Here is a 57,671-nt window from a genome sequence, read left to right as displayed (position 1 = left end):
GGCGGGCCAGGTACCGGCAAGTCGGTGGTCGCCATCAACCTGCTGGTGGAGCTGACAAAGCGCGAGATGATGGCGCAGTACGTCTCGCGCAACTCTGCCCCTCGGGAGGTTTTCAAGAAGAGGCTGACCGGCACGCGCAAGAAGACCCATATCGACAACCTTTTCAAAGGCTCGGGCAGCTACGTCAACGCCGAGCCAGATACCTTCCATTCGTTGATCGTCGATGAGGCGCACCGCCTGAACGAAAAGTCCGGCATGTACCAGAACCTTGGTGAGAGTCAGATCAAGGAAATAATCGCCGCATCACGCTTCCCGATCTTCTTCATTGATGAAGCGCAACGCGTAACACTAAAGGACGTCGGCACGGTCGAGGAGATCCGGCGGCGTGCGGCCCAGTGCGGCGCCGATGTCCACGAGCTCGAGCTTGCCTCCCAGTTTCGCTGCAACGGCTCGGATGGCTATCTGGCCTGGCTCGATCATGCGCTCCAGGTGCGCACCACGGCCAATACCGATCTGGCAGATATCGACTACGACTTCCAGGTATTCGATGATCCGAACGCCATGCGCCTTGCGCTTCTCGAAAAGAACCGCAAGGCCAACAAGGCTCGGATGGTGGCGGGCTACTGCTGGCCTTGGGCCAGTAAAAAGGACAAGCACGCCATGGACATCATCTTTCCCGAGTATGGCTTTGCTGCCCAGTGGAACCTCGATGACGACGGTATGCTGTGGGCGATCGCCGATGGATCAGCTGAACAGGTCGGTTGTATCCACACCTGTCAGGGGCTCGAATTCGACTACGTTGGCGTCATCATTGGCAACGACTTCGTGATTCGTGACGGCCGTGCGGTGACAGACGCGACCAAGCGGGCAGCGCAAGACCGCTCGGTGCATGGCTACAAAAAAATGCTCAAAGAGCAGCCTGAACATGCACATGCCCTAGCAGACAAGATCATCAAGAACACCTATCGCACGCTGATGACGCGGGGCCAGAAGGGCTGTTACGTCTATGCCACGGACCCTGAGACCCGCGAGTACTTCGCGGCTTATGCTGACTCCCAAGCAATGGCCGTCGAGCAGCTGGCCGCGACCGAGAATGCCATGACGCTAGATGGCCTGCATCTTCCCATCGTGACGCGTGATGAGGCAGTTCAGTTCGAGCGCCACGTACCCGTGTACGACCTGAGCATTGCAGCCGGCGGGTTCAGCGAGATGCAGCTCGCCGACGCCGAACACTGGGTCGAGCTGCCGGACTTCATGCGTGTGAGCCCCGATTTGTTCGTCAGTCGGGTAGTGGGGGAGTCGATGAATCGGCGCATCCCCAACGGCGCCTGGTGCCTGTTCCGTGCCAACCCCAGCGGCACACGACAAGGCAAGGTCGTCGTGGTGCAGCATCGCGCCATTGAGGACCCGGACCACGGCGGCAGCTTCACGATCAAGCTGTATCGGAGCGAGAAGGTCGAGGAGTACGGCGAGTTCGTGAACCAGCGGATCGTACTAAAACCCCAGACCAACGCCTTCGACTACAAGGACATCGTACTCGAGGACGAGCTTGAGGATCTGAAGGTCATCGGTGAATTCCTTTCTGTGCTGTGACAAGTGGGCCGCTTATGCCGATGCTGACTGGATAGCGAGCGGCAGAGCAGGCATGCTCATCGCTATCCGATACCGTACAAACAGGTGATTCCCTGATGTCAGATCCGTTCAAGCAGCTCCGCAACGCCATGGACCAGTTCGCCACCGAGCGTGACTGGGATCAGTTCCACTCGCCCAAGAACCTTGCCATGGCGCTGACGGTGGAGGCAGCGGAGCTGCAGGAATGCTTCCAGTGGCTGACCGAGGCGCAATCCAGGGAGCTGGATGAGCAGCAACTGGCAGCCGTGCGTGACGAAATTGCCGATGTTCAGCTCTATCTGATCCGTTTGGCGGGCAAGCTGGACGTGGATATCGAAGCGGCCTGCCGGGCGAAGATGGAAAAGAATGCGGAGAAATATCCCGCCGACCAAGTGAAGGGAAGCGCGAAAAAGTACACGTATTATCAGGACTGATGTGTAGCAATTCAGCCACGCGCCCAGGTCTTCCTGCAATGTGTCCACGCTACTGTAGGTCTTTCACCGCCATATTGGCGGGTCGAGCTCCGGCAAAATAGTCTTGTGAACCCTCCAGATTCAGTTTTACTGATCGCGTTAGACGAGTTTGGATTAGCCGAAACTAACGGGGATGAACGGCAGACAGGATAGAAATGACCGAAGGCAAACTCCGGCCATTGTCATGACGAGGACTACAACTTTTTAACGCGCCGATTTTTGCCCTTGATTTTGCCTTTCAATAATCGCTCCAGCGCCAGGTCAGCACTGTCACGATCGATAGCCACATAGGCCTGATAATCCGTGACGGTAATCTTGCCCACTTTGTTGCCGGCAATCCCCGCATCACCGGTCAGCGCGCCGAGAATATCGCCGGGGCGAAGCTTGTCCTTGCGGCCGGCGCCGATGCACAACGTAATTGTCGGGGGCTGCAAGGTGTCACCTTCACGGGGCTTCAGGCTACTCACCGGGTGCCAGTTCAGGGGCGCGCCCTGCAATTCTTCAATGGCCATGGCACGACGGGATTCGCGCGGCGCTACCAGGTTGATGGCCAGGCCCTTTTCACCGGCTCGACCGGTACGGCCGACACGGTGAATGTGGGTCTGCGGTTCATGGGACAGTTCTGCATTGATAACCATATCCAGGTTATCGATATCCAGGCCCCGCGCTGCCACATCCGTGGCAACCAGCACCGACAGGCTGCGGTTGGCAAACAACGTCAGCACCTCATCGCGCTCGCGCTGTTCCAGGTCACTGTTGAGCACCATGGCCGACATCCCCTGCCGGCAAAGCTGGTTCACCACGTCCTGGCATTGCTTTTTGGTCACACAAAACACTACGCAGGACACCGGCCGGAAACAGGCAATGGCACGGGCCACCGCCTCTTCCCGCTCAGCAGGGTCGACTTCGTAGTAGCGCTGTTCGATCTGGCTGTTATCGTGAAGCGCTTCCACTTCTACATGCTGGGGGTTGTTCATGAAGGTTTCCGCCAGCTGCTTGATCCCTGCCGGATAGGTAGCCGAAAACAACAGGGTCTGGCGACGGGATGGCGTCTGCCGGATCACCTCGGCAATGCTATCGTAGAACCCCATATCGAGCATACGATCCGCTTCATCCAGCACCAGAGTATTCAGCCCTTCCAGACTCAGCGTGCCCTTGCTCAAATGCTTGAGCACACGCCCCGGCGTGCCCACCACGATCTGGGCCCCATGTTCCAGCGAGCCAATCTGCGGGCCGATGGGTTGCCCGCCACACAGGGTCAGCACCTTGATATTGCCGGGGCCACGGGCCAACCGGCGGATTTCCCCGGCCACCTGATCGGCCAGCTCCCGGGTAGGACACAACACCAACGCCTGGCAACCGTAATAGCGTGGATTCAATGGATGCAGCAGGCCAAGACCGAAAGCCGCCGTCTTGCCACTGCCGGTACTGGCCTGGGCAATCACGTCATGCCCTTTCAGCACAAATGGCAGGCTTTGTGCCTGCACCGGCGTCATGGTGGCGTAACCCAGGGTATTCAGGTTGGCGAGCAGTTCCGCAGACAGCGGCAGGGAAGCAAAAGAGGCATCAGTCACGGGAGCAGCCTGTGGCAAAGAAAGGTGGCAAGGAAACACTGACAACGCACGGCCAGCGTATGCCTAGTGTAGCAGTTGTCGCATTGCGGTGAGGATCAAATTGTGCGGCGACTGGGGGCCTCCGACTGGCACCTCTGATATAGTACCGGCAACCGGGAAATCTGTTGATCATGTCATTATTCCATCGCCCCGCATGCCTGACTCACCTGCACCGCGAAGAACTCGCCACCGGACTGGTGCGCGTGGGTTGCCACTACGCCCCTGAGCGTCTCTGCGACGACAGCTTTGCCCAGGCAGACATCCCCCTGCCACCCTCCCTGAGCACGGCGGTGGCCAAACGCCGCAGCGAGTACCTGGCCGGCCGATGGTGCGCCCGCGAAGCGCTGGCGATGCTGGGAATCGAGGGCATCCCGGCCCTGGGACCCGACCGGGCACCACAATGGCCCGCAGGCAGTCTGGGCAGCATTACCCATAGCCAGGGCATTGCTGAAGTGATGGTCGCCGACGCACGCCATTGGCTGACCGTAGGGCTGGACACGGAACAATGGCTCAGCGCAGAACGGGCAGCCCGGCTGTGCCGGGAATTGCTGACCCACGAAGAACGGGAACAACTGGAAGGGTTATCACCTATTCAGCGCGCCAATCGCATCACGCTGATTTTTTCCGCCAAGGAAAGCCTGTTCAAGGCGCTCTACCCGATCACCGGCAAACGCTTTTATTTCCATGACGCGGAGCGCCGGGATGCCCGTTCACTGACCCTGCTGAAAACCCTGTCGCCAGACTGGAAGCTTGGCGCCACCATTCCTTTTCGCTGGCGCGAACGGCAGCAAGGCGTGCTGAGCTGGATTGCCCTGCCCCGTTAGCGGGTTACGCTGCCATGCCCTTGCGGCACAGCCTGGGGCAGTCTTCACACAACGCCGTGTCCGGCAAACGAAAGCGAATGCAACAGGTACGACGCACGGTGATCACCGTGCCGGTGTTGGCGTTCATCCTATGCTGGTAGGCTCCGAACAAGGGATTTCTGTCACCGTTTTCAAAGGTGGGCTGATCAAGCAACGCCTGTCCCGGCGACCAGAGCATCTCCGGCAAACCCGCCCCTTTCAACTCCCCCGTGAACCAGTGGATGTAACGGCTGGCATTACTCCACAGTACCCGGGTGGATAGCCCCAGTGCCTGCTGCCAGGCAGTGATAACCGGCTGCAGGTTATCCCGCATTATTCCCTCGAAACGGGACAGCGGGTGCGCGGATGCCACAAGTTGTTGTCCGTCATCCGGCAACACAAAGACACCGGGCAGCCCCTGCGCATCCACCTCGACCGCCAGCACGTCTACCGACAAAGGCAATTCACGCTGCAGGATCAGGTTGGCCGCAAGCACCGGCGGCAACAGCCGCAAGAAATAGTATTTACTCCAGATGGAGAGCAGTGCCCGCTCGTCTTCCCCCTTCAAGTCAGGGCGAAATTGATACAACGACTGCCGTAACCGGCCGGCATCAAACAGATCGGTTAACGGGATGGCCACATCGTTCGGCTCGGCCAGGCGTAACAAGCGGCCATAGGAAGAAAAGCCCCCTTGAAACAAGGGGGCCAGAGCAGAAATCATCAGCTTGCACAGGCCGTTTCGAGCGGCCGGCTCTGCCGTTCTATCAACGCATCCACCACTTCCTGGGAGCGCACTGCCAAGATCGACAACAGGGTGTCACTGAGGCCATGGGTTTCTTCACAACAGCCCTGCAGGAACACATTGGCATGGCAGCCTGATGCCATGGGCAACCGATAACAGCGCTCCACGCCTTTCTCGGACATCCAGTCCGCCATGGGCGACAGCAACTGCTCATGGCCATTGCGGTTATAACCGGTGGCCAGCACCACCCCGTCATAGACTTCAGTCTGCTCCACGCCGGTGTCCTTGTTGCGCAGGGTCAACAGCACACGGGTGCCATCATTCTGCACACCAACGATATCGCGGTTGGACAGGAAGCGGTGCTGCACCTTGCCGGTCACTTTCTGCAGGTAAAGACGCTCGTAGATCTGTTCAATTTCCGCCAGGTCCACTACCGCGTAATTGGTCTGACTGAAACGTTTGAGAAAATCCTGTCGCTCGGATTCCGGCCGGGCGTAGATAGTATCCGTGAACGATGGATCGAAAATTTCGTTCACAAAAGCGCTGTCATCGGCCGGGTGCAGGGCCCGGCTGCGACTGACCAGATCCATCTTTCCATCCGGGTACTGGTCCATCAGATCCAGATAGATTTCAGCGGCACTCTGGCCTGCCCCGATCACGGCAATACGCGGCGTTTCGTGGCGACCAAACCGCTCGTATTCGTGCTTATAGCGCGATGAGTGAACCATGTTGTCACCCATCTTGCCGGCGAACACCGCCGGGATCTTCGGGTAACCACCAATGCCGATCACCAGGTTACGGGTAAAAATTTCCGTCTCACTGCCATCGGCGCTCCGTGAGCGAACGCGCACCCACTCCACTTCGCCACCCTGCTCCACCGGCTCAATGGCAATCACTTCCTGGCCGTAGTGCACATGCTCTTTAAACTGATCGGCGGACCAGCGCATGTAATCGTTATATTCCACACGGGTAGGAAAGAACGTCCCCATGTTGATAAAGGAATCCAGACGATTGTTGTCATGCAGGTAATTAACAAAGGTGAAACGGCTGGCGGGATTGCGCAGGGTCGCCAGGTCTTTCAGAAATGACACCTGCATGCGAGTGCCTTCCAGCAACATGCCGCCGTGCCATTCAAAGCGGGGTTGTTTTTCCAGGAAGCAGTAACGCAGGCCATCCAGGTCTTTCTGCTCGTCCAGTGCAATGGCAATGGCCAGGTTGGCCGGGCCAAAACCAATACCAACGACATCGTATTCCTGAGAATGAACGCTCATGGTGATATGTCCTCAATGTGGCGGAAGCCGAACGGCCTCCGGGTTATCCATACACCGACCACCGAAGAATTCGGACAGTCAGCCACTTGCTGCCGGATAGTGGTGGGCAGCGCGCCATGGCGGTTCAGAGTGAAAAAATCCGAACCGTGATTTTCAGCTCAGCTCGCAACGCTCAAAAAACGCATCACGATGCAGCACCATCAGGGCTGCGCGCTTGTGCGGAAAATCAAACTCCTTTGGCTTGGCAAATCGCCTGGCTTGAAGGTGTTGAATCATCCTGTCGTTATCCGAGCGTGGCTCGGACACAATCCTTGTGGTACGACAATCATCGAGAAACAGGTAATGGCAGAGCGCATTCAGCCATGCCTTTACCTTGTGCGGGCCACGGTGATGGTCTTCGCCCACCAGCATGTGAATCCCGCGATCAAAATCCTGTGCATCGTAATAGGGTGCGATGCGATCTTCCTTGGCCCAATACGCCTCAAAGTAGGCGAAGGGCTCATCATCAATGCAACCGATCAGGTTAAGCACTCGCGATTCTTTCGCCTGGCTCTCCAGGTAAGCGCGATGCTCTTCCAGGGTGCCGCTCTGTTCCCAGAAGGCAGCCACACGCTCGCTGTTCTGCCAGCGCATGAAACGGTGCAGGTCTTCCTCAATATCCAGCGTGCGCAGAGACACCCACGCCTGAATACCGGTATCAAAACGGCGGTACACTTCCCCCGCCGGCTTGGCGCGGCGTCGTGGGTGACGCCGGCCGGATTCATCCATGATCATGGTGACCGGATACGGCAAGGCATCGCCCTGGCTTAACCAGTCACCGGGCAGCTGCCAAAACATGTCGCGTTCCAGCCGTGCTGTTTGATTCTCTTCCTGAATCATGAAAGCAGCGTTAAAACCGCTCTCAAACTGCAGGGTGTTCATATCCGGCTGCGAGACAAAGAACGCCCAGGCAGCACGCAGAAGCTGCGTCGGTTCCTGGCAAGACTGCACCACACGGGCGATGCCGTCGGTCAGTTCCACCGTTAACAGATCCTGATCATCCCACTGGCACCGCCACTGCGGTGCCAGTGCCTGTTCAAACACATCCAGCCGCTGCCCACAGGGCAGCGGAATGGATTGGTAATGACTCTTACCAGGCATAGGTCACGCTGCCGATAACATTGCGACGGTCGCCGTACCAGCACCAGTAGTTACAGGTCGCCACATATTCTTTATCAAGAACATTCTTCGCAGCCACCTGAAACTTGAAATCGTTCCATTGGTAGGCAACGGTCGCATCAGCCACAGTGTAAGAAGGTACTTTCATGCTTTTTGATTCAAGGTCATCACCATAAGTGCTACCGACATAACGTCCGCCACCACCAATCGAGAAACCTTTCAATGGCCCCTGCAGGAATTGGTATTTAACCCAGGCAGACATTAAACGCTTAGCCACCTGGTTAGGCTGATTACCTTCAACGGCCGCGCCCCGCGCATCCGATTTAATTTCCGGATCCACCAATGTAGCATTAGCAACAAAGCTCAAGGATGGCGTAATGTTTGCTACACCTTCCAGCTCAACCCCTTGACTCTGAACTTCTCCAATTTGGCGAAACGAAGGGGTACCCGCAGTACCTGAAGCAAGATTTTCCTGACGAATCTTGAATGCCGCGGCATTGAAATAGCCATCAAACCCATCGGGCTGAAATTTCAAACCAACTTCGACCTGATCTCCCGATTCTGGCTTGGCGGGATTGTTATTTGCATCCAATTGAATAATTGGCTGGAAGAACTGTGAATAGCTCGTATACGCCGTCAGTCCATTGCCAAACAACCAGGCCAGGCCTGCATTCGCAGTCCATTCATCATTATCGTAATCCAGATCAACACCGGCATCTTTATTATCAAACTCAGTATCGACACGGTCATGACGGGCGCCGAGCATCAGCACAAGATGATCCTGAATTTTCACTTGGTCCTGCAAATAAAAACCCAGCTGGTAGCTATCCGTGGTTCGACGCTCACGATCAGCTTCCGTCAAACGATTAGCACCGGGCAAGGCGCCATCCAACAAGAAGACATCACCTGCGGCTGAATACTGCGGGTTATATACATTCAACGTATTTGCCGCAAACACCCCTGGCGCTACTTCTTCGCCCACAACAGGATCGGCGGCATAGTCCTTTCCATCAATATTGAGCAATTGATAGTCTACGCCTGCGAGAAGCGTGTGCTCCATGCCGTTAATTTCCCATTTATGGGTAAAGCGGTTATCCACATTAAAACTATCCGCATGCCCGTCTTCAGTAGAGGCATACCGAACGACTTCACTTCGCCCTGTAGGAACGCCAAAATCGTCGGCATAGGCAAGTGCGTACATCTGAATCAGATCGACATCGATTCGACCATAGCGAAAACTCTGCTGGAACGATGTTTTTTCGCTAAAGTCATGTTTGAGCTCATAGCCCAATGTGATCTGGGTGCGATCAAATTTCTCAAAATCCGGGTTACCCACTGCCACATCATCATCGATGAAACCATTTCCTCCCTGACTAGGGCTAAGAGTTCCTTCTGAAAGGTGGAACTGCAAGGCAGGATCGGAATTATCTTCCTGGTAGCTCGCCAGCAATGTCAGATCGGTTTGCTCCCCCAGCGCCAGCTTAAGTGATGGAGCAAAGAGGACACGTTCTTGTTCTACGTCATCTACCTGCGTTCCATTCTCTCGCCCCAGGACCTGAACACGAAAAGCATGGCCATCACCGATGGGGGCACCCACATCGACAGAAACCTGCTTGCGATCCCAGGTGCCGTATTCCACACCCACAGAGCCAAATGAGTAATCCTGTGGCCGCTTGCTGATTACATTAATGACGCCACCAGGGGGCGTTTGCCCATACAGAACGGAAGCTGGGCCACGAAGAATTTCTGTCCGCTCCAGCTGGAAGGGATCAATCTGCCAACTGTAGAAGCCACTCGAATAAGTTCGAGTCCCGTCGCGATACAATCCATTGTTTGCCTGCTTAAAGCCGCGAACAATAAACCAGTCTTGCTTATTGTCTTCCCCATAAAACCCCGCCTGAACCCCCGGGGTATAGCGCAGCGCATCACTGATGCTGACAGCAGCCCGGTCATCCATCTGCTCACGGGTGACGATTGAAACTGAGCGCGGAGTCTCACTGACCGGGGTATCGGTTTTCATGGCGGTCATGCTTCGCTGCCCCACATAACCGAAGTCGTCCCCGCCGTATGCGTCGTCTGACTGCTCGGCATTCACCTCGATAGTCTGCAATTCATCAGCGTCCTGCTGCTCTTCTGCCCAGGCAGGTGACGCTGCCATTGTCGCGGCTACCGCCAGCGCCAGCGGATTGCGGCCCCACTTCAGCCCCCGGATCAGCCCGCTCTCGGTCCGATTCCCCATGGTCGTTCTCCTAACAATCGTAAAAACTACAGTAATAGGAATGATTCGCAACTGCATTATACAGATTGCAAACCTTACGACTAGTGCACAAAAAAAGTGATTAGCCGGGCATTTCAGTCAATGGTTGCTGAGCGTTGCTCCGTTCAAGCCGGTCCGGCAAGCTCTGTAAAAAGGTGGCCTCACGCACAATCGTCAAATGATCCGCCTGCACGGTGTCGCTGTGGGCGAAATCAACACACGCGGCCAGCCCGTTCTCAAGAGTCCGGGCACGGCCCGCCGGCTCACTGGCCCACCAACTGTGTACCGGGGCCTGCAACGTTGGCAGCTGATAGCCCCAACATAAATCCCGCAAATGTTGCTCCACCGCCCAGGCATGCAATAACTGCGCAGCACTGTCGGCCACCGCCGGCTCAATGGGTTGCGTGGCCAGCCATTGCGCAAAGTTCTGCGGCCACTGCGCCGGTTTGCTGTCACGCAGGCGCGCAATGCAATCATCCAGCGCCATGGACGACGCCGAGGTCAGCAGCATGCCCAGATGTTCCCGCAACGTCTGCTGCGCCTGCGGCGATGACCACTGGTCTTCCGCCACTTCGTGGCCCGGCACATAGGTATCCAGCAGCCCCACAAAGGCCACGGTTTCGCCAGCCTGCTCCAGCCGGTGAGCCAGCTCCATGGACAAGGCGCCCCCCAATGACCAGCCCAGCAAGTAGTAAGGGCCTTGCGGCTGCTGCTGGCGCACCGTGCGGTAATACCGCTCGGCCATTTCATTCAGTGACGGGTCAAACCAGCCAGGTTCCAGAAAACTGCGCGATTGCAGGCCCCGCACCTGCCACTGCCCTTCCAGGCTGGCGGCCAGGGCCTGATAACCGGTGGTGCGTCCAGTCACCGGATGCGGGCACCACAGTACAGGCAGATCGCCGACCCGGTTCAGGCGCGTCACCAGTGCCGGATCGGCGCTGGCTTCACGGGGCGCATCCGCCAGAGCCAACAATGCCTGCAAGGCCTGACGGTAACGGCCACACCAATGCGCAATCTGCTGCTCGTCATACACACTGGACGCAAAATCCCAGACCAGCTCCAGCTGCCCGCCGACCACCTGGCCGTTAATCGCCAGAGGGGAGGCCATGGGGTTGTCGCCCGCCTGGGCAGTGCCGCCGCCGCGCAACGGTGTAAAGCCCTGAATCAAGGCATCGTCGTGGTACTGCCCCAGATAGTTGAACGTGACCGGCGCATCCGGGCTGTCGTTCAGTGCGCTGTCAGCAAGAAAACGCAAAGCGCCATAGCCCACACCGCCATCCGGTTCGGTTTGCTGTAATTGCTGCGATACCGCAAACAGGTTCTGGCGCGGGTCGTCAGAGAACGGCAGCGATACCGGATACAGGCTGGTAAACCAACCCAGCGTCCGACTCAGGTCCATGCCCGGCGCCAGGCGGGTTTCCCGGCCGTGCCCTTCCAGATTGATAACCAGGTTTTTATTTTCAGCAGGCGCATCGCTGGCGGCGCTATTGCCCACGGTTGCGGATCGCGCCACCAGCGATGCGCCTGCAGCAGAAGGTTGCAGCGTTCGGGAGAGCGCAGTCAGCAAGAGCGCCGGCACGCTAACGCCCAGCTTGGTTGGCGCATCCTGTAGCAGCCGGCGGGTATCCGCCTTGTCCAGCGACAAGGTGGCACTTTGCTTTTCGCCGTAAGCAGGCAAGGCCGCCGAAGCCTTGTCCGGTTGCTGGGCCTGCCAGAACGGCAAGCGTTCATCACCGTTGTTCTGCAGCCATTGCACCAGCGCCTGATGCCAGTCGCCCAGATTGTGGGTACGCTCCGGCAAGGTTATCGCCTGGCCTGCCAGTGCCTGCCCATACGCACTGAGCAAATCGTCCAGCAGAATACGCCAGGACACCCCATCCACCGCCAGGTGATGAATCACCAGCAACAACCGATCCGGCTGCTGCGGAGTTTGCACGTAAAGCACACGGAACAGCTCCCCTGCTTCGATGTTCAGGCTTTGCTGGGTCTGTTCACACAAGGCGGATACCGCCGCATCATCCGGAGCCTGCCGCCACCACAATAATTCATGGCTCGGTGCATCCGTCGGCAAACAGGTTTGCGTCCAACCGTTCTGCTCACGGGTAAATTGCAATCGCAGGGCGTCGTGCTGTTGATACAAGGCCTGCAGGGTCGCCTCCAGCGCCGGCCGTTCCATGGGAGCATCCAGCGCCAGCCACAGGTGCTGATTCCAGTGACTGGGGCTGGGCGGATTCAGGGAAAAGAAATGCTGCTGAATGGGCAGCAGGGGTAGCGCGCCCTGCAAGGGCTGTTGAGAAATAACCGACGCCTGGGCACTCACTGCCTCAACCGCCAGCTCTTTCAACACCGGCTGCTCGAACAGCTCTTTCGGCGTTAACGCCAGGCCCTGCTGGCGGGCGCGGCTGACCACCTGCAAGGCAAGAATGGAGTCGCCGCCCAGCGCAAAGAAATTATCATCGCGGCTGACGGCTTCACGGCCCAGCAGTTGTTGCCAAATCGTCGCCAGCGTCTGTTCATTGTCCGTCTGTGGTGCATCACCTTCGCTGGCGGTTTGCCACTGCGGTGGCGGCAACGCCTTGCGATCGACTTTTCCTGCCGGGGTCAGCGGCAAGGCTTCCAACACGATCAACTGGCTTGGCACCATATAGTCCGGCAGTGATCCCGCCAGCGCCGCGAGAATGTCCTCGGTGATGATGGGACCACGGGGCACCACATACCCCACCAATTTATCCCCGGCAGGCGATGGCTGCGCCACCACGGCGGCCTCACGAATCGGTTCATGACCCAACAGCTGGCTTTCAATTTCGCCCAGCTCAATACGGAAACCGCGAATTTTTACCTGCTGATCCACCCGGCCCAGGTATTCCATCACGCCATCGCCCCGGTACTTCACCAGGTCCCCGGTGCGGTACATGCGCTCGCCGGGTGAGCCGAACGGGTCTGGCAGGAAACGCTCCGCCGTCAGGTCCGGGCGCTGATGATAACCACGGGCCAGACCCACTTCGTTGCCGATATACAGTTCCCCCGCGACGCCAACTGGAACGCGGTTAAGATCCTGATCCAGCACATACAGTTTTCTCGGCCCCACGGCGGTGCCGATGGGCGCATAGGCGCTGGTCAGGGTGTCGCCTTCGTAGGCGGCCCACAGCATCGGCGTAACCACCGTTTCTGTGGGGCCGTAACCATTAAGAATGCGTTTTGGCTTGAGCACATTCTGCATGCGCTCGAAGGTTTCCCGGGTAAAGGCCTCGCCGCCCAGGGTCCAGGAACGTACTTGCAGTGCCGGTTTTTCCTGTTCGATCCAGTCCAGCAGCGGGCCCATATAGCTGGGCGGAAAACAGGCCACGGTAACGCCTTCGTTTTTCAGCACCTCACAGCATTGTTCCGCGCTCCACAGTTGCTGATCACGGATCACCACACGGGAACCAAAGGCCAGCGGCACCGTCCAGCGCTCCACCGCCCCATCGAAACTGATGGAGGCAAACTGTAGTTCCACATCGTCCGGGGTCATGCCATAGCGCTCGCCGATGGTTTGCACATGCATGGTAAGACCGGCATGGGTCAGGGATACACCTTTGGGTTTGCCGGTGGAGCCCGAGGTGTAGATCACATAGGCGAGCTGATCCGGGTGCGGTTCTTCGTTGGGGATGCCGAAAGCAAAACTGTCCAGTGAGAGTGTATCGACAGCAATAGGGCTAACGGTTTCAACACGGGGCAAGGTTTCCATCAAATCTGAAGAGGTGAGCAGCAACGTCGCGCCGCTGTCTTCCAGCATGTAGTGCAAGCGGTCGGAGGGATAACCCGGGTCCAGCGGCAAAAAAGCACCGCCGGCTTTCATCACGGCGATAAAAGCTTCCACCATGGTGACGCCGCGCTCAAAAGACACGCCGACCACATCATCCGGTTTCACACCCTGTGCGATCAGATAACGGGCCAATTGATTGGAGCGTGCTTCCAATTCGGAAAACGACACACGGGTATCCCCGTGCACCAGCGCAATGGCATCACCCTGCTTCGCGGCCTGCTGCGAAAACAGGGACACAAAACTGTTCTGATGCCACTCGCCCTTTCCCTGTCCCCAATGCTGCAACTGCGGTAAATCAGCCTCTGACACAGCGATGGCACCCAGCGTTCGCTGACCCTCGCCGAATGCCGCCAGCACCAGGCTCATGGCCTGCTTCAGTCGCTCGGCGGTGTCGGAATGAAAACGGTCTGCCGCATAGGTCAGCGTCAGCAACAACGCACCGCCATCCCCCTCATGGACATCCAGCGCCAGATCAAACAACGCATGCGGCACACCCTGAGCAAGCGGTGCAATGGTGACGCCGTCGCTCAGGTTTCTTGCTGCCGTATCGCGACGCTGATAGTTGAACAACACCTGAAAAAGGGGCGTTTCACCCGGCTCCCGGCGAGGCGATAGGGATGCCACCAGCTGATCAAACGGCAGCGCCTGGTGAGCCTGGGCGTCCAGCATGGTCTGGTGTAGCTGCGCCACCCACTGACTTACCGTGAGCGCCGCCTGCGGCTGCCCACGCACCACCAGGGTATTTACAAAAAAACCCACCAGCGCTTCTACTTCGGCGCGCTCGCGGTTAGCCACCGGGACGCCCACCGGAATATCACGGCGGCCACTCACCGACGCCAGCGCCCACTGCCAGGCCGCCAGCACCACCGTGAACAGGGTCGTCTCGTTTTTCCGCGCCAGCGTCTGCAGTGGCCCCTGCAAGTGGGAAGGAACCGTCCACTGCACACTGGCCGCCGTACGCAAGGCGGTCTGCGCCGGGGCACGGTCATGGGCAATCAGCAACGGAGGTTGCGCCCTTTCCTGTTGATCATGCCCCAGTTGTTGGCGCCAGTACGCCAGTTGTCTGTCACGTTCACCGGCATCCAGCCAGGCCTTTTGCCAAAGCGCGTAATCCGCATACTGAATGGCAAGCTCTGGCAACGATGCATCGCTGAGATACGCCTGCGCCAGATCCGCAAAGAACACGTCCATGGACCAGCCATCGGACACCAGATGGTGCATGACCAGCTGCAAGCGCCAGCCTTGATCCGACAGTTGCAACAACTGCACACGCAATGGTGAATCACTGCGCAGCACAAAGAGCCGGTGGGCATGTTCATCCGCCAGGGTTTGCCGGGCGTTGTCATCCAGCGTGCGAGCATCGCGCTGTTCAACGATCAGGGAATCATTGCCAATCTGTTGCAGCCCTTCACCGCCCTCTTCCACAAAACGGGTACGCAGGCTTTCATGCCGCTGGACCACCGTATCCAGAGCCCGCAGCAATCGCGACACCTCCAGTGCTCCGTTCAGTTCAAATGCGGCGATCAGGTGGTAGGCGGTGTTGTCCGGCTCCAGCTGATGAATGGTCCACAGACGCTGTTGTGCTGGCGCCAGCGGGATACGATTCGGGCGGTCACCGGCGACAATCGGCAGGCGTTCGAAGGGAATGCCCTTTTCCCCCAGCTTCTGTAGAAAAACCGCCTGTTTGGTTTCATCCAGCGCCATAAAGCGCTGCGCCAGTGCCGCCTTGTCCAGGCTCATAGGTCACTCCGGATCATAAATCTTCCAGGTCATCGAGCAGATCGGCCATGGCCGACAGGTCATCCTGCTCCTGCTGTTTGGCGTCGCCGTTATGTTCGTCCACCAGGGCGGCCAGTGCCTGCAAGGTGTCCGCCTCAAATAACGCGCGCAGAGGAACGTCCACACTCCAGCGATCACGTAGCGTGGCAACCACCCGTGTGGCTAACAGCGAATGCCCACCGAGGGCAAAGAAATTGTCATCCAGCCCCACCGGCGATTGCCCCAACAATTCTGCCCACAACGATGCCAATTGCTGTTCGGTGTCGGATTGTGGAGCACGGTATTCACGGGCCTGCCATTGCGGTTCAGGCAGGGCCTTGCGGTCCAACTTGCCGTTGGGCGATAAAGGCAGCGCCTCCAGCACCATAAACAGCGAGGGCACCATGTACTCGGGCAACGCCTCAGCGAGAGACTGTCGCCAACTATCACGGTTATCGCTATCGGCGCTCACATAAGCCACCAACTGGTCACCGGCGTCACTGTGATGAGCAACAACAACCGCATCATTCACCTCAGGCAATTGTTTTAGCTGTTGTTCGATTTCACCCAGCTCGATACGCAAGCCCCGGATCTTCACCTGATGATCGAGGCGGCCCAGATAATCAATGATGCCGTCGTCCCGTTGCCGCACCTGATCGCCGGTGCGGTACATGCGGCTGCCCGGCTCACCGAAAGGATTGGGCAGGAAGCGATCTGCCGTCAGATCCGGGCGGGCAAAATAGCCCCGTGCCAACCCTGTACCGGCCAGGTACAACTCACCGGGGACACCACGGAGGACCGGGTTAAGATCCGTATCCAGCACATGCAGCTGAATATTGCTGATCGGCGCACCGATGGGCACGGTGTGTCCATCTGCCGGCTTTTCCTTTTCTTCTCTCTCCAGGGAACGGCACTGCCAGAAACTCACATCAATGGCGGCTTCGGTGGGGCCGTAAAGGTTATGCAGCTCCACATCGTTGCGGCTGGCGAATACGGCTTTCTGCAGTTCCATATCCAGCGCTTCGCCGCTACAGATCAGGCGCTTGAGTTGCGGCAGATGCTGCAGGCCGGTGGCATCCACAAACGCCTTCAACATGGACGGCACAAAGTGCAGCGTGGTGACGTCTTCGTCGGCCATGACCTGTTGCAACCATTGCGGATCACCATGGGCTTGCGGCGGTGCCACCGCCAACCGCGCGCCCACCATCAATGGCCAGAAAAATTCCCACACCGACACATCAAAACTGAACGGCGTTTTCTGTAGCACACAGTCCGCATGGGCCAGCGGGTATTTGTCCTGCATCCACAGCAAACGGTTTTCCAGCGCCGCCTGGGTATTGAGCACACCCTTGGGTTTGCCGGTGGAACCGGAGGTGTAAATCACATAGATCGCCTGATCCGGGTGCCACTGCACTGCCGGCGGCGTCACCGGTTGATCACTCACATCCAGCTCATCCAGGCACCACATGGGTACCCCTTGCGGCCAGCTTTCCAGCAGCTCGCTATGGGTCAGCAACAACGCCGGCGACGACGCGTCCAGAATGTAGGCGAGTCGATCCTGCGGGTAGCTCGGGTCCAGCGGCACATACGCACCGCCGGCGCGGGTGATGGCAAGAATACCGATAACCAGTTCCAGCGATCGGGGCAAGCCGATGGCCACACGCACGTCCTCTTTCACCCCGGCACGGCGTAAACGATTCGCCAGTTGATTGACCCTGCGCTCCAGCTCCGCATAGCTGAGCTGCTGCTCGCCCATGCTCAGAGCGATGGCATCCGGGGTGCGAGCCGCCTGCTGACTCAACCGCTTCGGTACCGCGGTAAAATCGCCCCAGTCTTTTTCGGTACGATTAAAATCTTGGCCCGCGGCCACTTCGTTTGCGGTCAGCAGGCTCGCATCAGACAACCGTTGCTGCGGGTCATCCAGCAACGCGCCCAGCAGAATGGAGAAATGGTCCCGTAACCGTTCGATGGTTTCCGGTTTGAATAATGCAGTGGCATAACCGATAAAGCCCTGCAGCTGTTCATCGTCTTCCAGAATATCCAGCGCCAGTTCGAACTGGGCACCGGCGGCACCGGGATCGAATGGGGTAATCACCGCTTCCGGCCACCGGGGCGCAAAGGTCTGGCTGAGCCGCTGATGATTGAACACCACCTGGAACAAGGGGTGACGATCCAGGCTTCTGTCCACCCCCAGCGCCTCCACCAGCATCTCGAACGGCAACGCCTGGCGGCCCTGGGCGGCACCGATAAATTGCTGGGTGGCCGCCACCTGTTGCGCAAAAGTCTGCGGCTGATGGTATGACGCCGGGATCACCAGCGTATTGATGAAACAGCCCTGCAGGGTTTCCGTCTCCGCCAGCAAGCGCCCGGCCACCGGCACGCCGACCCGCACCTGTGGCTGGCCACTGTAGCGATGCAGCAGGGTCTGCCAGACACTGAGCAGCAGCGTGGACACGGTGGAGCCCAGCTCGCTGGCTCGCTGCTTCAGCTGCACCAGTTGCGCATCACTGATCGGCATGGGCAGGCGCGCGCCGCCGCTTGCCTTGCCCGGCAAGCCACCACGAGGAAAATCCGTGGGTAAGGCCAATGGCTCGCCACCATCGCCGAGCTGTTCGACCCACCACTGGGTTTGAGCGCGAGCCTCGTCACTGTCCAGCCATTGCTGTTGCCAGGCCGCATAGTCCGCGTACTGAATAGCAGCGGGGTTAGCCGCCAGCGTCTCGCCCTGATGGACCCGTTGATACAGTTCACTCAACTCTGCCAGCAACAGCTGCATGGAAACACCATCACCAATGATGTGGTGCTGCACCAGCAACAGGTGATAGCGCTGCGCCGAGAGTTTCAGCACCAGCACCCGCAACAAGTCATCCGCCGCCAGATCGAACGGACGCGTTAATGCCTCATGCTGGAGCGCCTCATGTTGGTGAGAGCCGGCTGCCGCGTCCGACCCGGTTTCTTCACTCAGGTCCTGCCACTCAATAGCCACCGTGCCAGCATCGAGAATCCGCTGACGAGGCTCGCCGCCCACCTCGATAAAACGGGTACGCAGGCTTTCATGATTGGCCACCAGAGTATTCACCGCCTGCTGCAGAGCATCGCGATGCAGCTCACCGCGCACCTCCAGTGCCAGCGGCATATGGTAGGCACCGTTTTCCGGTTCCAGCTGTTGCACAAACCAGAGCCGACGCTGGGCGGCAGAACAGGGCAAATCGCCGTGGCGCGGCACCGGCTGAATCGCCGGCATGGCATCCACCGACTGACACAGCAAGGCGCATTGCTTGAGCAATGGCTGCTCAAAAATCCGGTTCAGCGGCAAATCCAGCTGATGCTGATGGCGCAGCCGGTTAACCATCTGCACCGCCAACAGCGAATGGCCCCCCAGATTGAAAAAGTGGTCATCGCGGCTGACGCTTTCCAGCCCCAGCAGGGATTGCCAGATTGCCGCCAGAATCATTTCGTTATCGGTTTGCGGCGCCTCACCGCAACTGCCCGCCTGCCATTGGGGCAAGGGCAATGCCTTGCGGTTCACCTTGCCCGCTGGCGTCAGCGGCATGGCTTCCAGGACCAGCAACTGGCCGGGAACCATATAATCGGGAAATTCCGTGACCAACTCAGCCATCAGCGCATCGGTACTGAGCGGCCCGCGCGGCACCAGATACCCCACCAGCCGATCACCACCCGGTGACGGCTGGGCCAGCACCACCGCTTCACGCACCTGCGGATGGGCGAGCAGGCGACTTTCAATTTCGCCCAGCTCAATACGAAAGCCGCGGATCTTCACCTGCTGATCCACCCGGCCCAGGTATTCCATTACGCCGTCATCGCGGTACTTCACCAGGTCCCCGGTGCGGTACATGCGCTCGCCCGGCTCACCAAAGGGATCCGGCAGAAAGCGTTCGGCGGTCAGATCCGGGCGCTGGTGATAACCACGGGCCAGGCCCACTTCGTTGCCGATATACAGTTCCCCTGCGACGCCAACCGGCACCCGGTTAAAATCCTGGTCCAGTACATACAGTTTTCTCGGCCCCACGGCGGTACCGATGGGCGCATAGGCACTGCTCAGAGAGTCCCCTTCATAAGCCGCCCACAGCATCGGCGTGACCACGGTTTCGGTAGGACCGTAACCGTTGAGAATGCGCTGCGGTTTCAACACCTGCTGCATGCGCTCGAAGGTTTCCCGGGTGAAAGCCTCACCGCCCAAAGTCCAGGAACGCACTTTCAGGGGCGGTTGCGTTTGTTCGATCCAGTCCAGCAGTGGCCCCATGTAGCTGGGCGGAATACAGGCAATGGTCACCCCTTCTTTTTGCAGGGCATCGCAGGTTTGTTGTGCGCTCCATAATTGTTGATCACGGATCACCACCCTCGAACCAAAAGCCAGCGGCACCGTCCAGCGCTCTACGGCGCCATCGAAACTGATAGAGGCGAACTGCAGCTCCACATCATCCGGGGTCATGCCATAGCGTTCACCGATGGTTTGCACATGCATGGTGAGACCGGCATGGGTCAAAGACACGCCTTTGGGTTTGCCGGTGGAACCGGAGGTGTAGATCACATAGGCGAGCTGATCCGGGTGCGGTTCGCTGTCGAGGGACTGCGCAGAGAAAACATCAAGCGACAGCTCATTCACTGCAATCGGTTTAACGGCATCAACACGGGGCAAGGTTTCCATCAGATCTGAAGAGGTCAGCAACAGTTTCACGCCGCTGTCTTCCAGCATGTAGTGCAAACGATCGGAGGGATAACCCGGATCCAGCGGCAGGAAAGCACCGCCGGCCTTCATCACGGCAAGGAAGGCTTCGATCATGGTGACACCACGCTCGAAGGACACACCGACGACATCGTCCGGTTGCACGCCCTGTTCGATCAGGTAACGGGCCAATTGGTTGGCGCGGGATTCCAGCTGGACAAACGATACGCGGGTGTCACCGTGCACCAGTGCAATGGCCTCGCCCTGCTCGGCTGCCTGCTGTGAAAACAGCGAGAGAAAACTGGCCGCGTGCCACTCGCCTTCGCCCTGGCTCCATTGCTGCAACCGGGGCTCGTCGTCACCCAACGCATCCAGCGTGGCCAGTGGCACATCATCCACATGAGACAACGCCAGCAAGGTACGCTTGAACGCACTGGCCATGCGGTCCACCAACGCCACCGGCAAGGCAGCACTATCGTGGGCAAACAACATTTGCAGATGGTCACCGGGCAGCACCGCCACGGTGAGCGGGTAATGGGTGAACTCGTGGCTGGTGGGCGTGCCCAGCTGCAATTCGCTGTGCTCACTGCCCAGCAGGGATTCATCCAGCGGATAGTTTTCAAAGACCAGCAAGGTATCGAACAAGCCCTCTCCGCCCCAGCCGGCATCCTGCTGCACTTCGAACAGCGGCGCATGGCCCTGTTCGCGCAGCGACGCATTATCCGCCTGCAGCTGTCTCAACCAATGGGCGATGGATTGCTCACCATTAAGGGGCACCGTCATGGGCAGGGTGTTGATGAACAGGCCCAGCATACTGTCGCTACCGGCCAGCTCCGCCGGGCGGCCGGCTACGGTGTTGCCGAACACCACCCGTTGCTGGCCGGTGAACCGGCCCAGTACTCGCGCCCAGGCCGCTTGCACCAGGGTATTGATGGTCAGCCCCTTGTCACGGGCCGCCTGACGCAGAGCATCGCTGGTCGCGGCATCAAATTCGATCGGGTGACGACGGAATGCGCCTTTATCCGGCGTACCGACGGCCTCCACAAGACGGGTTGGCATCTGCACCGGCGACAGGTATTGCTGCCAGAATTCCCGGGGCGCGCCGCGATCCTGTTGCTGCAACCAGCCCAGATAATCCGCATAACCCTTTGGCGCCGCCGGCAGTGTCTTGCCGTGGTATAGCGCCATCAATTCGCTGAGCAAGACCCCGGTGCTCCAGCCATCCATGAGGATGTGATGGAGCGTGAGCACGCACTGCCAGGTTTGCTCACTGGTGCGCAACAGGTCGACCCGCCACAAAGGCGCCGCCTGCAGATCAAAACCTGTCTGCAGACGATGCTGGCACCAATCATCCAGTGCCGATTCGCCGACGTCACGGAGATCCTTCTCAAGCCAGGGCAAGGCTACCTGCTGCGCAGACCAGACTGCCTGATGGCGAGTATCAGACAGGGTCGCGGGCAACAGACTGGTGCGCAGCACACCATGGCGCGCCAGCAACGCCTGCCACGCCTGACGCATTCGCACCGGTTCCACTCCGGTGAGCGGCAACACCAATTGGTTCACATAGGTGCTGTTGCTATCACTGAGCTGCGAATGGAACAGCAATCCCGCCTGCAAGGGCGACAGGGGCAGAATCTGTTCCGGACGATGCGCAAGGGAATCCAGTTGGGCCTGATCCAGTGATGCCAAAGGCACATCGGCCGGCGTCAGTACCGGCGCCCGGGAATCGCAATGCCGGGCCAACCGTTCGCACTGCTGCAGCCACTGATCCACCAGCACCGCACCCTGTTCGCCAGACAGGGTCACCCCATCCACATCCACACGAATGCGCAATTTTCCGTTCTGCTGATCCGCGTTGATCACCAGCGGCGCATCCGTCGGCGCATCCGCTTCCTGCCACAGGCCCGCGTCCATCAGCGAGACACCGGGCAAATCATCGTGGCGAAACTGGCCAAGATAATTGAACAACACATCCAGGCGATGATCGCCTCCGGCCAGCTTGCCCTGCTGAACCAGCAGCCCATAGCCCAGACCGCCCTGTGCCGGTTCGCGCAACTGTTCCTTCTGCTGTTTGATCGTGGTCGCCAGATCATCAGCACAGTCCAGTCGCTGCGGATACAGGCTGGTAAACCAGCCCACGGTCCGGCTCAAATCCAGCGCCGTGTCACTCGCCGTGCGGCCATGGCTTTCACGGTGAATGCGCAACACCCGACGATCGCAATATTCCGCCAGGGCTTGCGACAGGGCGATCAGCAGAAACTCTTCCAGATTCAGGGAAGCGTAACGGTCTGCACTGTGCTGCCAGCGGCGCAAGGTCTGCGCATCGGTTTCACGGACGAAGTGGCTCGCCGGATCGTCCTGCGATCCGTTGAACTGTAATCCGTTGAACAACGGCGGCATCGTTTCACAAACCGACTGCCAGTAAGGCAGCGCCAGCTCTGCCTGTGGCAGGTACTGCTGATCCAGCGCTTCGCGCCAGTCACGCAGGTTGTGAGTCTTGCGTGGCAGCGATGCTTTGCCACCCTGCTGAATCTGTTCGCAGGCAAGAAAAAAATCCTCCAGCAAGATTCGCCAGGACACGCCGTCCACGGCCAGATGATGAATGGTGAGCAACAGCTGTGAATTATCTCGCTGAGTCGTGTCGCCGGTAACATACAGCGCCCCCAGCAACTTGCCTTGCGCCGGATTCAAACTGCGCTGCACAGCAATCATCTGCGCTTCAATCGCAGCACTGTTGTTGCTATCCATGGTTTGCAGCAGCGGCGCACTCGCGGCGGGCACACACTGCGCCGTCGCGGAGTCACTCACGTCGAACTGTAAACGCAGGGCATCATGCTGAGCGACAAGCAGCTGCAGGGCCTGTTCCAGAACGGCCGCATCAAACGGTTTCTGTATGGAAAAACGCAGATACTGGTTACAGGCAGACAGGCCCCGTTGCTCAATAAAGCGCTGCTGAATCGGCAACAGGGATAGCAAACCGGCCAGAGGCTCCTGGCTGGCGGTATTCAGCGTCACCGGTTGCGCCACAACGGCTTGCTGACTCAACACCGGCTGTTCGAATAAATCCCTGGGCGTTAACGCCAGACCCTGCTGGCGGGCACGGCTGACCACCTGCAAGGCAAGAATGGAGTCACCGCCCAACGCAAAGAAATTATCATCGCGGCTGACGGTTTCACGGCCCAGAAGTTGTTGCCAGATCGTCGCCAGCGTCTGTTCATTGTCCGTTTGTGGTGCGTCACCTTCGCTGGCGGTTTGCCACTGCGGTGCCGGCAACGCCTTACGGTCCACCTTGCCCGCCGGGGTCAGCGGCAAGGCTTCCAACACGATCAACTGGCTGGGCACCATATAGTCCGGTAGTGAACCCGCCAGAGCCACGAGAATGTCATCGGTAACGATCGGACCACGGGGCACCACATACCCCACCAATCTATCCCCGGCGGGAGAAGGCTGCGCCACCACGGCGGCCTCACGAATCTGTTCATGGCCCAGCAGCTGGCTTTCAATTTCGCCCAGCTCAATACGGAAACCGCGAATTTTTACCTGCTGATCCACCCGGCCCAGGTATTCCATCACGCCATCGTCCCGGTACTTCACCAGGTCCCCGGTGCGATACATGCGCTCGCCCGGCTCACCGAACGGGTCTGGCAGGAAACGCTCCGCCGTCAGGTCCGGGCGCTGATGATAACCACGGGCCAGGCCCACTTCGTTACCGATATACAGTTCCCCCGCGACGCCAACCGGCACCCGGTTAAGATCCTGATCCAGCACATACAATGTTCTCGGCCCCACGGCGGTGCCGATGGGCGCATAGGCGCTGGTCAGGGTATCGCCTTCGTAGGCTCCCCACAGCATCGGCGTGACCACGGTTTCCGTGGGGCCGTAACCGTTCAGGATGCGTTTTGGCTTGAGCACATGCTGCATGCGCTCGAAGGTTTCCCGGGTAAAGGCTTCACCCCCCAGGGTCCAGGAACGCACCTTCAATGCCGGTTTTTCCTGTTCGATCCAGTCCAGCAGCGGGCCCATATAGCTGGGCGGAAAACAGGCCACGGTAACGCCTTCGTTTTTCAGCACCTCACAGCATTGTTCCGCGCTCCACAGTTGCTGATCACGAATCACCACACGGGAACCAAAGGCCAACGGCACCGTCCAGCGTTCCACCGCCCCATCGAAACTGATGGAGGCGAACTGCAGTTCTACGTCATCCGGGGTCATGCCATAGCGCTCGCCGATGGTCTGCACATGCATGGCGAGACCGGCATGGGTCAGGGACACACCTTTGGGTTTGCCGGTGGAGCCGGAGGTGTAGATCACATAGGCGAGCTGATCCGGGTGCGGCTCGTTGCCGAGGGTCTGGGCAGAAAAGGCATCCAGTGACAACGTATCCAGCGCAATCGGTGTCACCGTTTCCACGCTTGGCAGCGAAGGAGCCAGGCCCGATTCAGTGAGCAAAAGTTCTGTGCCGCTGTCTTCCAGCATGTAGCGCAAACGGTCCGCAGGATAAGCCGGATCCAGTGGCAGGAAAGCGCCACCGGCTTTCATCACGGCGATAAAGGCTTCCACCATGGTGACGCCACGCTCGAAAGACACACCCACCACGTCGTCTGGCTGCACGCCTTTCTCAATCAGGTAACGGGCCAATTGATTGGAACGTGCTTCCAATTCGGCAAACGACACACGGGCATCCCCGTGCACCAGCGCAATGGCATCACCCTGCTTCGCGGCCTGCTGTGAAAACAAAGAGACAAAACTATGCGCTTGCCACTGGCCAGCCCCCTGCCCCCAACGCTCCAGCATGACCTGATCATCCGACACCAGCGCCGCACTCTCGGTGAGTGGCAACGCTGGCGACTGCAACCACTGGTCCAGCACCTGCTCAAACGCCACCACCATTTTCCCGGCAAAGGCATCATCAAGAATGCCGTCACCGTGAACCAACCGTAACGTCAGGCCATCGTGCTCATCCGGCCAGGCATCCAGCACCAGATCAAACGGCGTTTCCGTTACGGGCAGGTCTTCTACCCGCGCCATCAGGTTACCCAGATTCAGACTCAGTCCTTTGCCCTGTTGGCGATAATTGAACGCCACCTGGAACAAGGGATGACTGCCCGAACTGCGGGAATCACTCAAGGCATCGACAATTTTTTCAAAGGGAAGATCGCGATTTTTTTTGGCGTCGTTCAAGGCACTGTGGATCTGTGCAATCCAGTCGCTGACGGACAGCTCAGGGGAAACATGCCCCTGCACCACCAGGTTGTTCACGAAAAAACCCACCAGAAACTGGTTACTGCCTTTACGGTTGGCACTGGGTACGCCTACGCGAATCTGCGACTGCCCCGACACCCGAAACAACAGGTACTGCAACACGGCAAGCAATACGGTAAAACGGCTGACGCCCTGCGCCCTGGCAAAATCTTTCAGGGTTTGCGTCTGCCTGGCAGACAGGGAGAAGTCCTGAAAACGGGCACCACTGGAGGCACCGGACGGTTGTGACAGGCGGGGCAAAGCCAGGGGTTCGCCTTCATGTTGCAGTGTGTCGATCCAGTAATCCCGCTGCGCCCGGGCATCGTCACTGGCGAGCCATTCAGCTTCTGTTTCGACCAGATCCAGATAGGTATTTTTCAGCGGCGGCAGGTTCGGTGTCAGCCCATCACGCAAGGCACTATAGGCAAACAGAAACTCCTGCATGAACACGCCCAACGACCAGGCGTCGCCGACAATATGATGCAATGAGATCAGCAGCACATGCCGTTGCTCGCTCAGCCTGACCAGCCGGTAACGCAGCAGCGACTCGGTTTCCAGATCAAACGGTTTCGCATTATGCTCGCGGCCCAACCGGTAGGCTGCCGCTTCCGGGTCTGCCTCGTTGCTGACATCCTCGACCTGCAGCACCCTGTCCACGTGCGACGCGATCCTCTGCCAACCCTGACCATCCCGCTCGGAAAATTCCACACGCAGTATCGCCTGCCGGGCCACCACATAATTCATGGTCTGCTCAAGCGCTTGCGGATTCAGCTCGCCGTCCAGCCACAGCATGCCACCCAGGTTATAGGCCGTGCTCTGCGGTGAAAGCCGCGTAAATAGCCACAGACGTTGCTGTGAAGAGGAAAGCGGGGTCCATTCGGCCCCCGGGCGCGCGTTCTCGATGGCAGACCCGGTCATATCAGCTCCTTGCCGTTAATGCAGACGCAAGAGAAAGAATCAGGACGCTTGCGCATCCCGCAGGCGGCGTGGACGCTGGTCTGTCCAGGTCTGATTGATATGCTCAAGGCATTCGCTCTTGTTGCCGGTCACGCCGACGGCTTGCCAGCCCGCCGGGACAGGACGGTAGGTCGGCCAGATGCTGTACTGCTCCTGATCATTCATGACGACAGTGAATTCCGTTTCGGGATTATCAATACTCATGGCTTCCTCGCCGTTGACAGGATTGAGAAAAAATTGAGAGAAAAGCGCGCCGGAGCCGATAGCCCGGGCGCACAAGGCGCGATTATCAGACGCCCTAAACACCCGCTTCGCGTAATACCTGAACACTCTCTCGAGCGGCCAGATCATCCATTTCTTCCAGCTGGCCACTTTCCATTTTCAGCAAGCGATCAGCGCGATCGAAATAGTGATCATCATGGGTAATGGCAATGATGGTCTTGCCGGCGGCTTGCAGGCGCGGCAACAGCTCGAGATAAAAGAATTGCCGGAATTGTGGATCCTGGTCCGCCGCCCACTCATCCAGCAACAAGCAGTCCCGGCTTTCCATCACCGCCATCAACAGGGCCAAACGTTTGCGCTGCCCCTGGGAAAAACGAATATCGCTGAGGCGGCCATCCTGCTGGCGCACCTTGTGTTGCATGCCCAGCGTGGCCAGCCAGGCATCCACGTCTGCACTCGCCACTTCCGCGCCATCGCCTTTCAGTAATCGGCTGAATAGATGGAAATCCGTGAACACCGACGAAAACAGCTGCCGGAATGCCACCCGGTTCGCCTCGGTAACAAGCTCGCCATCCACCCGTAGCTCACCCTGCTGAGGCCGGTAAAGCCCGGTGAGTAAACGGGCAAAGGTGCTTTTGCCACTGCCATTTCCGCCTTGCACAAAAATCAGCTCGCCACGGCGAATGGTGAGATCCAGCGGTCCGACCGCAAAACCCGGCGCGCCGTCCTGATCCGGATAGTGATAACGCACTCCTTGCAGGCTGAGCGTATTGAAGCCTGCCAGCGTGTCGCCGCCCGCCTGCAGATCCGCCGTATCGTCGGCCAGCTCAAGGCCGGTCAGTTTGCGCAGGGACACCCGCGCAGCCAGCAAAGTGGGCAACGCCGCCACCGCGCCAATCAAAGGCGTGCGCAACAGCAAGATGGTCAGTGCAAAAATGGAAGCGGTATTGGCGTCTGCCCAGCCACGCCCCGCGGCGAGATAGAACAGCACCCCGATCAGGGCCAACACCAGGACATTGGCCAGGTTGCCGGCCAATCCGTTGCAGATATCTGCGCGGGTCACATGGTCACGGTAACCGCGGGCATGGCCATCGAATTCTTCATCGAAAAAACGCGCCGCACGGGGCCGGTTCAGTGCCAGCTCCTTGCGACCATCAATCATGGATTGATAGTCCTGATAAAGATGGTCGTCACCTTCACGGACCTTGCCCACATGGAAATTGATACGCCCGACCAGCCAGATGCCCATGACCGCCGTCCCCAGCAGCCAGGCCACCGTGACAGCGAACAACCCCGGCGCCAGCCAGGCCAGCCACCCCAGAGCCGCCACGCTGAGCGCAGCGCCGTAGACCAGCTCCGGCAAATGCACAAAGGCGATTGTCAGATTACGCAGATCGGTGCTCAGCGCCGCCAGCAGATGCGGCCCGCCCACCTTTTCCAGTTGCTCGATGTCCGTGGCCAGCACACGGCGCACCAGGTCCCGACGCAGGCCGTACACCATCCGGTGCCCCAGTACATGCAGGGTCACCTGGGCGGCCGTGGCCGTGGCCAACAGCGCCACCAGCAGCAAGGCAAACTGGAACAGCACCACGGGCAAGTCCGCGCCACCGGCCAGCAATCGCTGACTGATAAACGCCAATACCGCCACACTCAATACCGCACTCAACACACTGAGCACGGCCACCGCCGCGAAGGCTTTCTTTCTACGGGAAAATAACAGGCCCATGAGGGTCATGAGGGATGTCCGCCTCCTTGGACAGGGAAGAGCAAATAAAGAGAATCGCAATGATATTGATTCTTATTTATATATCAACCTTATTTTCGTGCGGTTAATCCCGTTTTTGCCTGTCCGTCTCTTTCTTCACATTGGTGCGTATCGCCATTGCCGGAAAGTGTCCTGCTCAATACCATTCAGTGACAGAACAGGACTTATTTCATGACTCAGCAGATCACCACACGCGGCCAGCGACGGCGCCAGGCATTGCTTGATGCCGCCACACACACCTTTCTCCAGCACGGTTATGCGCGCACTACGCTGGACATGATCATTGCCGAGGCGGGTGGGTCGCGGCGTAGTCTGTATGAGTATTTTGGCGACAAACGCGGCCTGTTCGGCGCGGTGATCACTCACCATGCCCACAAGATGGTTCACGATATCCGTAGCCTGGAGCTGGACGAACTGCCGGCCCGGGAAGGGCTGGAACGGCTGGGGCACGCTTTTTTCAACGCGCTGACGGACCCGGTCAACCTGGAGTTATACCGGTTATTGATTGCAGAGGGTTCAGCCTTTGCCGAACTCGGGCAAACCGTTTACGAAGCCGGGCCCCACATGCTGCAGGGGCAGTTACTGCTCTACCTTCAGTGCCTTCACGACCGCGGGCAGCTCCCCGGCGCCGAACCCAGCCCCCATGCCGCCCGGCAGTTTTTTGGCATGATCAAGGCCGATTTTCAGCTCTGCGCCCTGCTGGCCCCCAGCCAGCTTCCCGACGAAACCGCGATCACCGCACACATCCAGAGCTGTGTGGCTCTTTTGTTGGACAACCACTAGTCTCGCCATTGGCACCACCTGTCTGCCCGGTATACATTGTAGATATCCGTCACCCTGGCCTTGGGGGCTAAGATGGCAATATTGATAATGTGACAGGATTCACAATATGCACAAATTGACACTTGCCTTACTGGCAAGTTTTTTGCCGGCTTCGGCCAGCTTTGCCGATGGCATGGACGCACTCTTTCTCAAGCAGGTTTACGCCAACGGAGGCGACACCCTTTATTGTCAGGAATCCTTTCAGCCCGGTGATCGCATTTCAGTAGAGCAGATTTACGATGAACGCCGGCTGGCACAGCACTTTGGTTGCCGGAGTACTCGTCTTTGCGAAAACAATCCGCAATTCTCCGATATTCGTAAAGACCGCCACGCCCTCTTCCCCGTCACCCGCCGCGCCGAGCTGGACCGCCGGCGAACCCTGTTTGGCGATCTGCCGGACACCGCAGAAAAAGACAGCAACTGCGGTTACAAACAATCGTTCCAGGTATTCGAGCCCCCGGTCAACGCCAAGGGGGACGTGGCCCGGGCCATGCTCTATCTTCACGAACGCTACGAGCTCCCCCTGCTCGGCACCCTGGATATGTACCAACGCTGGAACCAGGAAGACCCGGTCACCGCAGAAGAGCGCCGCCGCAATAACGTGATTGAGCAACTGCAGGGCAACCGCAACCCCTTCGTCGACGAGCCCGACCGCGCACAAAGCCTGCAAGGCAGCTCACCATTAAATATGCAGTTTCCGTAACAGAGACGCAGCACGCTTCATGCAGCAGGCAACAACACGTCGCAAGACCGGGTAAACCCTATCTTCCTGTGCTACACGCTGAAGGGAATGGGATGCGGATTGGAATGAATAACACGCTTTTCGCCATTTGATTGGCTTATCGCGAATATTCCGCACTTTGCCAAACGCCAGGGAGCCTGACGTAAACCCCATCGCCTGAGAAGCTGCCGTGATGAACCATTAAAAAACCGCACCCTTGAGGGGGTGCGGTTTTTTAATGCGTGCGGCGTGTTGCGTGCCACATGCAGCGGCCTTTAAAACAGATCCGCATTCAGGTCCATCATGGTAGCCGCCCCACTGTTCAGCTGGGCCGCCAGGGACTGGGCTTTCGGCAAGACACGCTGGAAGTAGTACAGCCCGGTGATGCGCTTGGCTTTGACGAAGTCATCATCACGACCGTCTGTGGCCGCCAGCATCTGGGCCCACAGCCATGCGTAGATCACATACCCGAAGATATCCAGATACTCCACCGCACCGGCACTGATAGCATCCGGGTTGTCACCGGCCTGGGCCAGCAGCGTATCGGTGGAGGACTTCAGCAATGCCAAAGCCGCTTGCAGGTCCTCTTTTACTGCAGCCAGCTGCGCGTTGTCGGCATTGGCATCAACCCAGGCCTGGGCATCCGCCAGGAATGCATCCACGGACTTGCCGCCGTTGCGAGCCACTTTGCGGCCGGCCAGGTCGAGAGCCTGAATGCCGTTGGTGCCTTCGTAGATCTGGGAAATACGGCAATCACGAACGAACTGCTCCATGCCCCACTCACGGATATAACCGTGACCACCGAACACCTGCTGCCCGGTGATAGTGGTATCCAGGCCACGGTCGGTGAAAAAGGCCTTGGCAATCGGGGTCAACAGCGCCACGCGATCTTCCGCTTTTTTCTTGGCGTCTGCGTCTTCGCTGAACTTGGAGGTATCCAGCTGCATGCCCACGTAGGCGGCCAGTGCACGGCCCCCTTCGTTGATGGCACGCATGTTCATCAGCATGCGGCGCACATCACCGTGCACGATGATCGGATCCGCTGGCCCTTCCGGGTTTTTCGCGCCGGTGGCGCTGCGGCCCTGCAGACGTTCGCGGGCGTATTCCACCGCGCTCTGGTAGCTGGCTTCACCCAGGCCCAGGCCTTGCAGACCGATAGACAGACGCTCGTAGTTCATCATGGTGAACATGCACGCCAGGCCCTGATTCGGCTCGCCGATGATCCAGCCTTTGGCATCGTCGAAGTTCATCACGCAGGTGGCTGAACCCTTGATGCCCATCTTGTGCTCGATGGAACCACAGGTAGCGCCATTGGCCTCGCCCGGGTTGTTGTCCGCATCGGGCAGGAACTTGGGCACCAGGAACAGGGAGATGCCTTTGGAGCCAGCCGGCGCATCCGGCAGCTTGGCCAGCACCAGGTGGATATGGTTGCCGGTCAGGTCATGCTCGCCGCCGGTGATGAAAATCTTGGTGCCGGTGATGTTGAAGGAGCCATCATCGTTGGGCACGGCCTTGGTGCGCAGGATGCCCAGGTCGGTGCCAGAATGCGGCTCGGTGAGGCACATGGTGCCGCTCCACTCACCACTGTAGAGCTTGGGCAAGTACTGGGACTTGAGCTCTTCGGAGGCGTGGGCGTCTACCGCCAGGCAGGCACCGCTGGTCAGCGCCGGGTACAGGGCAAACGAAGAGCAGGCACTGTGCATCATTTCTTCGAACAGTACCGCCAGTGACTTGGGCATACCCTGGCCACCGAACTCCGGGTTACCGGAAAATGCGCTCCAGCCGTTTTCGGCGAACGTCTTGAATGCATCCTTGAAACCGTCCGGGGTGGTTACTTCCCCGTCGTTCCAGGTACAGCCCTGCTCATCGCTGTTACGATTCAGCGGGAACAGCAGCCCTTCGGTCATTTTGCCCGCTTCTTCCAGAATGGCATCGGACAAATCCTGAGTCACCTCTGCGGTGGCCGGCATGGAGGCCCAGAGCTGATCCGCTTTGAACACATCGTTGAGAACAAAACGCATGTCCTCGAGGGGGGCTTTATAGGTCGCCATTTGCACATCTCCCGAAAGTTGGCAGGGTGCGAATTTTAGGCAGCCCGGCGGCCGGGTTACAGGCTTATTTGTGACCCGGCGTTCATGACCGCCTTTTCCATCAACAAATACGCGGTTCAATCACATGAAAGGGAGCTTACTTTTTCGGCTCCGGGCGCCGCCACAGCCACAGTAACGTGCCGCAAAGAAAGACGGGAACCGCAATTTTTACGCTATTGTGCGCGCCGGACAGGCTGATCAACACGATGCTGATCAGCATCATGGTGGAGGCTGCGCATTTGGCCCGGCGCGATACCGCGCCCTGCTCGCGCCAGTCACGGATGCTCGGACCGTATTTCGGATGCCCCAGCAGCCAGGCTTCCAGCCTGGGCCAGCCACGGGTTCCCGCCCAGGCGGCCACCAGCAGAAACGGCACCGTGGGCAGGCCGGGGATCACCACACCGATCATCCCCAGGGCCACGCAGAACACCGCCAGTAATCGCCAGGCAACGACTCTGATCATTGCTCACACTCCTGAAACGTCACTACAGCATGCACCAGTACGCCTGAATTGAAAAAACCTCCACAATCAAACGCCTGATGACTGACGTCAACGAGTACAGCAACGCAGTGACCGGACAGAGCTAGGGAACCTCTGAACCACTTTCTGCAGGCAATTCCCCGTCCTGAGGGACGGTCTGGGCATCCCCGGCAGCGCCAGCCAATCCACTGGCCGCTTCAAGGCGCTGCTTGAGCATCGCAACCGGAATAGTCTCGCCATTAAGCACCACCTCATCACCACTGGCGTTGAGTACACTGCTCCAACGATCCCCCTGCTGAACCACCAGTCCCTGGGCAGCCAAACCGGGCAACCGCATGGCTAACGGCGGTGGAATAACGGCTTGATTCATATCCACCTGCACAGAGACATCCAGCATCTGGTTCATTTGCTGCTCAGTGAGCGCCTGCAGCTCTTGCAGTGGCAAATTACGGCCCTCAAGCCCGAGATAGCGGGTACGGGCATCCAGGCTGAGCTGACGCTTACCGGCATTGTCCACCAGCAATTGCATGGCCAGGCGGCTGTCACCGGGGTGCAGCAACTGCTCCCCGATCACCGTCATCATCTCGTCAATCAGCGTCTTGATTCTGGCAATCGTTTGCTGCGGATCCGCCGGCTCACTGTTGGCCATGGCTCCCAGCAGCATGTTGGTTTGCAACTGGTCCAGTTCGTTGTTGAGAGCGTTGACCTTGATTAACGCCTGCTTGTCCAGGCCGGCGTAATTCATGCCCAGGTAAGCACTATCCATCGGCAAGGGCACCATGGCGCCGATAACGTTATCTACCCACAGGCCACTTTTACCGGCCAGCGTGTCACCATCATCCTGGCTGCTACCCTGCAGGGTAAAATCGAACCCCAGCAGCGGCAGGTCATTCTGCGCATACACCAGCCCCTTGCCGTTCAGGTTCATGTCGGTCAGCGGCAGGATGTCGCCAAGCATATCCACCACATCCACCGAGCCGGTCAGCGATTCAATCGCCATTTGCCCCTGTGGTGCATTGATATTCAGCCCCTTGAGCGTCACAAAGCTGTTCACCGGGTAGCCGTCGATATTCGGGCGATGCACATCCACCTGAAGCTGCTCCAGCACGATCTTGCCCATGGGCGAATCCAGATCGACCGGGGCGAGCGCCACCCGAATACGGACGCTGCCGTCAAAGCCGTAAAAGCTGGTCCCGACGAGAGGAGCCTTGCCCTTGAACAGTTGCTCGACCAGCGCCTTGCCCTCAGGCGGCAAAGCCGACAGGTCCAGCACTTCCCGGGTGCTGGCCAGGCCAACCTTCAGCCCATCATCGGTGAAAGCCAGCGGGCCATGATGGATCGTGCTCAGCGAACAAACCTGACCGGACAACGCCGCCGCTTGCGGCATGGCCGCCAGCTCCCCCTGAATGATCAGGCAGGTATGCGCACTGGAGGACAACAAGCCGCGCTCGTAACGCACCACATCCAGCAGAATATCCTTCTGCCCCGGCAGTATTTCCATCTTCGCGACTTCATCGCGGACCACCTGCTCAACCCGCAGGCCCACATAAAAGGTAGCCGCCAACCATGCCGCTACCGGCAGTACGACCAGCACTACAACCAGCACGAGTCCTTTTTTCATGGGTATTCCCCCTTCGTCCCTGTTACCCCGTTTTTTGAAGTGCATCACTATAGCGGAAAAACACCGGGAGTAACGATCAGCCCGCCAACCACCACAGGCGTGTCATCTCTCGCCAGCCGGGCGCTGTACCTCACCCGGCTGGCGTTGTCTTGAACCCAACAAAGAACCAAAAAAAAGCCCGCCATGAGAGGCGGGCTTTTTTATCTACAGGAAAGATCAGAATGCAAAGTGTTCCGCATCCAGATCCATCATGCAGTCCAGACCGCCTTCGATGGCGCCTTTATGGCCAGCCACGCGCGGCAGGATACGCTTGAAGTAGAAGCGTGCAGTGCTGATCTTGGCCTTGTAGAAGTCCTCATCACCGGCACCGGATTCCAGTGCGGCGTGGGCCACAGACGCCATACGAGCCCACAGGTACGCCAGGGTCACGTAGCCGGAGTACATCAGGTAATCCACAGAAGCGGCACCCACGTATTCCGGGTTCTGCATGGCCTGCATGCCGATGGCCTGAGTCAGCTCGCCCCATTCCTTGTTGTAGCCGGCCAGCGGCTCCAGGAATTCTTTCAGGTCCGCATTGTCGCCATTGGCTTCACAAAACTGGTGCACGATCTTGGTGAAGTTACGCAGGGCCTGACCCTGGGTCATCATCACCTTGCGGCCCAACAGATCCAGCGCCTGGATACCGGTGGTGCCTTCGTACAGGGTAGAGATACGGGCATCACGTACGTTCTGCTCCATGCCCCACTCACGGATAAAGCCGTGACCACCGTAGATCTGCACACCGTGGTTAGCGGCTTCCAGGCCCGCTTCGGTCACGAACGCCTTGGCGATCGGGGTCAGCAGAGCCATCAGGTCGTCGGCTTCCTTACGGGCCGCTTCGTCTTTCTCCAGCTTCACCTTGTCACCCAGCTGGGCGCACAGGTAAACCAGTGCACGACCACCTTCGGCAAACGCCTTGGAGGTCAGCAGCATGCGACGCACGTCCGGGTGAACGATGATCGGGTCCGCCGGGCCTTCCGGGTTTTTCGGGCCGGACAGGCTACGCATGGCCAGACGGTCCTTGGCGTAGGTCAGACCACCCTGGAAACCGATTTCAGCGTGAGCAACACCCTGAATGGCGGTCCCCAGACGGGCAAAGTTCATAAAGGTGAACATGCAGTTCAGGCCTTTGTTCTCCGGACCGATCAGGTAACCGGTAGCACCGTCGAAGTTCATTACGCAGGTAGCGGACGCCTTGATGCCCATCTTGTGTTCGATGGAACCACAGGTCACCGCATTGCGCTCACCTACACTGCCGTTACCGTCGGTGAGAAACTTGGGCACGATGAACAGGGAAATACCCTTGGTACCTTTCGGGGCACCCGGCAGACGGGCCAGCACGATGTGGATGATGTTCTCAGCCATATCGTGTTCGCCGGCGGAGATGAAGATCTTGGTGCCGGTGATGCTGTAAGAACCGTCTGCGTTAGGCTCGGCCTTGGACTTGAGAATGCCCAGGTCGGAACCACAGCTCGGCTCGGTCAGGCACATGGTGCCGGTCCACTCACCGCTGGTCAGCTTGGGCAGGTAGCCGTTTTTCTGCTCGTCGGTACCGTGCTCTTCGATGGTCGCAACCGCACCGTGGGACAGGCCCGGGTACATGCTCCAGGACCAGTTGGCGGAACCGGTCATTTCAGAAATCGCGATACCGGCAGAACCGGGCAGACCCTGGCCGCCGAATTCCGGGTCGCCGCCCATGGCCGGCCAGCCGCCTTCCACGTATTTGCTATAGGCTTCTTTAAAGCCTTTCGGCGTGGTCACCACACCGTTATCGAAACCACAGCCTTCCTCATCACCGGAACGGTTCAGGGGAGCCAGCTCGTTTTCGGAGAACTTGGCGCCTTCTTCCAGGAAAGCATTCAGCAGTTCGCTGTTGATGTCTTCCAGACCCAGGCTGGCGTAGTGGCCATCCAGATCCAGCACTTCATTCAGTACAAAGCGCATATCGCGCAGGGGAGCCTTGTAATCCGGCATCTCAAATCTCCCTTAAATTACCGGTGACAATGAGGCGGGCCGCGGCTCGCCAGTGTAGGGGAGTCTCTGAAGTACTCCTTGGGACGCTAATCTTAGGTCAGGCCTCCAGCACGTCTCCACCCCTATTTGTGACCCGCAAGTCAAACAAGCGTTTGAAACTACCGTTTGCCCTCTAACCACGCTGATTTAAAAGGCATTTACCCGGCAACCGTAAAAAAGCATCGGTCTGCCCCCGTTGACCTCTCAAGCCCCTCGGGTTTCGGTATACTCGCGGGATTACGGTTTAACAGCCTGTTAAGGAATAGTGAAATGATTGATCCAAATCTGCTGGATATTCTGGTTTGCCCGGTGAGCAAAGCGCCGCTGATCTACGATGAAAAGTCAGCTGAACTGAAGTGCAAGGCCAGTGGCCTGGCCTACCCGGTACGCGATGGCATCCCTGTCATGCTGGAAGAGCAAGCTCGCACCATGGGTGATGAGGAAGCTCAATCGCTGTAGAGCCCCGCCACATAACACTTCGCCACAGGAAGGCCTTTTATGCATAAGCGGCTTTGTTTTGCCCTGGCGCTGGCCAGCTCCCCGTTGTGCGCTCAGGAGCCCGTCGATAACGACACGCCGGTTCCCGATACCGCCCCCGCCAGCATGACCGAAGAGCAAAAGCTTAATGACTGCCTGTTGCGCAGCGCCCAGACCGCCAACGGCAAGGTAACCTTGCAGGAGATGCGTGGCTGGTGCACCAATGGAGAAGAACAGGACAAGATCAGCGCCCACGAAGATGCCCTGCGGGCCAGACTGGCACTGGAGAACACCACCCAGGGCAACCCCTTCGTCATTACTCCCCATCGCCGTAATTACCTGCTGCCCTACAGCTACTGGTCCAACCGGCAGTGGAACGACCCCACCAAGAACGACAGCGACCTGCAGCCCACCGAGGTGAAATTCCAGTTATCGCTGAAAGCCCCGATCAAGGAAAAGATTGTGGATGACATCACCCTGTGGATGGCATTCACCGGCACCTTTTACTGGCAGGCCTATAACAGCGAGCTCTCTGCCCCGTTCCGCGAAGCCAATTACGAACCTGAGCTGTTCATTACCAAGCCCATCGACTGGCAGATCGGCCCGCTGGACTCGGAGCTGCTCGCCATGGGGGTGGTCCATGAATCCAACGGCCAGGATGTCCCGGTATCGCGCAGCTGGAACCGGGTTTTCCTGAATTATATTTTCAAGACCAACGATTATTACTGGTCCTTCAAACCCTGGTATCGCATACCGGAAGATGAGAAAGATGATCCACTGGATCCCCGTGGTGACGACAACCCGGATATCGAAAAGTACATGGGTAACTTTGAACTGGAAGTGGCCCGTCCGTTCGGTAATCACGTGATTGAACTGATGCTGCGCAATAATCTGCGTTCAGAAAACAAGGGTGCCGCCCGCATCAACTATTCGTTCCCGTTGAGCAAGCGTTTCAAAGGGCTGGTACAGGTGTTCTCGGGTTACGGGGATTCGCTGATCAACTACGACAATTATGAAAACCGCTACAGCTTCGGGATCCTGTTGACGGATTCATTGTAAGAGACGCATAGAGAGACGCAACACGCTGCACGCATCATGCAACACGACCAACCCGCGTGGTGCGTGTCGCATGCAGCGCGCCTAATACCAGAGCGTAAACAGCAACCGGGTTACGGTGGCATCAAAGCTGTACAAAGGCTCGGTACCGGGTGTGGTCTGCACCCGGATATCACGGAAGTTATCGTAATCGAAATTGAAGCGGTCCACCCACAGGTGCAGGCCGGCCTTGCTGATGGTGTCCCAGTTGGGCTTACTGAACTGGAACCCCACCCCCAAACCAATCACCGTGGAAGAGAACTCGCTCAATTCCTTGTCTCGGGCCAGGAAATTCTGGGAATCCTGAAACGGGAACAGGTCCGCATAGAAATCCGCATCACCCTGCTGGTAACTCCGGTAGCGGGTCTCCACCGTCCAGCGCTGGCCGATGGGCTGAATCAGCTGAAGCTGCCAGCTATTGGCATCCACGCCCCAGGAGTCGCTATAAATTCGATATTCCCCGTGCAACCCGGCACGCCATGGCAGGTAATACGACAACCGGATCGCCGTGGCCTCACTGGTTCGGGTATTGGGGTAACGCTCCGGTTCAAAGCTATAGCTGTTGGGTGAAGTCAGGTAGCGCACCGATCGGTAAGGGTTATTCAGGTAGCCTTCATCGGTAATCAGTTCATGGCCGATGCTGCCGATCAGGTTTTTCGTCAGCACCTGGCTCAAGCCAATGCGAAAGTGTTGACGGTCCGCCTCTTCAGCGAAGCTGTTGTCGCCGGTACGGAACACTTCGTCCCAGCCTTTCGAATAGCCCAGGCTCAGGGTGGTCAGGTCGCCGAAAAAATCCTGGCTCATATCGAAGTGCACCGAGTTGGCTTCAAAGTCACTTTCTTCACTGTTGCCGTAGCTCAGTGAATAAATGGCTTTGCCCGCCAGGTAATCGATACCGACACTTTTTTCGGTGCGCTCTTCTGAATAAGGGCTGGCGCTGGTCACCACGTCAATGGAAGCCGCCGACACCTTGTCCACATAGTAATTGGCACGCACCGAGACTTTATCTGCAAAAGACTTGCGCACCAGCACCGACGGGCCCTTGATATCCATGCCGCCGCCATCATAGGCATGGCGCAATACATCCAGCCGATCCTCCGGCAACACCGCCGCCAATGCACTGGCCGTTAGCAACCACAGCGCCCCGACTCGTAGCCCCCACATCAGTTGCATCCACAGCCTCCGCCGGCACTGCCTTCTGCTCCGCGCATGGCTTCACGGGCCTGATGCACGTGGTGCATGTAGTTATCCGATGCAGGGTTGGCTGCCGGATTCATCACCGGGTCGGCCAACCGGGCACGCTCGTAAGGTTTGAGCCAGGGCTGCACGGATGAACAGCCACTGCCCAGGGCGGCAGCAATCAACAGGGAAATCAGCGCGGTCTGTCGCATTATTCGAGCACCAGTTCCTTCACCTCGGTCCGGTAGTGATCCATATAACCGTCCTTGTAGCCACGGTGGTGATAGCGCACCTTGCCATTGCGGTCGATCAGCACCGTGGTCGGCATGGCATCCACCTGGTAGGTCTCACTGGTGCTGTTGGCCGGATCGAACAACACCGGAAAGCTCACGGGAATTTTATCCAGCAGCAAGTTGGCCTGATCCCGGTTTTCATCCAGGTTCACGCCGAGAATGGTAAAACCATAGTCGCGATATTCCTGATAGAGCTCATCCAGCAAGGGCATTTCCGTACGGCACGGGCCGCACCAGGACGCCCAGAAGTTCAGCAACACCACCGTGCCGCGCAGCTCACTCAGCTTGATGTTCTCACCGCTGCTGGATTTCAGGGTAAAGTCCGGCGCCTGGCCGGTTACGTCTGCGCTCGCCCCCAGGCTCCACACGCACAGCACCCCACACAGCACCCCTGATAGCCATTTTTTCATTGTGCTTCCCCTCACTGTATTTGCCTGCTTTTTTTATGCTGCTTCCGCCCGTTCTGACGGCCCCGCAACGCGACCAGGGGTGATCAGAAAAACACCCCGATGCCTGCGGTTAATTCCAGGTTATGGGTGGTTTTGTCTTCACCCAGCACATCCAGATTGAAGATGTGATCTTTCATGTCCACGCGCACCGCCATCCAGTCATTAAGCAACAAACGGTACCCCACCCCCAGACTCAGCGTGAACTGGTCATCGCCGGCAAAGTCCGTCATGCCGGCTCCGCCCATTAAATACAATGCATTGTTGTAGGCACGGTTTTCCGACAGAAACGCCTCGCCCGGCAGCAGGTTGTAGCCCACGCCCACCTGATAATAGGTGTATTCACGCTCATCATCAGTGAGTAGCTGAACCCCCGCATTCAGGGTTTCAAAACTGGTTTCCCCGGCCTTGGAACGGCCCAGACTGCCTTCCAGGAATACATCCTCAGACAGGTGGTAATCCAGCCGCACCCCCAGCACCGGGTCACTGCCGAAATCCTCAATGGAGAGAATGCCGGTGTAGAGGCCGATCTCGAAATTTTCCGCATCGATGTCCGCCTCTTTGATATGACGGCGTTCAATACGCGGGTCGAGCACGGATTCCGCATCCGCATCCCGAACGGTGGCCTTGTTGTCACCCTCTTGTTCCGCCGCCACGCTTTGCAGTGGCAGCAGCAGGGATGCCGCTAGAACAGTACAGAGAAACCGAGTTTCCATTCTTCCAAATTCCGGTTGTCGTCTTCCTGGGTAAACAGCACATAGCTACGGTACTCACCGCGCAGAACAAACCCCCGCGACAGGTAGGCTTTCAGGCCCGCCCCGGCGAAGGCAAAATTCTCATCACGGTTTTCCGGTGTCACCACCGTGGCACGGGGCTCGATTTTGGCGCGCCCGGTACCCAGCATGACATAGGGAGAAACCCGCCAACGCGGGAACATCTCGTGCTGCAAGTTAATATCGATCAGTTTGTTGTTGGCGAAGGGGCCGCTGGCCTGGGTGAACATGGCTTCCGCAGACAGGTTTTCCGTCATCCGGTAACCCAGCGCAAACGCCAGTGAGGTCACTTCATCCAGCTCCCCCATCAGCACCGACGCCTGCCAATGGCCAGCCTGGAATGCTTCCTGGCCCAGGCTTTTCATCTCCGGGGTTTGCTCGCTACCATCCAGGGTTGCCAGCAACGCTTCACGAGGCACCCAGCCCACCCGGCCACGCACGGTGCTGACCTTGATCCAGCCGGCACGGCGATATTCCAGGGTCAGCGGAGCATCGCGCTCCACCACATGAAACACGGGATAACCGCGCCCCGGGCCGGTGTGAATTTCCACAAACGGCTCCGCCACCTTGACGCGCACCGCCGCAGTATCCGATTTGGCATCGGCCCCAGTCTCAGGCTCAGCCCAGGCCGGCAGCACCGCAATCAGTGATAACAGAATTACAACAAGGCGCACCGGGTGCGTCTCCTTTCCAATACATGTCAGGGCGCGGGAAAGCCCGCTCAGTTTTCCGGCACCCGGAAGGGGTCGTTATACAGCTGCGCCCCCAGATCGATCCATTCGGCAATCAAGCGCTGCTCCGCCGCACTCAGCCAGCCTTCATGCACGCCGCCGGTGGCGAAGCGATCAAAGAAAGCACCGGAGTTACGTGCCTGCCCGGCCCGCAGGGTAGCGGACACCGCCACCGTGTCCGTGACGGGAATCGGGTTGCCATTGTTATCCAGAATCAACTCGCCGTCTTCATCGGTTTGGTAAACCACATTGCCTTCACCATCGGTGACGATAATCAGGTTGTCCACCAGAGCGCCGTCTTCCAGCACCAGCTCGTTGTCGTTGAACAACAATTCCCGGTAACTGGTGAGCTGGTCCTGCTGGTCCGGTGATGCCTCACCGGTGAGTTCCAACTGGGCAGGCGGCACTTGCAGGGCATTCATGGCATCGCGGCGGTTATGGCACGACGAGCAGGTACGGTCTTCCATCACACCACCTACATCAGCCACCCGGGGCAGATCCCAGATCGGCTGAATATGGTCTTCGTAGTGAATCACCGTCCGGCATTCCGGTTGCCATTGAGCCTGACAGCCCGCCGTGGCGGGAGCCGGGGTCTCCAGATCGTCATAGCTGAGCAATAGCTCATCGGCCGGATCCGGCGCTGGATCACTCCAGGCGTCAAACGCCTGCATATTGATAGCCGGCCATTCGCTGTCCGGCAGGAAACGGGCCAGAGCCTGAGCCATGGTTTCCCCGGCATCGGCAAACGGCACCACATCGGCGCGGCTGCTGGGGAACGGTTGGCCGGTGGCCGGTGCGCCGTCATGGATCGATGGCGCCATACCATCGGTGCGCCCATGGGGCTGTGGATTGTTGGTTCGGTGGCAGCCCTGGCATTGCAGTGTTTCCCCGGGGCGCAGGTTCAACCAGGCACCATGGCGGCTGAACACGGCCTTGCCGTCTGCATCCACCAGCTGCAAGCCCAGCGGCGCATCTGCCGGCACCCGCGCCCGCACGGAACCGTCCGGCTCCACCGGCACATAACCGACAATCTCACGCATGCCGAAGTTGGCTGCCCGACCAAACTGGGCGCCGCTGATATCGCGCACGTCTTCGTTGGGGATCAGCACGCCTTTGGTGATACGCAGGAAGCGCACCCGCCGCTGGTCCGGCGTGACCTGGGCCGGATCACTGAAATCCGCGATCGAGTTGATGCCCGGCAGCCCCGGGTTCATGAAATCGGAAAACCCGCCATCCAGATCGTACACACTGCGGATATCGATACGCGCCATATTGGCATCGGCCAGCGCCTCATCCCGATCCGACGCCGGCACCACGGTGGCCATGCTGCTGGCCGTGGCCACAGCAAGTTCAGTTACCCATAGCCCCTGCTGGGGCTGCACCACCGGCAACTGCGTTCCTTCTGATGGATTCAGAATCCACAGCCCGAAAGCCGGCTCGGCTTCCGGCAAACCCTGCTGCAAGTATTCGTCGGTACAGGGTCGCAACACCGCCCCGTCCTGCAAACGACATGGCGACCAGGCCATCAGGTAACGCCCGGTACCATCATTCAGGCTGACCAGGTCCGCCATGCGTCCGGTCACCGAAATGTCTCCGGTCAGCGTGGTATCCGGGCCAGGCAGAGCCTGTTCCGCCTGCCCCGCCACCCGGCCAAACAAGGGGCCTTCACGGTTAACGAAGTTATCGATATCAATGGCCACCGGCTCCATTTGCCCGGCGGCGGTTTCACGTAACCGGATGGCCGTCAACAAACGGCCATCGCCCATAAACGATAACGGCAGGAACTCTCGACGGGTGTCGTCCGTAAGCGCATGGCTCTCAGCGCCGTAGAGGGGAGTCAGCGCGGTCCCGTCCGGGTTCACCCGGTACAGGTCAAAACGGTCTTCATTGTCCTTGTTATCCCAACGCAGGAAGACCACCCGGCCATCCGCTTTTACCAGCGGCGCCACATCGTGGCTCATGTTGAAGGTAATCTGCTGAATATCCGAACCGTCCGGCTGCATCACATGCAGGGCGAAAGCGCTCACGTCGCGCCCTTCCTCGAGGGGATAAAACTGAGGTTTACCTTCATCCAGCAGACGGGCCCGGGCCTGACGCTGGCGAGTGGAGGAAAAGACAATGCGGCCATCAGGCAGGTAGGCGGGGTAACGGTCCTGGCCTTCTTCAGCCAGCAAATCACTGCTGATCAGGCGGTGGATCCCGCCACCCTGAAAATCGTATTCCCAAACGTTCCAGGTGGGCTGCTCATCCTCATCCGCATCAGGAATCTCCGGCGCGCGGGCGGCAAACAGCAATCGCGTCCCGTCCGGGCTGACACTGAGATCGCGGATATCATGGCCTGCACCCAGCCGCGCCGTGGTCACATCCCGGGCCTGAGCGCGGGATGACGCACTGTCGCGCACCATCAGCCGGGCACCGGCCTGGAAAACCGCCGGGTCTTCCAGCGTCTCCTGCGCCATCGCGTCCATATCACCCTGGGGCGGGGTACGCTGCACATAGGCCACCGGGATCTCGGTCACGGTCGGATCTTTTGCCTGCTCACTGCCGTCAAGGCCGCCGCAGCCACCAAGCGCTGCCAGCATTCCCAGCAGGCCGAGCCCCCCAATACGCTTTATTATTTTCACCCGTTCATCCGTATTTCGTAGGTTTACATCAGTATCCCGAATATCTTCTTAAGTTTCTGGGCGTCACTTCACAGAGAGTGACGCAGAATGTCATACAGAATACTCACGGGATACGGGAAATCTGTTAAACGGTAATACCATTATCACTACTGGCTTGCCGGCGACCGCCGAATGCGGCCGCGGTGCTCATAGAGAACAACAAGGACCAAGCCCATGAAAGGCTACCGGGGGATCATACTGATCGCACTTGCCATGGCGGTATCCGCCACAGCAACGGCAAACAGCCGGGATCAGGCTCAACGCATCCACAATCGGCTTGCCGGCGTACCGGCCGATGCCGCAACGCTGACCGAAATGGCGCAGCTGATTGACAACAACCAGGTGGCCGAGGCCGCCGAACTGGCCATGGACAACCCGGCCTTCTACAACGTCACCATCAAGCAGTTTGCCACGCCCTGGACCAACGAAGCCCAGGACGTGTTCGCACCGCTCAACGACTACACCGCCACCATCATCGGTGTGGTCCGTGACGACGTGGACTTCCGCCGCATTCTCTACAGTGACCTGCTCTATGTGGGCAACGCCAGCCCGGCCGCCTCTCCCTCCAGCAATGCCCATTACCAGGCGCTGGAAGATCAACATGCGGATCTGAGCACGGTACTCACTGAAAGCAGCCAGGCCAGCCAGTACGGCACCCCGGCAGAAGCCGTGGCCGGCGTACTAACCACCCGCGCCGCCGCCAACGCCTTTTTCTACGCCGGCACCAACCGGGCCATGCTCCGCTTCACCATGATGAATCACATGTGTCGTGACCTGGAGCAGGTCAAGGACACCACCCGCCCCTCCGACCGCATCCGCCAGGACGTGAGCCGCAGCCCCGGTGGCGACAGCCGTATCTTCCGCAACAGCTGTATCGGCTGTCACAGCGGCATGGACCCGCTGGCCCAGGCCTTTGCCTACTACGACTGGGAAGGCGAACAGGAAGGCAATGGCGGCCGCATGGTCTACAACAGCGGCAACGATGCCGAGACCGGCACCCGGGTACAGGGAAAATACCTGATCAACAGCAACAACTTCCCCTGGGGCTACATCACCCCCGACAACAGCTGGGACAACTACTGGCGCAAAGGCCCCAATGCCAACCTGGGCTGGGATCCGAGCCTCCCGGGCAGCGGCGAAGGTGCTGCCAGCATGGGCAAGGAACTGGCCCACAGTGAAGTCTTTGCCACCTGCCAGGCAGAGAAAGTCTTCCAGTCCGTCTGCCTGCGCAAACCGGCCGACGGCGCCGACACCGCTGAACTGGCCAGCATGACCAGCCATTTCAAGAACGATAACTACCGTATGAAAACCCTGTTTTCCGATGCGGCCACCTACTGCATGGGGGAGTAACGCATGTCTTTTTTCCCGCTTACTTACCCTCGTAACGCCACCCTGTTCGCCAGCCTGCTTGCCGCCTTGCTCAGCGGCTGTGGCGGCAGCGGCAGCGGTGCCGACACACAGCCAAACGTGGATACCGGAGGCAACGGTAGCGGCGTGAACTACAACGGTCCTGCGCCGCGCAACGCCGACATCTCCGCGTTCAAAATCTATATCTGGAACAATCTGGTGAGTGAACAGCGCTGCGGCGCCTGTCACCGCAACCAGCAGCCCGCTTTTGTGCAAACCGGCAACATCAACGACGCCTATGCCGCCGCCAATCCACTGATCAACCTGAACCAGCCAGCGGCGTCCCGCATGGTGCAGAAAGTGGCCGGAGGCCATAACTGCTGGGAAGCGGACCCGCAGGTCTGTGCCGACCAGATCAGCACCTGGATCAGCGCCTGGGCAGGAGAAACCCTGGGCCTGGGTGGCGGCACCACCGAGCTGGACCAACCGCCCCTGTACGATCCCGGTGACAGCAAAAACTTCCCGGTGGACAGCGGGCTGTTCGAAACCACTGTCTACCCGCTACTGGAGCCGCATTGCAGCGAATGCCACCAGAGCGATGCCGCCACCCCGCAAGCGCCCTACCTGGCCGCCGATGATGTGGACGAAGCCTACAGTGCCGCGCAAAGCAAGATTGACCTGAACCAGCCGGCGCTCAGCCGCCTGGTGGAACGCCTGCGCGAGGACAACCACAACTGCTGGAGCGACAGCTGCAGCAACGATGCCGACGCCATGGAAGACGCCATTCGCGCCATGGCCAACAACATTACCGCCACCGCCCCGGATGGAGACCTGGTGCTGAGCAAGGCACTAACCGTGGACGACGGCACCCTGGCCGCCGGTGGCGGGCGCTACGAAAGCAACGTGGTCGCCCGTTATGAATTCAAAACCGGTGAAGGCCTCACCGCTTACGATTCCTCCGGCGTAGACCCGGCCATCCATCTGCAATTCAGCGGCGATGTGGCCTGGGAAGGCGGCTGGGGCATTCGCCTTAACGGCGGCAAGGCCCAGGGCAGCACCCAGACCAGCAAAAAACTCACCGACCTGATTGCCGCCACCGGCGAACTGACCCTGGAAGCCTGGCTGGTACCTGCCAGCACCGGGCAAGACAATGCCCACATCATCAGCTATTCCGCCGGCACCATGGCCCGGAACCTGACCCTGGCGCAAAGCGGCAGCAATTATCTGACCTACCAGCGCATCGGCGAAGCCACCGGCAGCAACGGTGAGCCGGTACTGGCCACCGCCGACGATCCGCTGCAAGCCAGCTTGCAACATGTGGCCATGACGTTTGACCCGGTGAACGGCCGGCAGATCTACATCAATGGCGAACGTAACGGAGCCGCCGACTCAGTCACCCCCGGCCTGCTCAACACCTGGGACGACACCTTTGCCCTGGTGCTCGGCAACGAAGCCTCCAACGACCGGCCCTGGGAAGGCGTGATCCGTTTTGCCGCTCTCCATAACCGCGCACTCACCGGGGAACAGATCCGTACCAACTTTGCCGCCGGAGTGGGCGAGCGCTACTTCCTGCCCTTCTACATCGGCCACCTGATCGACCAGCCCGGCGCCTATCTGGTGTTCGAAGTGTCCCGCTTCGACAACTACAGCTACCTGTTTGCCGCGCCCTACTTCATTAATCTGGAGCAGGATATCGTGGACACGGAAGAGGCATTGCAAGGGCTGCGCCTGGGCATCAACGGCCGCGTCCCCGACGTGGCACAATCCTTTGCCACGGTGGACACCCTGATTGGCGGAGAAGGCTACAGCGAACAGGGCGAAACCCTGTCTCGCCTGGGCACCCTGCTACCCGTGGAGCAAGGCCAGGAAAACGATGAGTTCTTTCTCACTTTCGAGCGCCTGGGCAGCCACACCAATGTGTACACCGACCCGCAGCCCCTGCCGCTGACACCGAACCAGTACGGCGAACAGCCGCTGCCCGGCCTGCGTAACTTTGCCGAAATCAACGCCACCATGAGCCAGCTGACCGGGGTGCCAGAAGGATACGGCGAGGTGCCGGACACCTATCAACGCCTGCGTGCCCAGCTGCCCAGTGAGGAAAATATCGAAGCCTTCCTCACTGCCCATCAAGTGGGGGTTGCCCAGCTGGCCATCGAATACTGCAACGCCCTGGTGGAAGCAGAACGCAACAATGACGCCAGCATTCAGCCATTATTCGTGGGCATGAATTACAGCGCCGGCGCCGACACCCTCAGCCAGCAGAACTGGAAAGACTGGGTCATTTCACCGCTGTTTGAACGCATGGTGGGTAACGGCCAGGCCAGCCAGCCAGACCGCAACGGCGTAGAAAGCGAACTGGAAGACCTGTTGTTCAATACCAACCTGACCCAATGCAGCAGCGACTGCGTGGAGCGCACCGCCACCGCCACCAAGGCGGCCTGCGCGGCCATGCTGGGCAGCGCCACCATGCTGTTTCAATAAGGGGCACGACCATGAAAAGAATGATGAAAAAACCACAGGCCTTGCACCCCGACGCCCCGCTATTAAATCTGGGCCACGGCAAACCCATCAGCCGCCGTGACGCCCTCGGGCGCGGGCTGGTCTCCGGCGCCGCTTTTGGCAGCATGGGCCTGTTCGGCCTGTTTAGCAGCCCACGCGACGCCATGGCGGCCCTGCAAGGGGACCTGGAAACCATCAAGACCGACTGCGGCATCCTCGGTGCCGGCGCCGGCAAGATTCCGTTCATCTGTTTCGACCTGGCCGGCGGCGCCAATATCGCCGGCTCCAATGTGTTGGTGGGCGGCCAGGGCGGCCAGCTGGATTTTCTCAGCAGTGCCGGCTACTCCAAACTGGGCCTGCCCGGCGGCATGGCACCCAGCACGGATCCCGGCGTGGTCAATACGGATCTGGGTCTGGCTTTTCACAATGACTCGCCCTTCCTGCGTGGCATTCAGGAAAAAGCCCCCGGCGCCATGGGCAACGTGAATGGTTGTGTGATTCCGGCGCGCTCCGAAAACGACACCGCCAATAATCCGCACAATCCCATGTACGGCATCTTCAATGCCGGCGCCGACGGCGAACTGCTGTCGCTGATCGGGTCACGCAGCTCATTGTCCGGGGGCAACTCCATGTCTCCGGACGGCTCCATCATCGCCTCTGCCCGCCCCACCAAGGTGGACCGGGGCACCGACGTGACCGGCCTGGTGGACACCGGCAAGCTGGTGGGTCTGCTTTCCAAAGACGATGCCGTGTCGGTGATGGAATCCATCGCCCGCATCAGCCATAAACGCATCGACCGTATCGACAGCGGCCTCACCGATGCCAACCGCCGCGCCAACCTGCGCGACCTGCTGCGTTGTGGCTATGTGGAAGCCGCAGATATTACCGACCGCTATGGAGACCCCTCTGCCCTGAATATTCGTCAGGACACGGACATCCTCAGCATCTTCTCCGAGGCGGAGTTGAATGACCGGGAATTTGAGAAAACCGCTTCCATCATGAAACTGGTGATCAACGGCTACGCCGGCGCCGGCTGTATTTCCATGGGCGGCTTCGATTACCACACCGGCGAACGGGGCACCGGCGAACAACGGGACCTGCGCGCCGGGCGCTGCATGGGCGCCTGCCTGGAATACGCCCGCCGCCGCAACATGCCGCTGATGATGTACGTGTTCAGCGATGGCTCCGTGTCCAGCAACGGGCGCATTGATGATTCCGCCAACGGCCGCGGCAAAGGCGAGTGGACCGGCGACAACTCGTCCACCGCCGCCTCGTTCTTTCTGGTCTACAACCCCAACGGCCGCCCAACCCTGAACACCAACGGCGCCAGCGCCGAAAACCATCAGCAACTGGGCTGGATGCGCAGCGACGCCTCGGTGGAAACCGCCGGCACCCCGGCGGCCAACAACGTGAACCTGCTGGCGGAAACCGTGTGGCTGAACTACATGGCGTTGCACGGTGAACTCGGCCAGTTCAGCGCCCGCTTCCCCAATCACAGCCTGGGCAACGCCGCTTCGCTGGACAAACTGGCCGCTTTCAACCCCATCGTCAGCGGCCCCGTCTTTCCTCCTCCCGCCTGACCCAACCTGCCGGGGCGGCGCAGAGCCGCTCCGGCAGGTACACTGCTGTCACTCTCCTTTGCTGACAACCCGAAGACGATTGCCATGGTTTCGCTTACCCCCACTGCCCGCCTGATCACCTTGATCACACCTGCCCTGCTCCTGCTGCTGGCCATGCCGGCACAGGCCCGGTGGCAACAACAGGACTGGGATGTGATGGGTACCCGGGCCAGCGTCACACTGTGGTCCGAGCAGGATGCGGCACCCTTGTTCGACGCGCTGAAAGAGGAAATGGCGCGCCTGAATGCCTTGCTGTCCCCCTGGGTGGAAAGCAGCGAACTGGCCCGGGTCAACGCCCGTGCCGGCGAGACAACACAAACCATCAGCGCGGAGTTTTATCAGCTGCTGGCACGGTCTCTGGACTACTACCAACTCACCGACGGCGCCTTCGACATTACCTTTGCCAGTGCCGGCCACCTGTACGATTACCGCGAAGGCAAGGCGCCGAACGATACCCAGCTGGCCGCTGCGAACCAGCATATCGGCGCCGACCGTATTGAGCTGACCGCACCGGACAAGGTGCGTTTCCGTGACCCCGGCACCCGTATCGATCTGGGCGGTATCGCCAAGGGGTACGCAATTGACCAGGGCATCGCCTTGCTGAAAGAGGCGGGCGTCGAGCACGCCTACCTGTCACTGGGCGGGGACAGCTATGTACTGGGCGATCACCGGGGCCGCCCCTGGGAAGTGGGCATTCAACACCCGCGCAGTAAACAGGACATCGCCATGAAACTGCCCATGGCCGATCTGGCCATGTCCACCTCGGGGGATTACCAGCGTTATTTCATTCAGGACGGCCGCCGCATTCACCACATCCTGTCACCGAAGACCGGCAAAAGTATCGATGGGCTGGCCAGCGTTACCGTGCTGTGTGACAACAGCATCGATGCCGACGCCCTCTCCACCAGCGTCTTTGTGCTGGGCGCCGAAAAAGGCCTCGCGCTGATCAATCGTCTTCCTGAGACCTCGGCCATCATCATCGACCGGAAAGGTAACGTCACCTACTCCAATGACCTGACTGGCGGCTGACAACGCACAGGGCGAGACGCCCAGTGCCGGAAGCCTGACGCGGCTAAAAACCAGAAATCAGGTTGATGGCGGTATCGCCGGGTCTTTCGTTGAATGTCTGTCTGCGTGGCCAGAGTCGCGCCAAGCTGCACTGGACCTTGTCTCAGGCGCGAACCAGCAATCCGACTCCGGCCCCTACCATGACGCAGCCCGCGCCAAGCTGCAGCGGCCGCCGGTAGCGTGGCGGCAACGCCACCGCCGCCAGCCGGCTGGCCAGCAAGGCATAGGCGACTTTTACACTACCCACGGCCACGACCGTTACCAACAACACCGCAGCTATCGCCGCGCCTTGCAGCGCAGGCAAATCCACGAACACGGGCAACAAGCTGGCATAAAAAACGATGGCCTTGATATCACCCAGCGTTACCAGCAGGCCCGCCAGAAAACTCGCACCATGGTGACCTGCACGCTTGTCGCTGTTCCCCGGATTGCTCACAGCCGCCCGCCGGGAACGGATCAGCTGCACGCCAAAACCTATCAGCCACACCGCTGCCAGTATCCGCACCACCACAAACGCCGTCCCCAGCCACTGGGCCAGGGCCGCCATGCCGAACAGCGCAAGGCTCACAAACAGCAGGTCCGCCAGCACAATACCTGCGGCCACCAGCAAACCATGGGAAACGCCATACCGGGCGGAACGGACCACCACCAGCGCCACACTGGTACTGGGCATCGCTGCCATGACCATGAGGGATAGCATCAACAGAAACAGCGACGGGATACCCATAAGCCCTCACCAACGCAGAAAGGATGCGGAATGATGATCCTTGCCAGTCTACCGCGAGACGGCGCCACCCCGCGCCTCGCTGCACAGTCGCCCCTGCTCCAACTGCAGACGCCAGACGTCATGGTAATCCTCCGCTTGCGGAAAATCCGCCGCGCCGGCCAGGTAGAGGCTGTCGTCCCGCAGGGTTTGGCCCAACAACAACGTGCCGGTAAAACCAAGGGGAAGGTGCAACGCGGGGTAATGCCAGGGCATCACACCGCCGCGCACCCGCTCTGCCGCCACCCCGTTGAGCGCGGGCCATCGCGCCGGGACGGTAACGATCTCACCCTGTTCATCCACACCGATCAGTCCGCTCGGTGGCGCGCACAGGGCCAGCTCAGCCAGGTACAGGGTGCCGCCCTCAATGAGGTAATGGCACACATAACCGCGCCAGCAATCGGAACTGTCGCCATCGGGATAAAGATCCCAGTCCGCCGGGGCAAACGCAGCACCACTGATCACATCGAACCCTTGCCCCCTGTGGTGCAAGGAATCCAGCTGTTGCGCTGTCACCGGGACGACCCCATGGGCGGCTGTAAGGGGAACACTGAGGACTGCGGCGCCGCCTCGTCCGGGGCCTGCTCACGCTCGCGGCTGCTGCGCAAGGCGCGATGGTAAAGGTCGGCCAGCCCTTCATGGGCCGACGCACTGAAACGCTTCAGGCGGTTGCGGGTTTCGGTAACCTGTTCATAGGCCGACGCCTGCAAACCGTACTGTTGGCGACGCATCAACAGCGCCCCGCGTTTCTGTAAGCGTTCCAGCTCGCCGGTCAGTGCATTCAATTCTTGCGAGAAATCTTCCAACCGCTCGGAGCGGTATGTGGCAAACAGCACACGGCTGCGCAGCACACGGGTTTCATCCAGCAACCCATCGATTTCATTAAGCTGATGCTGACGTTCCCACTGGCGCGGCACAATGTTTTCCTGCATCTCCCACAGCAAAACACCTTTGTAGAAGTCCAGCTTGGCGGTCACATCCGGGCGCTTTCGCTTGCCCCACCCCTCGGTGCGCTGCTCGGCATTCTGCTGCGCCTCCCACAGCTTGCGCTCCTTGTCGGTGGCGAAGGGCAACGGGTCCTGTTTGGCCACGGCCTCATCGTAACGGCGCTGCAAACGGGTCATGCGTCCCTGGAAATCCTGCTGTGACAGATCGTCCAATAGCGCTCGGGCCGCAGGGCGGGTTTCGTCCTGCTTGCGCCGATGGGCAGCCATCAATGTCTCAAAGGCCGGCAGCTTTTCCTGCCACTGGGTAAGCAGGTTCTTCTGCCGCAACAACTCGTGGTAGTTATTCCAGCCACGTTGAAATTCGGTGGTGGCAAACCATTCATAAAAGGTTGGGAAACTTTCCACCCGGCGCGGCAGGAACGGCGGCACCGGATCCATGGCGGTGGACCAGCGCGGCTCCCCCACCATGGCCGTAAACCATTCGCCACTGGCAATATCCGCTTCCACTTCCAGCAGGTATTGCTGCAAACCAGCAAAGCGATCCAGTGCGGTCTCGAATGCCTGCCTGGCAGAACGCTGATCGCCCATTTGCTCGTACAGGTAGGGAATCGCTAACTGCGCTTCCTGCACCGGCAATCGCTGGATCGACTTGGTGTCCAGCTGCTGCAGGACCGGCAGCGCCTTACGGGGCTGATTTTCAATCAACAGGGCGCGGGCATAGAGCAACAGGGAGATGTCGGCAAACGGCCCCTCCAGGCGAGCGTCTCGCAACAGGGCCAGCGCACGGTCTTCCTGATCGCTGCGCAACATGTAGATCGCCAGCGCCAGCATGGCTTTTTCCTTGATCGCATTAACCTGGGCGTCCCCCGGCGGCATGTTGGCCAGCTGCCAGAGCCATTCCTGCCCCAGCCCGGGATGCTTGCCGTTAATCCAGCTGATCGCCAGGTTATAGCGCAGGTAGGCATTGAGAGGATGGTCTTCGGAGAACGCATCAAGCAGCTCTGCGGCTTCTTCATAGCGTTGCAGACGCATCAGGACCCGCGCCCGCAAACTGAAATACACTTCTTCCAGTTTGGCTGGCGGCTCACCGACCTGTTGATCCAGCATGGCCAGCGCCTGTTGGTATTTCTGCTGGCGATAGTAAAGACCGGCAAGGTGAATCCACGCCCGCTGGGCGACTTCACCGCTGACCTGGGTATCGAGCAACTGGTTGAAAACCTGCTCGGCGTCTTCGGGCATGCCGTAGGCGCTGTACATGGCCCCCAACAGCACTTCCATATCCGCCTTGTGGATATCCACCTCGCCCCGCTCCAGCGCCATCTGGGCGCGGGTCAGGGCAGCAAAATAATCGCCTTTGAGATACAGATAGGCCACCTCACCATAGGCCAGCTCCTGCACCTGATGAGGTTCATCCAGGCGGGCCCAGCTCAGGGAACTGAGTAACAACAGCCCCACCACCAGCCCTTTCAAGCTTCCTCGCATTCGCATAGACCGCTCTCAGCGCCAGTCGCGAAAACGGAAACGCGGCTGCTGCTTGGCGGTATCGTCCTCGATATGAAGCTGAACGAAATGGCGGCCGTGATTCTTGTCGAAGTGGCCGGTCACCCCCTGGCGCATTTCCCGGCCGGCAGGCCCGGTGCCGGTGATAAAGGCCGTGAGCTCGTGATCACCATTCTTCACGTTGGCCAGCGCCAGACGCTGCACCGCACCGTTTTTCAGGGCGCGGATCTCCTTTTCCGTGTAGAGATGGCTGGTCAGCACTTCGCCATCCAGCTCCAGCGTGATGCTGTCCGGCTGGAAAAAGTGCCCCACATCCAGAGAGACATAAATCCCGACCTGGGTATCGGCGGGGAACAGCAACTCTTCTTCGAGCAATAGCAGGCGTTTATTGACTTCCAGCACGTCACGTTTGAAATCGGCCAGATCCTTGTCCAGCTCGGCCCCGTGCAGCTGGGCTGCGACCAGCATCAACAACAAAATGAATGCGCGGCGCATGTGCGCTCCCCCGGTGTTAGCGTTTATCTACGTTGTTTTCAGATACGTTCTTTTCAGGAAATCTACCATAGCTTGTCGGCTTTGACTGTTGTGATTGTCACAGCCTGCCGGATACAAATTTACGACATCCGGTACTTGCTTTCGGCCCGGCGATCACGCGACTATCGAGAAAGCCGGATGATTCTGTCATTCGGCCCTCGTGCCGGCGGCCCGGTCAGGATGCCGCACCACAGGCGCCCCGCAAGGGGCGCGGTGGTGTGACTGGCGATCGGGCCGTCCGGCACGCATTAATTACCCTCCCCCCTCTTCCGCTTCTTCTGCTTCACACTCGCAACTTTCCCGTTATGCTGGCCTCTAACCGGCACGTCGTAGCCCCTTGTGCCCTATGGATGGAGTGAGTAGATGAAAAAAGTGGTTTCCCTGTGGATGGTCATGGGCCTGCTGATACTGAGCGGCTGCCAGAGCCTGGCTGGCCTGGAGTCCCCGGACGTCAGCGTATCCGGCATTAACCTGAACAGCTTCAACCTGTTCGAGCAGGAATGGGGGCTGACCCTGCGGGCCCGCAACCCCAACGACCGGGAGCTCACCCTCAACAGCCTGGATTACGAGATCTACGTCAACGGGGAGAAATTTGCCCGTGGACTGACCAACGAACGCATCACTCTGCCCGCCATGGGCGATGCCCAGGTCACCACCACCATTACCACCAGCCTGTTAAGCAGCCTGCAACAGCTGCAGAAAATCCAGCAGCGCAAGGACCAGCCATTGCAATACCGGCTGGTCGGCAAGGCACGGGTAGCGGGTGTGCCGATTCCCCTTTCCTTCGACAAGGAAGGCGAAATGACACTGCCGGCGATGCCATAGCGCTTGCCGCCCCAAGGAACACAGCCCGGGCATGGTCCGGCGGGTTATCAGTGTTGTTCTCTCAGCTGATGCCGAAAGCGGCCGGGGCTCTGCCCGGTCCAGCGCCGGAAGGCGTGATTGAAATTGGCGATTTCGGAAAAGCCCAGCCGTTCGCTGATTTCGGCTAGGCTGAGAATGCCCAGTAATAACCACTGTTCCGCCAGCATCCGCCGCACTTCATCCAGCAGGGCCCGGTAGCTGGTTCCTTCCGCCGCCAGCTGCCTGCGCAATGTCCGGCTGGTGATGGTCAGTTCTTCCGCCATGGCCTCCATATCCGGGAACCGCCCCGGCTGCTGCAACAACCGTCGGCGGACCCGCACCGCCACACTGCCCTTGCGGTAACGTTGCACCAATAACTGGTGGCACTGTTCCTCGCACAAGCGGGCCGTCACCGGGTTGGCCTGGGGCAGCGGCATATCCAGCAGGCCCAGCGCGAACCGTGCCTGGCTGCGGGGGCGATCAAATACCGGCGTCAGTCCGAAAACCGCCTCGAACGGGGCAATCGAGCGCGGCGGCAACCGCACTTCCAGTGAAGACAGCGGAATGCGCCCGGCAAACAGCTCCTCCTGGATCATCATCACCGCGCTGGCGTCCCGGGCCAGCAGATACTCACGCACCTCTTCGGGCACACGGCTATCATCCAGGATCAAGATGGCGTCATCGCCCTGCTCCTGCAGGGAAATATCCAGAAACGCGAAGGTCAGATCCAGGTAACGCAACCCCAGCTCAACCGCCTGACGAAAGGTGGGACTGCTCAGCAGCGCAAACCCCCAGACTCCATAGCTGCTCAGGTGGTAGCGCTGCCCCATGGCCAGGCCCAGCTCTGCCTCGTTGCCCAGTTCCCGGCACAGGTTGCGCACCACGGTGAGCTCCTGCTCCGCATCAATGGTGCAATCAGCCTGGCCCAGCATGTCCGGATCAATGCCGGAACCCTGCAGACACGCCGCGACCGGCAGCCCCCGCTCTTCGGCAAAGGCCACCTGCATTCGCACGCTGGTAATGGCTCGCTGTACTGTCACTGGCGATGTCCGAATTCCACAATTTTCTGTCCCAGAATGCCATAAACAAGGCGTTTATGTATCGCTAGAGTGGAACCTAACGTTATTAACCGGATTGTTTCCCATGCAAGCAACGCACAACGTAGTCATTATTGGCGCCGGCTTCGGCGGACTGGGCATGGCCATTCGCCTGAAAGCCCAGGGGCAGGACGACCTGCTGCTGATCGAAAAAGGACACGATGTGGGCGGCTGCTGGCGCGATAACACCTACCCCGGTGCCGCCTGCGACGTGCCCTCGCACCTGTATTCATTTTCCTTTGAACGGCATTACCCGTGGAGTCGCCGCTTCGCGCCGCAGAAAGAAATCTTTGCCTACCAGCAATACTGCGCACGCAAGTACGACCTGTATCGCCACATTCGTTTCAACACTGAAGTGGCGGAAGCCCGCTTTCTGGATGACGCCGGCCTGTGGGAAATCACCCTGACCAACGGCGAGGTGATCACCTGTCGCGCCCTGATCACCGCCACCGGCCAACTCAACCAACCGGCCTACCCGCCGCTTGCCGGCATCGAGGACTTTCAGGGGCCACACTTCCACAGCGCCCGCTGGAATCACGATGAAGACCTCACCGGCAAAACCGTGGCCGTGGTGGGCACCGGTGCCAGCGCCATTCAGTTTGTGCCGGAAGTGGCCAAGGTGGCCGGCAAGGTCAAACTGTTCCAACGCTCCGCCGCCCATGTGATTGCCAAACCCGATCGTGCCTACAAGAAAGCCGAACACTGGGTATTAAAGAAACTGCCACTGACCCAGACGCTGGATCGCATGCGCATCTATGCGGCCAATGAATCCCGGGTACTGGGCTTTACCTCCTTCCAGAAAGCCATGGCCGTTTACGAGTGGCTATTCGCCCGGCACTTGAAAAAGCAGATTAGCGATCCGGCTCTGCGTGAGAAGCTGACCCCGGACTACCCCATGGGCTGCAAACGCATCCTGATGTCCAACGATTACTATCCGGCACTGGCCCAGGCCAATACCGAAGTAATCAACTACGGCATCGATGCGGTAGACAAGCAAGGGCTCACCGACAGCAGCGGCACCCACCATAAAGTGGACGTAATTATCTACGGCACCGGCTTCAAGGCCACCGACTTCCTGACCCCGATGACCATCACCGGCCGCGATGGCGTGGACCTGAATACCGCTTGGCAGGACGGCGCAGAAGCGTATCTGGGCATCACCGTGCGCGGCTTCCCCAACCTGTTCATGCTCTATGGCCCCAACACCAACCTGGGCCATAACTCGATTATCTACATGCTGGAAAGCCAGATTCATTACGTACAACAGTGCCTGGCCGAAATGGACGAGCAAAAACTGCATTCTCTGGAAGTACGCGAAAGCGTGCAGGCGCGTTTCAACGACAACGTGCAGCGTAAAATCAGCGACACCGTGTGGGACAAGGGCTGCCACAGCTGGTACAAGACCGAAAGTGGCAAGAACACCAACAACTGGCCCGGGTTCACCTTTGACTACCGCCGCCAGACCCAGCACCTGGAACTCAGCGACTACGAGTACAAAGCCCTATGAGCCTGTTTGTTGATCGCATCAGCCGCAGCCAGTCCACCGTTCAGCAGTTGCTGGCTGGCGCCCTGCGCCAGTCCCTGGCCCTGCTGTTCAAACCCGTCGCC

General features: G+C 59.3%; 38 protein-coding genes (2 of these 38 cut by a window edge). 14 read left to right on the top strand and 24 right to left on the bottom strand.

All coding sequences use genetic code 11. The features are described from left to right. Positions 1–1,593, top strand: partial view of a DNA/RNA helicase domain-containing protein gene (locus tag F1529_RS04575; RefSeq protein ID WP_155132448.1) — the 3' portion only. The gene continues 801 nt to the left of window position 1, outside the view; 1,593 of the gene's 2,394 nt are visible here — the last part of the coding sequence; its start codon lies off the left edge, out of view; the stop codon is at positions 1,591–1,593. Between the two features lie 95 nt (positions 1,594–1,688). After that, entirely contained in the window at positions 1,689–2,045 is a 357-nt protein-coding gene (locus F1529_RS04570; protein WP_155132445.1) for a nucleotide pyrophosphohydrolase, read from the top strand. 233 nt (positions 2,046–2,278) lie between these two features. Here the strand turns inward: F1529_RS04570 and dbpA are convergent, their stop codons facing one another. Then, entirely contained in the window at positions 2,279–3,658 is a 1,380-nt protein-coding gene (dbpA, locus tag F1529_RS04565; RefSeq protein ID WP_290517508.1) for an ATP-dependent RNA helicase DbpA, read from the bottom strand. A gap of 170 nt (positions 3,659–3,828) precedes the next feature. Between dbpA and F1529_RS04560 the strand changes: the two genes are divergently transcribed. Further along, entirely contained in the window at positions 3,829–4,521 is a 693-nt protein-coding gene (locus F1529_RS04560; protein WP_155132439.1) for a 4'-phosphopantetheinyl transferase, read from the top strand. A gap of 4 nt (positions 4,522–4,525) precedes the next feature. Here F1529_RS04560 and fhuF read toward each other — a convergent pair whose 3' ends face one another. From fhuF to F1529_RS04520, 8 genes are all read right to left on the bottom strand, one after another. Beyond that, entirely contained in the window at positions 4,526–5,260 is a 735-nt protein-coding gene (gene fhuF / locus F1529_RS04555; protein WP_155132437.1) for a siderophore-iron reductase FhuF, read from the bottom strand. Further along, on the bottom strand, positions 5,260–6,552 hold the full coding sequence (locus tag F1529_RS04550; protein WP_155132435.1) for a lysine N(6)-hydroxylase/L-ornithine N(5)-oxygenase family protein: 1,293 nt from the start codon (positions 6,550–6,552) through the stop codon (positions 5,260–5,262). Before F1529_RS04550 ends, fhuF begins: the two co-directional genes overlap by 1 nt. 153 nt (positions 6,553–6,705) lie before the next feature. Then, positions 6,706–7,692: a GNAT family N-acetyltransferase gene (locus F1529_RS04545; RefSeq protein ID WP_155132433.1), complete on the bottom strand. Its 987-nt coding sequence runs from the start codon at positions 7,690–7,692 to the stop codon at positions 6,706–6,708. Next, positions 7,682–9,949, bottom strand: a complete 2,268-nt coding sequence (locus F1529_RS04540; RefSeq protein WP_155132431.1) for a TonB-dependent siderophore receptor — start codon at positions 9,947–9,949, stop codon at positions 7,682–7,684. The genes F1529_RS04545 and F1529_RS04540 overlap by 11 nt, the downstream gene beginning before the upstream one ends. 100 nt (positions 9,950–10,049) lie before the next feature. Then, complete coding sequence (locus F1529_RS04535) at positions 10,050–15,512, bottom strand: non-ribosomal peptide synthetase (protein ID WP_155132429.1); 5,463 nt, start codon at positions 15,510–15,512, stop codon at positions 10,050–10,052. 13 nt (positions 15,513–15,525) lie between these two features. Further along, positions 15,526–26,376 carry a non-ribosomal peptide synthetase gene (locus F1529_RS04530; RefSeq protein WP_155132427.1) on the bottom strand — a complete coding sequence of 3,617 codons (10,851 nt, stop codon included), beginning with the start codon at positions 26,374–26,376 and terminating at the stop codon, positions 15,526–15,528. 39 nt (positions 26,377–26,415) lie between these two features. Further along, the gene (locus F1529_RS04525; protein ID WP_007151409.1) at positions 26,416–26,619 is read right to left on the bottom strand and encodes an MbtH family protein; all 204 of its coding nucleotides are present in this window, start codon (positions 26,617–26,619) and stop codon (positions 26,416–26,418) included. Between the two features lie 94 nt (positions 26,620–26,713). Further along, positions 26,714–28,372 carry a multidrug ABC transporter permease/ATP-binding protein gene (locus F1529_RS04520; RefSeq protein WP_155132425.1) on the bottom strand — a complete coding sequence of 553 codons (1,659 nt, stop codon included), beginning with the start codon at positions 28,370–28,372 and terminating at the stop codon, positions 26,714–26,716. A 201-nt stretch (positions 28,373–28,573) separates the two neighbouring features. Between F1529_RS04520 and F1529_RS04515 the strand changes: the two genes are divergently transcribed. Continuing rightward, positions 28,574–29,185: a TetR/AcrR family transcriptional regulator gene (locus tag F1529_RS04515; protein WP_155132423.1), complete on the top strand. Its 612-nt coding sequence runs from the start codon at positions 28,574–28,576 to the stop codon at positions 29,183–29,185. 106 nt (positions 29,186–29,291) lie between these two features. Beyond that, positions 29,292–29,927: an endonuclease gene (locus F1529_RS04510; protein WP_155132421.1), complete on the top strand. Its 636-nt coding sequence runs from the start codon at positions 29,292–29,294 to the stop codon at positions 29,925–29,927. Between the two features lie 293 nt (positions 29,928–30,220). Here F1529_RS04510 and F1529_RS04505 read toward each other — a convergent pair whose 3' ends face one another. From F1529_RS04505 to F1529_RS04490, 4 genes are all read right to left on the bottom strand, one after another. Beyond that, positions 30,221–31,996 (bottom strand): acyl-CoA dehydrogenase C-terminal domain-containing protein, encoded by a 1,776-nt coding sequence (locus tag F1529_RS04505; protein WP_155132419.1) that lies wholly within the window; start codon positions 31,994–31,996, stop codon positions 30,221–30,223. 136 nt (positions 31,997–32,132) lie between these two features. Then, entirely contained in the window at positions 32,133–32,498 is a 366-nt protein-coding gene (locus F1529_RS04500; RefSeq protein WP_155132417.1) for a YbaN family protein, read from the bottom strand. Positions 32,499–32,619: 121 nt separating this feature from the next. Continuing rightward, positions 32,620–34,137 (bottom strand): DUF945 family protein, encoded by a 1,518-nt coding sequence (locus F1529_RS04495; protein ID WP_230457706.1) that lies wholly within the window; start codon positions 34,135–34,137, stop codon positions 32,620–32,622. 216 nt (positions 34,138–34,353) lie between these two features. Next, on the bottom strand, positions 34,354–36,150 hold the full coding sequence (locus F1529_RS04490; RefSeq protein WP_155132413.1) for an acyl-CoA dehydrogenase C-terminal domain-containing protein: 1,797 nt from the start codon (positions 36,148–36,150) through the stop codon (positions 34,354–34,356). A 309-nt stretch (positions 36,151–36,459) separates the two neighbouring features. Between F1529_RS04490 and F1529_RS04485 the strand changes: the two genes are divergently transcribed. Together F1529_RS04485 and F1529_RS04480 are read left to right on the top strand one after the other, a co-directional pair. Further along, entirely contained in the window at positions 36,460–36,648 is a 189-nt protein-coding gene (locus F1529_RS04485) for a Trm112 family protein (protein ID WP_007151538.1), read from the top strand. 39 nt (positions 36,649–36,687) lie between these two features. Next, entirely contained in the window at positions 36,688–37,725 is a 1,038-nt protein-coding gene (locus tag F1529_RS04480) for a phospholipase A (RefSeq protein ID WP_007149293.1), read from the top strand. An 81-nt stretch (positions 37,726–37,806) separates the two neighbouring features. Here F1529_RS04480 and F1529_RS04475 read toward each other — a convergent pair whose 3' ends face one another. The 6 genes from F1529_RS04475 to F1529_RS04450 form a co-directional block, all read right to left on the bottom strand. After that, positions 37,807–38,934 (bottom strand): DUF3570 domain-containing protein, encoded by a 1,128-nt coding sequence (locus F1529_RS04475; RefSeq protein WP_007148793.1) that lies wholly within the window; start codon positions 38,932–38,934, stop codon positions 37,807–37,809. After that, complete coding sequence (locus tag F1529_RS04470) at positions 38,925–39,152, bottom strand: DUF4266 domain-containing protein (protein WP_039926360.1); 228 nt, start codon at positions 39,150–39,152, stop codon at positions 38,925–38,927. Before F1529_RS04470 ends, F1529_RS04475 begins: the two co-directional genes overlap by 10 nt. After that, positions 39,152–39,643, bottom strand: a complete 492-nt coding sequence (locus tag F1529_RS04465; RefSeq protein ID WP_007150467.1) for a TlpA disulfide reductase family protein — start codon at positions 39,641–39,643, stop codon at positions 39,152–39,154. Before F1529_RS04465 ends, F1529_RS04470 begins: the two co-directional genes overlap by 1 nt. 83 nt (positions 39,644–39,726) lie before the next feature. After that, positions 39,727–40,395, bottom strand: a complete 669-nt coding sequence (locus F1529_RS04460) for an outer membrane beta-barrel domain-containing protein (protein ID WP_007151588.1) — start codon at positions 40,393–40,395, stop codon at positions 39,727–39,729. Beyond that, positions 40,365–41,126 carry an outer membrane beta-barrel protein gene (locus tag F1529_RS04455; protein ID WP_290517873.1) on the bottom strand — a complete coding sequence of 254 codons (762 nt, stop codon included), beginning with the start codon at positions 41,124–41,126 and terminating at the stop codon, positions 40,365–40,367. Before F1529_RS04455 ends, F1529_RS04460 begins: the two co-directional genes overlap by 31 nt. A 47-nt stretch (positions 41,127–41,173) precedes the next feature. After that, positions 41,174–43,807 (bottom strand): hypothetical protein, encoded by a 2,634-nt coding sequence (locus tag F1529_RS04450; protein WP_370456956.1) that lies wholly within the window; start codon positions 43,805–43,807, stop codon positions 41,174–41,176. Positions 43,808–44,020: 213 nt separating this feature from the next. Between F1529_RS04450 and F1529_RS04445 the strand changes: the two genes are divergently transcribed. From F1529_RS04445 to F1529_RS04430, 4 genes are all read left to right on the top strand, one after another. Further along, the gene (locus tag F1529_RS04445) at positions 44,021–45,196 is read left to right on the top strand and encodes a hypothetical protein (protein ID WP_155132411.1); all 1,176 of its coding nucleotides are present in this window, start codon (positions 44,021–44,023) and stop codon (positions 45,194–45,196) included. Positions 45,197–45,199: 3 nt separating this feature from the next. Beyond that, on the top strand, positions 45,200–47,674 hold the full coding sequence (locus F1529_RS04440) for a LamG domain-containing protein (RefSeq protein WP_155132409.1): 2,475 nt from the start codon (positions 45,200–45,202) through the stop codon (positions 47,672–47,674). 11 nt (positions 47,675–47,685) lie between these two features. Continuing rightward, a complete protein-coding gene (locus F1529_RS04435; protein ID WP_155132407.1) occupies positions 47,686–49,272 on the top strand; it encodes a general secretion pathway protein GspF in 1,587 nt (528 codons plus the stop codon). Between the two features lie 84 nt (positions 49,273–49,356). Next, positions 49,357–50,340: an FAD:protein FMN transferase gene (locus F1529_RS04430; RefSeq protein ID WP_155132405.1), complete on the top strand. Its 984-nt coding sequence runs from the start codon at positions 49,357–49,359 to the stop codon at positions 50,338–50,340. A gap of 142 nt (positions 50,341–50,482) precedes the next feature. Here F1529_RS04430 and F1529_RS04425 read toward each other — a convergent pair whose 3' ends face one another. The 4 genes from F1529_RS04425 to F1529_RS04410 are packed head-to-tail and all read right to left on the bottom strand — an operon-like array spanning position 50,483 to position 54,084. Further along, positions 50,483–51,106 (bottom strand): LysE family translocator, encoded by a 624-nt coding sequence (locus tag F1529_RS04425; protein WP_155132403.1) that lies wholly within the window; start codon positions 51,104–51,106, stop codon positions 50,483–50,485. 48 nt (positions 51,107–51,154) lie between these two features. Next, complete coding sequence (locus F1529_RS04420; protein ID WP_155132401.1) at positions 51,155–51,658, bottom strand: hypothetical protein; 504 nt, start codon at positions 51,656–51,658, stop codon at positions 51,155–51,157. Further along, positions 51,655–53,577: a lipopolysaccharide assembly protein LapB gene (locus tag F1529_RS04415; protein ID WP_155132399.1), complete on the bottom strand. Its 1,923-nt coding sequence runs from the start codon at positions 53,575–53,577 to the stop codon at positions 51,655–51,657. Before F1529_RS04415 ends, F1529_RS04420 begins: the two co-directional genes overlap by 4 nt. A gap of 9 nt (positions 53,578–53,586) precedes the next feature. Further along, a complete protein-coding gene (locus tag F1529_RS04410) occupies positions 53,587–54,084 on the bottom strand; it encodes a hypothetical protein (protein ID WP_007148718.1) in 498 nt (165 codons plus the stop codon). Positions 54,085–54,486: 402 nt separating this feature from the next. On the opposite strand from F1529_RS04410, the gene F1529_RS04405 reads away from it, so the two are divergent. Further along, positions 54,487–54,948, top strand: a complete 462-nt coding sequence (locus F1529_RS04405) for an LEA type 2 family protein (RefSeq protein ID WP_155132397.1) — start codon at positions 54,487–54,489, stop codon at positions 54,946–54,948. Positions 54,949–54,995: 47 nt separating this feature from the next. Here F1529_RS04405 and F1529_RS04400 read toward each other — a convergent pair whose 3' ends face one another. Beyond that, positions 54,996–56,006 carry an AraC family transcriptional regulator gene (locus F1529_RS04400; protein ID WP_370456955.1) on the bottom strand — a complete coding sequence of 337 codons (1,011 nt, stop codon included), beginning with the start codon at positions 56,004–56,006 and terminating at the stop codon, positions 54,996–54,998. A gap of 103 nt (positions 56,007–56,109) precedes the next feature. Between F1529_RS04400 and F1529_RS04395 the strand changes: the two genes are divergently transcribed. Both F1529_RS04395 and F1529_RS04390 read left to right on the top strand, forming a co-directional pair. Continuing rightward, positions 56,110–57,570, top strand: a complete 1,461-nt coding sequence (locus tag F1529_RS04395; RefSeq protein WP_007150296.1) for an NAD(P)/FAD-dependent oxidoreductase — start codon at positions 56,110–56,112, stop codon at positions 57,568–57,570. Then, on the top strand, positions 57,567–57,671 hold the beginning of the coding sequence (locus tag F1529_RS04390) for an alpha/beta hydrolase (RefSeq protein WP_155132395.1). It continues 846 nt past the right edge of the window; 105 of the gene's 951 nt are visible here — the first part of the coding sequence; the start codon lies at positions 57,567–57,569; the stop codon falls past the right edge of the window. Before F1529_RS04395 ends, F1529_RS04390 begins: the two co-directional genes overlap by 4 nt.

Origin of the sequence: Alcanivorax sp. VBW004, from assembly GCF_009718865.1 — a bacterium.
In the GTDB taxonomy this organism is placed as follows: Bacteria; Pseudomonadota; Gammaproteobacteria; order Pseudomonadales; family Alcanivoracaceae; genus Alcanivorax.
Note: the sequence above shows the minus strand (reverse complement) of the source record. Positions and strands in the feature narration are given on the sequence as shown.

What these genes read in the sequence shown, in the direction of transcription:
- F1529_RS04475 (WP_007148793.1), bottom strand. Translation starts at nt 38,934, where the DNA reads ATGCAACTGATGTGGGGGCTACGAGTCGGGGCGCTGTGGTTGCTAACG.
- F1529_RS04395 (WP_007150296.1), top strand. Translation starts at nt 56,110, where the DNA reads ATGCAAGCAACGCACAACGTAGTCATTATTGGCGCCGGCTTCGGCGGA.
- F1529_RS04525 (WP_007151409.1), bottom strand. Translation starts at nt 26,619, where the DNA reads ATGAGTATTGATAATCCCGAAACGGAATTCACTGTCGTCATGAATGAT.
- F1529_RS04495 (WP_230457706.1), bottom strand. Translation starts at nt 34,137, where the DNA reads ATGAAAAAAGGACTCGTGCTGGTTGTAGTGCTGGTCGTACTGCCGGTA.
- F1529_RS04535 (WP_155132429.1), bottom strand. Translation starts at nt 15,512, where the DNA reads ATGAGCCTGGACAAGGCGGCACTGGCGCAGCGCTTTATGGCGCTGGAT.
- F1529_RS04415 (WP_155132399.1), bottom strand. Translation starts at nt 53,577, where the DNA reads ATGCGAATGCGAGGAAGCTTGAAAGGGCTGGTGGTGGGGCTGTTGTTA.
- F1529_RS04435 (WP_155132407.1), top strand. Translation starts at nt 47,686, where the DNA reads ATGAAAAGAATGATGAAAAAACCACAGGCCTTGCACCCCGACGCCCCG.
- F1529_RS04540 (WP_155132431.1), bottom strand. Translation starts at nt 9,949, where the DNA reads ATGGGGAATCGGACCGAGAGCGGGCTGATCCGGGGGCTGAAGTGGGGC.
- F1529_RS04570 (WP_155132445.1), top strand. Translation starts at nt 1,689, where the DNA reads ATGTCAGATCCGTTCAAGCAGCTCCGCAACGCCATGGACCAGTTCGCC.
- F1529_RS04490 (WP_155132413.1), bottom strand. Translation starts at nt 36,150, where the DNA reads ATGCCGGATTACAAGGCTCCCCTGCGCGATATGCGCTTTGTACTGAAT.
- F1529_RS04445 (WP_155132411.1), top strand. Translation starts at nt 44,021, where the DNA reads ATGAAAGGCTACCGGGGGATCATACTGATCGCACTTGCCATGGCGGTA.
- fhuF (WP_155132437.1), bottom strand. Translation starts at nt 5,260, where the DNA reads ATGATTTCTGCTCTGGCCCCCTTGTTTCAAGGGGGCTTTTCTTCCTAT.
- F1529_RS04550 (WP_155132435.1), bottom strand. Translation starts at nt 6,552, where the DNA reads ATGAGCGTTCATTCTCAGGAATACGATGTCGTTGGTATTGGTTTTGGC.
- F1529_RS04510 (WP_155132421.1), top strand. Translation starts at nt 29,292, where the DNA reads ATGCACAAATTGACACTTGCCTTACTGGCAAGTTTTTTGCCGGCTTCG.
- F1529_RS04500 (WP_155132417.1), bottom strand. Translation starts at nt 32,498, where the DNA reads ATGATCAGAGTCGTTGCCTGGCGATTACTGGCGGTGTTCTGCGTGGCC.
- F1529_RS04520 (WP_155132425.1), bottom strand. Translation starts at nt 28,372, where the DNA reads ATGACCCTCATGGGCCTGTTATTTTCCCGTAGAAAGAAAGCCTTCGCG.
- F1529_RS04505 (WP_155132419.1), bottom strand. Translation starts at nt 31,996, where the DNA reads ATGGCGACCTATAAAGCCCCCCTCGAGGACATGCGTTTTGTTCTCAAC.
- F1529_RS04460 (WP_007151588.1), bottom strand. Translation starts at nt 40,395, where the DNA reads ATGGAAACTCGGTTTCTCTGTACTGTTCTAGCGGCATCCCTGCTGCTG.
- F1529_RS04465 (WP_007150467.1), bottom strand. Translation starts at nt 39,643, where the DNA reads ATGAAAAAATGGCTATCAGGGGTGCTGTGTGGGGTGCTGTGCGTGTGG.
- F1529_RS04480 (WP_007149293.1), top strand. Translation starts at nt 36,688, where the DNA reads ATGCATAAGCGGCTTTGTTTTGCCCTGGCGCTGGCCAGCTCCCCGTTG.
- F1529_RS04515 (WP_155132423.1), top strand. Translation starts at nt 28,574, where the DNA reads ATGACTCAGCAGATCACCACACGCGGCCAGCGACGGCGCCAGGCATTG.
- F1529_RS04560 (WP_155132439.1), top strand. Translation starts at nt 3,829, where the DNA reads ATGTCATTATTCCATCGCCCCGCATGCCTGACTCACCTGCACCGCGAA.
- F1529_RS04545 (WP_155132433.1), bottom strand. Translation starts at nt 7,692, where the DNA reads ATGCCTGGTAAGAGTCATTACCAATCCATTCCGCTGCCCTGTGGGCAG.
- F1529_RS04530 (WP_155132427.1), bottom strand. Translation starts at nt 26,376, where the DNA reads ATGACCGGGTCTGCCATCGAGAACGCGCGCCCGGGGGCCGAATGGACC.
- F1529_RS04430 (WP_155132405.1), top strand. Translation starts at nt 49,357, where the DNA reads ATGGTTTCGCTTACCCCCACTGCCCGCCTGATCACCTTGATCACACCT.
- F1529_RS04470 (WP_039926360.1), bottom strand. Translation starts at nt 39,152, where the DNA reads ATGCGACAGACCGCGCTGATTTCCCTGTTGATTGCTGCCGCCCTGGGC.
- F1529_RS04405 (WP_155132397.1), top strand. Translation starts at nt 54,487, where the DNA reads ATGAAAAAAGTGGTTTCCCTGTGGATGGTCATGGGCCTGCTGATACTG.
- F1529_RS04485 (WP_007151538.1), top strand. Translation starts at nt 36,460, where the DNA reads ATGATTGATCCAAATCTGCTGGATATTCTGGTTTGCCCGGTGAGCAAA.
- F1529_RS04440 (WP_155132409.1), top strand. Translation starts at nt 45,200, where the DNA reads ATGTCTTTTTTCCCGCTTACTTACCCTCGTAACGCCACCCTGTTCGCC.
- F1529_RS04410 (WP_007148718.1), bottom strand. Translation starts at nt 54,084, where the DNA reads ATGCGCCGCGCATTCATTTTGTTGTTGATGCTGGTCGCAGCCCAGCTG.
- F1529_RS04425 (WP_155132403.1), bottom strand. Translation starts at nt 51,106, where the DNA reads ATGGGTATCCCGTCGCTGTTTCTGTTGATGCTATCCCTCATGGTCATG.